This window comes from Pseudarthrobacter sp. SSS035 (assembly GCF_023273875.1).
GTDB lineage: Bacteria > Actinomycetota > Actinomycetes > Actinomycetales > Micrococcaceae > Arthrobacter.
Genome location: NZ_CP096882.1, coordinates 4,976,768 through 5,033,649, shown reverse-complemented (window position 1 = coordinate 5,033,649; position 56,882 = coordinate 4,976,768). Strand labels below are relative to the sequence as shown.

The 56,882-nt window shown below is 62.7% G+C and carries 50 protein-coding genes and 9 pseudogenes (1 of these 59 cut by a window edge); 31 read left to right on the top strand and 28 right to left on the bottom strand.

Annotated features, from left to right (window positions below):
* Positions 1-226: 226 nt before the first annotated feature.
* Positions 227-523, bottom strand: a complete 297-nt coding sequence (locus MUN23_RS23440) for a hypothetical protein (RefSeq protein WP_248761484.1) — start codon at positions 521-523, stop codon at positions 227-229.
* A gap of 515 nt (positions 524-1,038) precedes the next feature.
* Here MUN23_RS23440 and MUN23_RS23435 point away from each other — a divergent pair.
* From MUN23_RS23435 to MUN23_RS23415, 5 genes are all read left to right on the top strand, one after another.
* Positions 1,039-1,467: a hypothetical protein gene (locus tag MUN23_RS23435; RefSeq protein ID WP_248761483.1), complete on the top strand. Its 429-nt coding sequence runs from the start codon at positions 1,039-1,041 to the stop codon at positions 1,465-1,467.
* Positions 1,468-1,533: 66 nt separating this feature from the next.
* Entirely contained in the window at positions 1,534-1,881 is a 348-nt protein-coding gene (locus MUN23_RS23430; protein WP_248761481.1) for a hypothetical protein, read from the top strand.
* A gap of 571 nt (positions 1,882-2,452) precedes the next feature.
* Positions 2,453-3,475, top strand: a complete 1,023-nt coding sequence (locus MUN23_RS23425) for a DUF4192 domain-containing protein (protein ID WP_248761479.1) — start codon at positions 2,453-2,455, stop codon at positions 3,473-3,475.
* Between the two features lie 175 nt (positions 3,476-3,650).
* Positions 3,651-3,800 (top strand): hypothetical protein, encoded by a 150-nt coding sequence (locus tag MUN23_RS23420; protein WP_156380210.1) that lies wholly within the window; start codon positions 3,651-3,653, stop codon positions 3,798-3,800.
* A gap of 677 nt (positions 3,801-4,477) precedes the next feature.
* Positions 4,478-5,806: a ParB/RepB/Spo0J family partition protein gene (locus MUN23_RS23415; RefSeq protein WP_248764185.1), complete on the top strand. Its 1,329-nt coding sequence runs from the start codon at positions 4,478-4,480 to the stop codon at positions 5,804-5,806.
* 707 nt (positions 5,807-6,513) lie between these two features.
* Here the strand turns inward: MUN23_RS23415 and MUN23_RS23410 are convergent.
* Positions 6,514-7,473, bottom strand: a complete 960-nt coding sequence (locus MUN23_RS23410; protein ID WP_248761477.1) for a hypothetical protein — start codon at positions 7,471-7,473, stop codon at positions 6,514-6,516.
* A gap of 300 nt (positions 7,474-7,773) precedes the next feature.
* Here MUN23_RS23410 and MUN23_RS23405 point away from each other — a divergent pair, with 300 nt between their 5' ends.
* A complete protein-coding gene (locus tag MUN23_RS23405) occupies positions 7,774-8,040 on the top strand; it encodes a glutaredoxin family protein (RefSeq protein WP_248761476.1) in 267 nt (88 codons plus the stop codon).
* 209 nt (positions 8,041-8,249) lie between these two features.
* Positions 8,250-8,657 (top strand): annotated as a pseudogene (locus MUN23_RS23735) (single-stranded DNA-binding protein); the annotation flags it as partial.
* A 153-nt stretch (positions 8,658-8,810) separates the two neighbouring features.
* Here MUN23_RS23735 and MUN23_RS23395 read toward each other — a convergent pair.
* The 3 genes from MUN23_RS23395 to MUN23_RS23385 form a co-directional block, all read right to left on the bottom strand.
* Positions 8,811-10,298: a hypothetical protein gene (locus MUN23_RS23395; RefSeq protein ID WP_248761474.1), complete on the bottom strand. Its 1,488-nt coding sequence runs from the start codon at positions 10,296-10,298 to the stop codon at positions 8,811-8,813.
* Between the two features lie 233 nt (positions 10,299-10,531).
* Positions 10,532-10,852, bottom strand: a complete 321-nt coding sequence (locus MUN23_RS23390) for a helix-turn-helix transcriptional regulator (RefSeq protein ID WP_248761473.1) — start codon at positions 10,850-10,852, stop codon at positions 10,532-10,534.
* 4 nt (positions 10,853-10,856) lie between these two features.
* Positions 10,857-11,936, bottom strand: a complete 1,080-nt coding sequence (locus tag MUN23_RS23385) for a tyrosine-type recombinase/integrase (RefSeq protein ID WP_248761472.1) — start codon at positions 11,934-11,936, stop codon at positions 10,857-10,859.
* Positions 11,937-12,034: 98 nt separating this feature from the next.
* Between MUN23_RS23385 and MUN23_RS23380 the strand changes: the two genes are divergently transcribed.
* The 6 genes from MUN23_RS23380 to MUN23_RS23355 all read left to right on the top strand — a co-directional run bounded on the left by MUN23_RS23380 (position 12,035) and on the right by MUN23_RS23355 (position 14,353).
* Positions 12,035-12,283, top strand: coding sequence for a hypothetical protein (locus MUN23_RS23380; protein ID WP_248761471.1), 249 nt, complete (start codon positions 12,035-12,037; stop codon positions 12,281-12,283).
* An 80-nt stretch (positions 12,284-12,363) separates the two neighbouring features.
* Positions 12,364-12,657: a hypothetical protein gene (locus MUN23_RS23375; protein WP_248761469.1), complete on the top strand. Its 294-nt coding sequence runs from the start codon at positions 12,364-12,366 to the stop codon at positions 12,655-12,657.
* A gap of 67 nt (positions 12,658-12,724) precedes the next feature.
* Positions 12,725-12,988 carry a hypothetical protein gene (locus MUN23_RS23370; protein ID WP_248761467.1) on the top strand — a complete coding sequence of 88 codons (264 nt, stop codon included), beginning with the start codon at positions 12,725-12,727 and terminating at the stop codon, positions 12,986-12,988.
* Positions 12,985-13,578, top strand: a complete 594-nt coding sequence (locus MUN23_RS23365) for a thermonuclease family protein (RefSeq protein WP_248761465.1) — start codon at positions 12,985-12,987, stop codon at positions 13,576-13,578. The genes MUN23_RS23370 and MUN23_RS23365 overlap by 4 nt, the downstream gene beginning before the upstream one ends.
* 27 nt (positions 13,579-13,605) lie before the next feature.
* Complete coding sequence (locus MUN23_RS23360) at positions 13,606-13,863, top strand: chemotaxis protein (RefSeq protein WP_248761464.1); 258 nt, start codon at positions 13,606-13,608, stop codon at positions 13,861-13,863.
* Between the two features lie 7 nt (positions 13,864-13,870).
* Positions 13,871-14,353, top strand: coding sequence for a hypothetical protein (locus tag MUN23_RS23355; RefSeq protein ID WP_248761462.1), 483 nt, complete (start codon positions 13,871-13,873; stop codon positions 14,351-14,353).
* A gap of 74 nt (positions 14,354-14,427) precedes the next feature.
* Here the strand turns inward: MUN23_RS23355 and MUN23_RS23350 are convergent, their stop codons facing one another.
* The gene (locus MUN23_RS23350; protein WP_248761460.1) at positions 14,428-14,838 is read right to left on the bottom strand and encodes a hypothetical protein; all 411 of its coding nucleotides are present in this window, start codon (positions 14,836-14,838) and stop codon (positions 14,428-14,430) included.
* A 480-nt stretch (positions 14,839-15,318) separates the two neighbouring features.
* On the opposite strand from MUN23_RS23350, the gene mobF reads away from it, so the two are divergent.
* Together mobF and MUN23_RS23340 are read left to right on the top strand one after the other, a co-directional pair.
* The gene (mobF, locus tag MUN23_RS23345; RefSeq protein WP_248761458.1) at positions 15,319-19,935 is read left to right on the top strand and encodes a MobF family relaxase; all 4,617 of its coding nucleotides are present in this window, start codon (positions 15,319-15,321) and stop codon (positions 19,933-19,935) included.
* A gap of 72 nt (positions 19,936-20,007) precedes the next feature.
* The gene (locus MUN23_RS23340; RefSeq protein ID WP_248761456.1) at positions 20,008-20,220 is read left to right on the top strand and encodes a hypothetical protein; all 213 of its coding nucleotides are present in this window, start codon (positions 20,008-20,010) and stop codon (positions 20,218-20,220) included.
* Between the two features lie 117 nt (positions 20,221-20,337).
* Here the strand turns inward: MUN23_RS23340 and MUN23_RS23335 are convergent, their stop codons facing one another.
* Positions 20,338-21,024 carry a hypothetical protein gene (locus MUN23_RS23335; RefSeq protein WP_248761455.1) on the bottom strand — a complete coding sequence of 229 codons (687 nt, stop codon included), beginning with the start codon at positions 21,022-21,024 and terminating at the stop codon, positions 20,338-20,340.
* 143 nt (positions 21,025-21,167) lie between these two features.
* Between MUN23_RS23335 and MUN23_RS23330 the strand changes: the two genes are divergently transcribed.
* From MUN23_RS23330 to MUN23_RS23320, 3 genes are all read left to right on the top strand, one after another.
* The gene (locus MUN23_RS23330) at positions 21,168-21,470 is read left to right on the top strand and encodes a DUF4193 domain-containing protein (protein WP_248761454.1); all 303 of its coding nucleotides are present in this window, start codon (positions 21,168-21,170) and stop codon (positions 21,468-21,470) included.
* Between the two features lie 190 nt (positions 21,471-21,660).
* Positions 21,661-22,761, top strand: coding sequence for an ATP-binding protein (locus MUN23_RS23325; RefSeq protein WP_248761453.1), 1,101 nt, complete (start codon positions 21,661-21,663; stop codon positions 22,759-22,761).
* Positions 22,762-23,227: 466 nt separating this feature from the next.
* The gene (locus tag MUN23_RS23320; RefSeq protein ID WP_248761452.1) at positions 23,228-23,644 is read left to right on the top strand and encodes a hypothetical protein; all 417 of its coding nucleotides are present in this window, start codon (positions 23,228-23,230) and stop codon (positions 23,642-23,644) included.
* A 135-nt stretch (positions 23,645-23,779) separates the two neighbouring features.
* Here MUN23_RS23320 and MUN23_RS23315 read toward each other — a convergent pair whose 3' ends face one another.
* Both MUN23_RS23315 and MUN23_RS23310 read right to left on the bottom strand, forming a co-directional pair.
* On the bottom strand, positions 23,780-26,194 hold the full coding sequence (locus MUN23_RS23315; protein ID WP_248761451.1) for a hypothetical protein: 2,415 nt from the start codon (positions 26,192-26,194) through the stop codon (positions 23,780-23,782).
* Positions 26,195-26,555: 361 nt separating this feature from the next.
* Positions 26,556-28,310, bottom strand: a complete 1,755-nt coding sequence (locus MUN23_RS23310; RefSeq protein WP_248761450.1) for a hypothetical protein — start codon at positions 28,308-28,310, stop codon at positions 26,556-26,558.
* A gap of 521 nt (positions 28,311-28,831) precedes the next feature.
* Between MUN23_RS23310 and MUN23_RS23305 the strand changes: the two genes are divergently transcribed.
* The 7 genes and pseudogenes from MUN23_RS23305 (at position 28,832) to MUN23_RS23280 (ending at position 32,194) form a co-directional block, all read left to right on the top strand.
* Entirely contained in the window at positions 28,832-29,230 is a 399-nt protein-coding gene (locus tag MUN23_RS23305) for a transposase (protein ID WP_248761449.1), read from the top strand.
* A 61-nt stretch (positions 29,231-29,291) separates the two neighbouring features.
* On the top strand, positions 29,292-29,867 hold the full coding sequence (locus MUN23_RS23300) for a hypothetical protein (RefSeq protein ID WP_248761448.1): 576 nt from the start codon (positions 29,292-29,294) through the stop codon (positions 29,865-29,867).
* Complete coding sequence (locus MUN23_RS23295; protein WP_248761446.1) at positions 29,854-30,279, top strand: tyrosine-type recombinase/integrase; 426 nt, start codon at positions 29,854-29,856, stop codon at positions 30,277-30,279. The genes MUN23_RS23300 and MUN23_RS23295 overlap by 14 nt, the downstream gene beginning before the upstream one ends.
* 59 nt (positions 30,280-30,338) lie before the next feature.
* Positions 30,339-30,890, top strand: a pseudogene (locus MUN23_RS23730) (tyrosine-type recombinase/integrase); the annotation flags it as partial.
* A 59-nt stretch (positions 30,891-30,949) separates the two neighbouring features.
* Positions 30,950-31,207 carry a hypothetical protein gene (locus tag MUN23_RS23290; RefSeq protein ID WP_248761444.1) on the top strand — a complete coding sequence of 86 codons (258 nt, stop codon included), beginning with the start codon at positions 30,950-30,952 and terminating at the stop codon, positions 31,205-31,207.
* Positions 31,204-31,356, top strand: a pseudogene (locus tag MUN23_RS23285) (integrase); the annotation flags it as partial. The gene MUN23_RS23290 and the pseudogene MUN23_RS23285, both read left to right, overlap by 4 nt.
* Positions 31,357-31,489: 133 nt before the next feature.
* Positions 31,490-32,194, top strand: a complete 705-nt coding sequence (locus MUN23_RS23280) for a tyrosine-type recombinase/integrase (protein WP_248761442.1) — start codon at positions 31,490-31,492, stop codon at positions 32,192-32,194.
* Positions 32,195-32,277: 83 nt separating this feature from the next.
* Here MUN23_RS23280 and MUN23_RS23275 read toward each other — a convergent pair.
* From MUN23_RS23275 to MUN23_RS23245, 7 genes and pseudogenes are all read right to left on the bottom strand, one after another.
* Positions 32,278-32,499, bottom strand: a pseudogene (locus MUN23_RS23275) (IS1380 family transposase); the annotation flags it as partial.
* A gap of 193 nt (positions 32,500-32,692) precedes the next feature.
* The gene (locus MUN23_RS23270; protein WP_248764184.1) at positions 32,693-33,271 is read right to left on the bottom strand and encodes an adenylate kinase; all 579 of its coding nucleotides are present in this window, start codon (positions 33,269-33,271) and stop codon (positions 32,693-32,695) included.
* Positions 33,272-33,729: 458 nt separating this feature from the next.
* Entirely contained in the window at positions 33,730-34,335 is a 606-nt protein-coding gene (locus MUN23_RS23265; protein ID WP_305886575.1) for a UbiX family flavin prenyltransferase, read from the bottom strand.
* Positions 34,322-35,281, bottom strand: a complete 960-nt coding sequence (locus MUN23_RS23260) for a LysR family transcriptional regulator (protein WP_248761441.1) — start codon at positions 35,279-35,281, stop codon at positions 34,322-34,324. The genes MUN23_RS23265 and MUN23_RS23260 overlap by 14 nt, the downstream gene beginning before the upstream one ends.
* 9 nt (positions 35,282-35,290) lie before the next feature.
* Positions 35,291-36,691, bottom strand: coding sequence for a UbiD family decarboxylase (locus tag MUN23_RS23255; protein WP_248761440.1), 1,401 nt, complete (start codon positions 36,689-36,691; stop codon positions 35,291-35,293).
* A 193-nt stretch (positions 36,692-36,884) separates the two neighbouring features.
* On the bottom strand, positions 36,885-38,348 hold the full coding sequence (locus tag MUN23_RS23250; protein ID WP_248761439.1) for a sodium:solute symporter family protein: 1,464 nt from the start codon (positions 38,346-38,348) through the stop codon (positions 36,885-36,887).
* 379 nt (positions 38,349-38,727) lie between these two features.
* Positions 38,728-39,201 (bottom strand): molybdenum cofactor biosynthesis protein MoaE, encoded by a 474-nt coding sequence (locus MUN23_RS23245; RefSeq protein WP_248761438.1) that lies wholly within the window; start codon positions 39,199-39,201, stop codon positions 38,728-38,730.
* A 288-nt stretch (positions 39,202-39,489) separates the two neighbouring features.
* On the opposite strand from MUN23_RS23245, the gene moaA reads away from it, so the two are divergent.
* Together moaA and MUN23_RS23235 are read left to right on the top strand one after the other, a co-directional pair.
* Positions 39,490-40,560, top strand: a complete 1,071-nt coding sequence (moaA, locus tag MUN23_RS23240) for a GTP 3',8-cyclase MoaA (RefSeq protein WP_248761437.1) — start codon at positions 39,490-39,492, stop codon at positions 40,558-40,560.
* Positions 40,561-40,848 (top strand): MoaD/ThiS family protein, encoded by a 288-nt coding sequence (locus MUN23_RS23235; RefSeq protein ID WP_248761436.1) that lies wholly within the window; start codon positions 40,561-40,563, stop codon positions 40,846-40,848.
* A 196-nt stretch (positions 40,849-41,044) separates the two neighbouring features.
* Here the strand turns inward: MUN23_RS23235 and MUN23_RS23230 are convergent, their stop codons facing one another.
* The 7 genes from MUN23_RS23230 to MUN23_RS23200 all read right to left on the bottom strand — a co-directional run bounded on the left by MUN23_RS23230 (position 41,045) and on the right by MUN23_RS23200 (position 50,628).
* Positions 41,045-41,935: an alpha/beta fold hydrolase gene (locus MUN23_RS23230; RefSeq protein WP_248761434.1), complete on the bottom strand. Its 891-nt coding sequence runs from the start codon at positions 41,933-41,935 to the stop codon at positions 41,045-41,047.
* Between the two features lie 386 nt (positions 41,936-42,321).
* The gene (locus MUN23_RS23225; RefSeq protein ID WP_248761433.1) at positions 42,322-43,719 is read right to left on the bottom strand and encodes an MFS transporter; all 1,398 of its coding nucleotides are present in this window, start codon (positions 43,717-43,719) and stop codon (positions 42,322-42,324) included.
* A 4-nt stretch (positions 43,720-43,723) separates the two neighbouring features.
* On the bottom strand, positions 43,724-44,959 hold the full coding sequence (locus MUN23_RS23220) for a 2Fe-2S iron-sulfur cluster-binding protein (protein ID WP_248761432.1): 1,236 nt from the start codon (positions 44,957-44,959) through the stop codon (positions 43,724-43,726).
* On the bottom strand, positions 44,956-45,873 hold the full coding sequence (locus MUN23_RS23215; RefSeq protein ID WP_248761431.1) for a xanthine dehydrogenase family protein subunit M: 918 nt from the start codon (positions 45,871-45,873) through the stop codon (positions 44,956-44,958). The genes MUN23_RS23220 and MUN23_RS23215 overlap by 4 nt, the downstream gene beginning before the upstream one ends.
* An 11-nt stretch (positions 45,874-45,884) precedes the next feature.
* Positions 45,885-46,664: an enoyl-CoA hydratase/isomerase family protein gene (locus MUN23_RS23210; protein ID WP_248761430.1), complete on the bottom strand. Its 780-nt coding sequence runs from the start codon at positions 46,662-46,664 to the stop codon at positions 45,885-45,887.
* A 2-nt stretch (positions 46,665-46,666) separates the two neighbouring features.
* Positions 46,667-49,075, bottom strand: coding sequence for a xanthine dehydrogenase family protein molybdopterin-binding subunit (locus MUN23_RS23205; RefSeq protein ID WP_248761429.1), 2,409 nt, complete (start codon positions 49,073-49,075; stop codon positions 46,667-46,669).
* On the bottom strand, positions 49,072-50,628 hold the full coding sequence (locus MUN23_RS23200) for a class I adenylate-forming enzyme family protein (protein ID WP_248761428.1): 1,557 nt from the start codon (positions 50,626-50,628) through the stop codon (positions 49,072-49,074). Before MUN23_RS23200 ends, MUN23_RS23205 begins: the two co-directional genes overlap by 4 nt.
* Positions 50,629-50,721: 93 nt before the next feature.
* Between MUN23_RS23200 and MUN23_RS23195 the strand changes: the two genes are divergently transcribed.
* Positions 50,722-51,258 carry a PadR family transcriptional regulator gene (locus tag MUN23_RS23195; protein ID WP_248761426.1) on the top strand — a complete coding sequence of 179 codons (537 nt, stop codon included), beginning with the start codon at positions 50,722-50,724 and terminating at the stop codon, positions 51,256-51,258.
* Between the two features lie 153 nt (positions 51,259-51,411).
* Positions 51,412-52,560, top strand: coding sequence for an XdhC family protein (locus MUN23_RS23190; RefSeq protein ID WP_248761425.1), 1,149 nt, complete (start codon positions 51,412-51,414; stop codon positions 52,558-52,560).
* A 460-nt stretch (positions 52,561-53,020) separates the two neighbouring features.
* Here the strand turns inward: MUN23_RS23190 and MUN23_RS23185 are convergent, their stop codons facing one another.
* Together MUN23_RS23185 and nboR are read right to left on the bottom strand one after the other, a co-directional pair.
* Positions 53,021-53,263, bottom strand: a complete 243-nt coding sequence (locus MUN23_RS23185; RefSeq protein WP_248761424.1) for a hypothetical protein — start codon at positions 53,261-53,263, stop codon at positions 53,021-53,023.
* Positions 53,264-53,401: 138 nt separating this feature from the next.
* A pseudogene (gene nboR / locus MUN23_RS23180) lies at positions 53,402-54,099 on the bottom strand (nicotine blue oxidoreductase).
* A gap of 477 nt (positions 54,100-54,576) precedes the next feature.
* On the opposite strand from nboR, the pseudogene MUN23_RS23175 reads away from it, so the two are divergent.
* A pseudogene (locus MUN23_RS23175) lies at positions 54,577-54,734 on the top strand (integrase core domain-containing protein); the annotation flags it as partial.
* Between the two features lie 703 nt (positions 54,735-55,437).
* Positions 55,438-55,746 (top strand): antibiotic biosynthesis monooxygenase, encoded by a 309-nt coding sequence (locus MUN23_RS23170; protein ID WP_248761423.1) that lies wholly within the window; start codon positions 55,438-55,440, stop codon positions 55,744-55,746.
* Between the two features lie 209 nt (positions 55,747-55,955).
* On the opposite strand, the pseudogene MUN23_RS23165 reads toward MUN23_RS23170, so the two are convergent.
* The 3 pseudogenes from MUN23_RS23165 to MUN23_RS23155 form a co-directional block, all read right to left on the bottom strand.
* Positions 55,956-56,236: pseudogene (locus tag MUN23_RS23165) on the bottom strand (MerR family DNA-binding transcriptional regulator); the annotation flags it as partial.
* Between the two features lie 57 nt (positions 56,237-56,293).
* Positions 56,294-56,825 (bottom strand): annotated as a pseudogene (locus tag MUN23_RS23160) (molybdenum cofactor biosynthesis protein MoaE).
* Positions 56,826-56,872: 47 nt separating this feature from the next.
* Positions 56,873-56,882: pseudogene (locus MUN23_RS23155) on the bottom strand (MogA/MoaB family molybdenum cofactor biosynthesis protein); it runs 498 nt beyond the window's last position.

The following is a 56,882-nucleotide window of genomic DNA, read 5'->3' as shown; positions in this document are numbered from 1 at the left end:
CGCGTGTGAGCTCTTTGCCCTGCCGGGACCAGAGCGTCACTCCGTCAAAATTTATGAGGGCGATCGTCCGGTACCCGTCCCATTTGGGTTCTGAATACATCACGCCTGGCAGCGCATCGGGTCCCGGGAATGTCTTGACGAGTTTCGCCAGGGCAACAGCAACCGGTGGTTGCAGAGCCGGCGGGATGGACTCGCTCATGGGCTCAGCCTAAAGGACTGGCCGTTTCTAGCGCTGCGGGCCGTCCTGGATGCCCTCGGCGGTGTACTTCTGGGTGTGCCTTATGGTCTCCGCCAAGGCCCGTACGGACGGCGGGTCGTCCTGCCAGCGGCTGCCGTCCCTTGTGCAGGCACGGAATGACGGCACGCCTGCTTCCTTGGCCGCCTGCTGCAGTTCTGCCCACGCCGCTTCCAGGTCTGCCAGCTGCGCGGGCGACAGCGGCTCGGGTGCCGGGGCCACCACGACGGCGGAGGGCTCCGCTGCGGCCGGTGCCCGGCGCCGGGTGAAGAAGCTTCGCAGTCCCACAGTCCATCTCTCCTTCTGACAAAGAATGTCCCGCCTGGGATTGGGGGAACCAGGCGGGACCATCCCACCGTACCAACCCAGTCTGACAAGTCCCAGGGCAATGCAGGCTCGCAGTGCTCGCCCTGGTTTCGGCTGCGCTTCAACCAGTGAATGGGCGTCCGCTTCGCGGCCGGCTGTTGGGTCCAGGGCGCGCCGTCGCAGAGCTCCGGGCCCCTGGCCCTGTTTGTCTACGACGTCTTTTGGTTGCTGTCCTTCGGATTCTAGGCGTCCGCTCCACCCCGTCTAGCCCCTCCGTTCCTCCGGGGCCTGCGGCGCAGGAATTTCCCTACGGCGCTCCTTCGTCGCTGATTTCCTCCGGGAAATTCCCACACCTTGCCCTGCGGGTAGACAGGGCTCCGTCGGCCGCCGAGCAAGCGAGCTTGCCAGCAACCAAAAAACAACGGGGGAGAAGGGCAGTAGCTGGCACAGTTCCACAGCCCCCTCACCCACCGAATCCTCAGCAAAGGACAAACACCATGAGCACAGTTTCCACACAGGCCGTCACCACGGCGGACACCGCCGAGACCATCCCCGCCGCCGTCGTTCTGGGCGATTACCACATGAACGACGGCTGGGACTGGATGGACCTGATCGGCCAGCACGGCTGGGCAGCGGTGAACGTCTGGGGTTGCGACGGCTGGGACGTGGGCCAATGGCCCTACGTCATCGTCGCCGCGACCCGCGCCACGGACAACACCGGGGAACTGTTCGGCGTGGCCACGTACTGCGAGGGCGACGTGAAGACCACCTATTACCGGACCCAGGCCCGGCAGTGGGACGCGATCACCGAAGAGGCGTTCGAGTCGTGGAAATGCGGACAGGCCACCGGACCGGCAGACCTGCCACTGGCTGCGGCCGAGCTGCCGAGCCGCTACCGCATCCCCTATGCCCCGGCCTTCGCCTAACAATCCCTGAGCGGCTGCGCCCCGTCACCCACGGGGCGCAGCACCCCACCACTTCCAAGGAGCTCCATGAGCAACGACACCACCCCCAAAGGCATCACCGCCCTGATCTACCGCGACAGCTTGGGCATCGACTTCTCCAACCGGGGAATCTCCGCCCAGGTCACGGAAGTGACCGTTATCGGTCCCGGCATTGACCCGATATTCCCCGCGTCCAAGGAACGGCCCGCCGTCCGGATCGTCACAGGCGAATCGTTTGACGGCGGCATCACCATCCACGCCGTACCCGTCACGGCCGAGGGGGAACCGGCCCCGTGGTACATGTTCGGCGGGACGTTCATTTTTAGCAGTGACTCACGTTTCCGGGCAGCCGCAGGCCACTATGGAGCCTTGCCGCTGCACGACCGCCAAGAATAAGAAACGCGGTGGCCGGGCCAGATGGTCCGGTCACCGCTGGCGGTCCGCCGTCGTGGCCGGCCCGGGTGCCTGGTTGGGGGCGGCGGACCGCCGTTAGCGCCAAGGCCATGAACGTGGTTCAGTGCCGACGGCGGCCGCCGGCGCCGGGATCCGCGCCGTGCTTTCTATGGTGAAGGTACAGGGCCGGCTCGCCAGGGCTCACCACAATGGGCGTCCGCTGCGCGGCCGGCTGTTGGGTGCTGCCGGTCTGTCGCAGAGCTCCTGCCCGTCATCACCTTTGTCTACGTCTTCGACGTTTTTTGGTTGCTGTCCTTCGGATTCTAGGCGTCCGCTCCACCCCGTCTAGCCCCTCCGTTCCTCCGGGGCCTGCGGCGAGTGAATTTCCCTCCGGCGCTCCTGCGTCGCTGATTTCCTCCGGGAATTTCCCGCACCTTGCCTGCGGTAGACAGGGCTCCGTCGGCCGCCGAGCAAGCGAGCTTGCCAGCAACCAAAAAACAACGGGGGGAGAGGGGCAGCTGGCCCGGTTACGAGGTCCCCTCACCATCCCAATCCTCAGCAAAGGACAAACACCATGACTGAATCAGTACGCGCCACCGGCCCCGCCGATATCCTCAGCTACATCCCGCACACGCTGGGCAACGTGCCCCGCGAGTCGTTCGTGTTCCTGACCGTGCAGGGCACCCGACTGGGCGCCACACTCCGGGTGGACGCTCCCACGGCTGCAACGCCGGGCATGTTCGCCCACACCATCGGCGGCTTTCTCGAAGCGGACAAAGCCGCCACGTCCGTCCTGCTGGCCGTTTACACGGACCTGACCGCAGAGGACGCCCCGCGCCCGTTCCACGAGTACATCGAGGCACTCATTGAAGTACTCGACGCCGCAGGGACCCCGCTCAAAGACGGGTGGCTGGTGACCTCCACCCACTGGCAGGACCTGCTGTGTGACAGCGAGGCCGGATGCTGCGAACCCCAGCCGCTGGACGCGATCACCGACAGCGCCCTGAACGCCGAAATGGTGTTCCGCGGCAGCGCTTACAACGACGGACCCGGCACGACCTACGCGCCCTATGCCGGACCGGCAGAGGCCACCGAGTGGATCCAGTCCATGTATGGGCACCTGTCGGCCGAGGACCTGAGCGCACCACGCGCCCAGTGGGCCGCAGCGCTGGAAGCCAGCGAACCGCTGACCGGGGTCAAAGCGGTGGAGTTGGTGGCCGCATTCCAAGCCCCGGCCGTGCGGGACGCCCTGCTGGTGAACATCATCGACCCGGACCTGCCGGATGCAGAAGACAGCGGGGCGCTGCTGTTGGGCAGCAGGATCGCGCCGGACTGGACCCGCGTGGACAAGGCCCAAGCCGTGGCCCGCGAACTGATCACCGCAGCACCGGCGGGCTACCGTGCCCCGCTGCTGACCGTGATCGGATGGACGGACTACCTCAAAGGCCGGGCATCTTCGGCCGGGGAGCACTTCACACTCGCCCAAGCCGACGTCCCCGGCTACCGCCTCGCGGAACTGCTGGAGCAGATGATGGTGCTGCGCCCGATCGCGGACACCGCCAAGAACCCCGCGACCGCCTACAAGCGGGAACGCTAAACACCCCAAGGGGGCCGGGCCAGCATGGTCCGGTCCCCTCAGGTGGGGCGCGGCGGCCTCCCCCGCAAGCTCCGCCGGCCGCCGGTCACGCTTGCGCGGGCGCAGCACCACCGTGAAAGCACGGAAATACCCGCCGGGTTAGAGTGGAAACACGACGACCAGGCAGGAACCAACCATGAGCCACGGATTCATCCTCACCGATCAGGACAAAGCCCCTGAAGGCATCACCGCGGCCGAAGAGGCCATCGAGCTCGCCATCCTGGGTAACGACGAAACGAAGTCCCCCGCGGACTTCACCTGGGACAACCAGGGCCAGCAGTACTAAGACTCCTGCAGCGATGTTGCTGCACCTATAGATTTCCTTTTGCTGAGGGAAAACAGGGAGGGCTGGCGCCTGCAAGGTGCCGGCCCTCCCGCCCGTTAACAAGCCCCTGGCGCGACTAAAGTACTCACTCCCGGGGGGAGCTAGCGCGACTAAAGTACTCACTCCCGGGGGGAGCTGGCGCGACTAAAGTACTCACTCCCGGGGGGAGCTAGAGCGACTAAAGTACGGGATTCTATTTGGTGTTCGGGCAGGCTCGTTGGACTCGCCCTGGTTGCGGTGCAACCAGTTGATGGGCGTCCGCTGCGCGGCCGGCTGTTGGGTGCTGCCGGTCCGTCGCAGAGCTCCTGCCCGTCATCACCTTTGTCTACGTCTTCGACGTTTTTTGGTTGCTGTCCTTCGGATTCTAGGCGTCCGCTCCACCCCGTCTAGCCCCTCCTTCGTCGGGGCCTGCGGCGCCGGAATTTCCCTGCGGCGCTCCTGCGTCGCTGATTTCCTCCGGGAATTTCCCGCACCTTGCCTGCGGTAGACAGGGCTCCGTCGGCCGCCGAGCAAGCGAGCTTGCCAGCAACCAAAAAACAACGGGGGGAGAGGGGCAGCTGGCACAGTTCCACAGCCCCCTCACCTCGAGTCGATGAAACAAGGAGAACCACCTCATGACTGCAATCGCAGAAAACCCCATCGCTACGGCCCCGACGCTGGAATGGCTGGACCCGGCCACGCTGACCGTGGACGTGAACGTCCGCAAAGACGCGGCACTGACGCCTTCGTTCGTGGCCAGCATCAAAGAACATGGCGTGCTTGAACCCGTGATCGCCCACCGTCAGGAGAATGGGACGGTGCACGTTCTGATGGGACAACGCCGCACCCGCGCCGCCGTCGAAGCGGCCCGTCCCCTGATCCCGGTCATGGTCATGGACAGCCCCGAAGAAGCCGAACGGATCGTGACGCAGGTGGTGGAGAACATCCAGCGCGCCGAACTCACCCAAGCGGACGAAGCCGACGCCTACCACCAGCTGTCCCTGATCGGTGTCTCAGCGGCGCAGATCGCCAAGAAAACCGGGCGGACCAAAATCACCGTCGAGGACGCGCTGAAAGCGAAGTCCAGCACCGCCGGGGACGCCGCACTTGGGAATGGATGCACGATCGAGGAAGCGCTGATACTGGCCGAATTTGAAGGGAACCAGGACGCTACGGAGGAAATCGAATCCGTACTGGCCGACGAGCCGGACCAGTTGCATCACGTGGCCCAGCAGTTGCGGGACCGCAGGGACCGAGCAGCCGCCCTCGCGGCGCTGATTGCCGAACTCGAAACGGCAGGAAAGATGATTGTAGAGGACGCAGGGCACTACGCAGGGGAGGAAAACCTGTACGTCTCCGCCGCCCGCCGCTCCGACGGGGAGGACGCAACCGAGGACGACGCGAACGCCTACATCATCACCAGCAACTGGCAGGGAGAACACTCCGCCAAACCGGTCATCACCGGATGGGAAGCGCTGGGCTTCACACCCAAGCACGAGCGCTACGACGGCGGCAGTTCCGCCCAGAAAGGACCGATGACCGATGAGCAGAAAGCCGAACGCCGGACCCTGATCGAGAACAACAAACTGATGATTTCGGCGACGACCGTACGCCGGGAATGGGTCACCGCGTTGCTGGCAAAGAAGCAGGCTCCCAAGGGCTGGCAGTACTTCACCGTCCACGCCATCACCCACCACTCAGAAGTCGCCAGCGGCTACGACGGCGAAGTGGCCGCGCACATGGCAGGGGCAAAGATCGAAGGGGAGAAAACGTGGGCGTGGAACCCGCTGAGGAATCACGTGGCCAAGACCACGACCCGACCCGAGTTCGCCTTGATCGCCCTGATCTGCGCCGGGTATGAAAAGACCATCGCCAAAGATTCATGGCGGGCACCGCACCAGTCCCACCGCGACTACCTGAACCAGCTCGTCACATGGGGATACACCGCATCGGAGACTGAACAGATCATCATCGACAGCGACAAGTAACCACCACCGGGCATAGAAAAACCCCGGACCCTAGATGTTCGAAGTATCTAGGTTCCGGGGTTTCTTCTCCCCACAGTCTACCGGCCAAAACGGGAAAAACGTCAAAGCCCGCACGGGCAGGGAAACAGGGCATCGGAACCGTGAGAATCGCGGGCGGTCCGCCTCCCCAGGTGGCAGCACCCAGCGTGGTCACCAACGACGGACCGCCGTTCCAACGCGGCCACCACTAGCCGTTCCGTGGGGACAGCGCAGCAGTTACCAGGAAACGGTGTCCCCACCCATGAAGACCCCTCGCCCACCTGGGCACGGCAAAAGCTCAACGTCCGGGCTTTCCCGCACACACCTGGACGACGGTGACCAGCCTGACCGGCTGATCACACCCCGCCAGCTACTCAAACCCAAAGATGCCGTGGACGACACAGTGAACGTCCGTGGCCACCAGGTGCCGGCTGCTGCGGATCGTGGAGGGCCGGCTACCAGGGCGGCTCTATTCCGAGGACCAGGAACGGGGGCGGCTACATGTCATTTTCCGAAGTCGTCTGCACACGGTGCCCTGAAAGTACGGGGACTTGTGCGGTCGAGTATGGACATCGGGGTGTCCGAAGTCCCATGCACAACGCGTCGCGTAATCTTGCTCGAGAGTCCCCCTGCACGGAAGCGCAAAAGGCACGTCGGCGGCACTCGTCCGCCGCGATTGCGGGACCTTGTCACTCGACTTCGAGGGCGGCATTGAAGAAGTCTGGGATCACCGCTTCGATCTTGCTCTCAAGAGTCCTCAGTGCCGTCTCGGTCCAACCGTAGTAACTGGTCACGTAGGTCATAGCGTTGTAGAAGGCCGCTAGCGCTGCACGAACGTCCTTCTCAACCGACTCGATAGTGACGCGAACGTTCGCAACGCCGCGGCCTGTCTTCTCGTCCTTAGTCCAGACACGCATCTCTCTCACCGTGTAGAGGGTCGGGTGAGTGAGGTTCGAGAGCAGCCCGTATAAGCCCGAGGCCACAGTCGCATCGATAGTGCCACCGAAGCGGGCGGTGAGGTCGTACATCCACCTGACAGAGTCTTCAAGGCCCGGCAGCTGTTGACCGTGAAGCCTGTACTTGCCCAGCTCCTCGGGAGTCGAGTCGGGGAAGCGGGCGGCAATGTCCGCCTTGACCTTCTTGTAGGCGTCCGCCGTGCGCGTATGAGTGGGGTCGCTCTTGCCGCGAAGACGACCGGCGTTCTTCTTGGCTTCCTCGGCGCTCTTCAACTCCTCTAGGTAGGCGCGAGCAAGACGGTCTTCCGGAGCCTCCGTGGGGTCGTCGCCCGTCACCCACACCGCGTGTGCGCAATTCTCGATTACGGCGCGCAGAAGCAATGGCGGAGTGGCAACCACCTCTGCAGCCCTCAGTAGAGCAGCCCAACTACCCAAATGCGCCGCGGCGTTGAAGAGAAAAATCTGGATCGCCTCTGTGATGAGGCGGTGGCCGGTTTCGCCAATCGGCTTGTCGATTACCGGATCGGGCGATGGCAGGATTGTGGCCGCTTGAGCAGCGCCCGATCCTGCTGCCGGTTCCCAGTGAAAATCGTCGGCGGTCTCGTGGAAGGCCTCGCGGCAAGCCGATAGCGTCTGCGCCAACTCCTCGAGGCGGTCGCTGTACGTGGACGGCATGGTCTGCCAGTAGGTCATTGTGGAGCCTTTCGGGCGAATCGACAGAGGTTCAAAGATAACGCGGTAAAGTATCCCCTCCGGACAAGTAGCGGCCGCAGTGCAGAAGACTTCTGACATACGTGCAGTCAGCTTCTGAAAATGACACTACACGCCGGAAGCTGACGGCATCACCACTGCCATGGCTCACCTAAAATAGAGCTAAAAACCTCTAGATTGCGGGCCAAAACCCTATTTATTCAGTTGAATAATTGCTAGAATAGAGGTAGCAAGTCAAGCAGTCGAACGAAACTTTTACTCATACGAAACCAGGTACTGAAAATGACTTCCTCACCCACCGATTACACGGTCTACACCAAGCCGGAATGCCCTAACTGTGACAAGACGAAGGCCTACTTCCAGTCCAAAGGCATCACCTACACGGCCGTGGATATCACCGAGAACCCCGCCGCCCTCGAATACATCACCGAAGAACTTGGCTACGCCCAGGCGCCCGTCGTGCAAAACAATGCCGATGACCAGGATCACTGGTCAGGGCTCCGCCGGGACAAGCTGGTCCAAGCATCCATGAACCGCCAGGCGGCGTGAGCTCTATGACTGACACGCAGCAGGGGGAGCGGTTCCCGCTTAGCCACCGACGGATCACTGACGCTGAATGGTTCGGCCTGGACGCTAATCCGGAGGGCACCATCAACGTCCCCCTCGTGGACCACTACGAGCCACTCCCGTACCCGGAATGGTCGGGGTCTGAGGACCACCACGACATCCGGAACACCTCTCGAAAGGCACCCACCATCATGGCCGGAGAAACCACGATCACCGTCATCGGCAACCTCACCAGCGACCCCGAACTGCGGTTCACTCCAGTTTCCCGTGAGTTCGGGAAAACCGAAGGCACTCCGGTCGCGAACTTCACCATCGCTTCAACGCCCCGGACGTTCGATTCGGCGTCCAAGGAGTGGAAGGACGGGGACACTCTCTTCATACGCGCGTCGGCGTGGAGGGAGATGGCCGAGAATGTGGCCGAGTCCCTGACCAAGGGCATGCGTGTCATCGTCTCCGGCCGGCTGAAATCCCGGTCTTACGAGACGAAAGAGGGGGAGAAGCGGACCGTGATCGAGCTCGAGGTCGACGAGATCGGCCCCTCCCTCCGCTACGCGAACGTTTCCCGTGGGTTCAAGAAATCTGAAGGTGTCCCGGCTGGGAACTCAAGCGACGAGGCTCGGGTTTAGGGGCTGGTGATGCTTGGGTTTGCGGCAGTCCAGTTCTCCACAGACGGTTGGTGTCCGTTTGTGGAGGCTGGTGCTGCGCGGGCCTTCGGCCGGTTCGTTGTTCTTCGCCGAAGCGCAGGACTTTGGTTAGGCGTCGACGAGGTCCGGGTGGGTCAGGACGGCGGAGTATCGGGCGGCGCCGGGGATGCTGAGGCCGAACATGTCGCAGAGCCGTCGGATGTCACCTCCGTTGGTGTGCAGTTCGTTGAGGATCCGGTCCTCGCGGACTTCCTGGACGGTCATGCCCATGGACGTATTAACCCATGCGATGCCAACGGGGGAGTTGTCCAGGGCTGTGCGCCGGCTGATGAACAGGTGCGGGTTGGTCGTCTTGGGCCATCGCTTTTCGCGGTAGGCCAGCCATGCGGCCAGTCTGTCCCTGACGGGTTGGGCGAGAGGGATGACCCGTTGGTCAACGTGCAGTCGGCCGTCGTGGATGTCGGTCAGTTGGAGCTTGCGCACTTGTCCGGACCGGAGCCCGTGGAAGGCAACGATCGCTGTGACTGCGGCGCGGGCTGGGTCTGTGGAGTTGATGGCCTCGCGCAGCGCGGACGCGGGCAATGGCATGGGTTGGCGGGTCTCGTGGGTGCCGGTGCGTATCGACCCGATGGGGTTGAAGAAGATGACTCGGTGGGCCTTGAGGACCCGGAACAAGCATCGCAGTCCTTGTCCCATCGTGGCGCGCGGATTGCCGGAGCCGGGCAGAACTTCCCTGACGTCGTCTGTGGTGATTTCGCGGAGGGTGGTGTGTCCGGCCGCCGCCCAGGCGTTCAGGGCAGGGAGCGACCACCGCAGGTACAAGCGGATGGTCTGCTCCGACCGGGGTTTACTGCGCGGTGGGGTCATGCTGCCGCGGGTCATGACCACGTACCAACGGCCCAGCTCGTGGCTCATTTGTTCGGGAAGTGCCGCGATGGCGGTGCTGAACCACTTGTCGACGGCAGGTTCACGGTCGTCCTCGAGCAGCCCGGCCGCAGCGCTAACCTCCAGCAACCGCAAAGTGTTTGTTCCGACTGGCTGCAGTCTAAGGATGTCGGTGGCGCGCAGAGGCGCCCCGGGTGTGTCCTGCAGGCCAAGGGCGATGCTCAGTCCGCGGCGGACGATTTTGGTCGCTGTCAGGCTCCATCCGTGCTTTTCCGCGTAGTCGACGACGAATGCGTCCAGGAAGGCGCCCATTACCGGGTCGGCCGGGGCAGGGAAACCGTAAGTCCGTCCTCGCTGCAGATCGCGATCCAGCGCGGGGAACAGCACCAGTTGACGGTGGGCCACCGGTGTGAACACCAGGGGAGGATCCGCCGCCGGGTGTTCCGTGCGGTGCCGTCGGGTGCCGCGTCGTTGTCCTGCGCTGGCATGGCGGAGGTTGGCTATGAAGAGTTGCTGGCCGAAGCGGTTGGCCTCGAGCAGATCGGCCCCGCCTTTCCGGCCTCCAGCGGCAAGGAACTGATGCCAGCAGAGCTTGCAGCCCTGATCGTCATTGACCGCAGCACGTACACCGCATGCCCTACAGGTTCCCTGAGGGTATTTCGTGCGCCAGGCCCTGCACGCCTCGCAGAGCCAGGCGGTAAGTTTTCCCACGCCCCAGGCCTGGCAGTCCCTGCACGACTCCACGGGCCGGGGTGCGCTGCGGTGGCATTGGTCGCACAGCCCGCCGGAGTAGTACCCCTCGGTTCGTCCGCACCGCTTACACGGGTGCGGGACGAAAGGGCCCCCGGGCATGCAGCTGTAGCAGAACTTTGTCCGGCGCGGATAGCTCCACGCGACCGGCCGAAGGCCACAGACGCTGCAGTTGCGGGGGCGGCTGGACCCTCTCATACGGGCGGCTTGGAACGGTTGCGACCGAGCCGGGGAACCACGGTCGGGACCGTTCCACCTGATGATGCCTCGGCCAGTTTCGGCCGGGCATCGGCTACCTTCTCTGGCTCGCAGATCAGCAGTTCCGTGGGGGAGCAGTTCAGCACGGCGCAGATGACGTCGAGGTCTTCGAGGCGGATGGTGGTCGGTGTTCCGGTCCAGAGCCCGGACATCTTGCCGGTGCTGATCTCCAGTCCTGCGTCGGCAAGCCGACGACGCAGCTCGGTCGATTTCCAGATTCCGCGCTCCGCCGCGACCATTCGTAGGTTCCAACGCATCTTGTCACTCTCCTGTCAGCCGGGCAGCCAGGCGTTCGTTTGCGACCGCCCAGGCATGGTCGATGTGGTCCGAATGGACGTGGATATAACGGGTGGTGGTCGAGAGCCATTCGTGTCCGAGCAGCTCCTGGACGGCCTTCAAGTCCAGGCCCCGAGCATAGAGCGACGAGGCACAGTAGTGCCGCAGTCCGTGCGGGCTGAGCCGTCCCCGCCAGGCCGGCAGCCAGCGATCGACCGCTCCTGCCAGCCCGGCCCTGAGTGCGTCATCACCGACCCGGGCGCAGCCACCGGTATGTTGGTCGCGCCGCTCGCTCGGGAACAGGGGCGCGTCCGGATCCAGATAGTCATCACCAAACTGATGGCGCACGTCCGTCAGCCACCACTGCAGCAGCGAATCAACGGAGTTGATTGCCGGAACCAGCCGGGGTTTGGCGCCGCGGCCGCGGCTGCCCTTGCCGAACCGCACATGGATCTTGCCGTGCTCCCCAAGGTCGGGGCGCCAGTCCTTAATGTCGAGCATCAGGGTCTCGTTGATTCGCAGGCCGGCACGTCGCCACAACGAAGCCGCCAGGTAATCGCGGGCGGCGGGCAGATATTTCCTGGCCTCGGGCAGAGCATCACGCCACTTGGTGAACAGTGTCTCAATTTCCATGTCGCTGGGCGGGATCCGGGCGGCGACGAACGTCGAACTGGAGGGCCGGTTGAACTCGTCGATCGGCTGCAGGACCACATAACCGGTGAGCGCATGGATGTCGCCCTGGTATCTGGCGATCAGGAAGTCGAAGAACCTGGCCAGGGTGCCGGCCTTGCTCTCTCTCGTGGACCGCGCCTGCCGGCGTTCGTTACGCAGATGGGCAAGAAACCGGTCAGCGTCCGAGGGCGAGGCCGTCCACAGATACTGGCCAAGGAAACGCGCGAACTCAAAGATCACCGAACGCTCCGTGCTGACGAACTGGTCAGTGACACCCGAACCGATCTGCGCAAGCAGGAACTGATCGACGAGTTCTTGTTCAAAGTCCTCTTCGTCCTGCACGGAACGCAAAGCATGACTGAACCCGATGGAACGAACGGCAGCAAGCACCATCACGCATCCCTCGGTTCAGCAATTTTCCGCACCGATCATGAATATCACGGAAGCTTCAGGAATCATGAAAATATTTCAGAATCAACATCGGAGGCAAAATGAGCGGTTTCGGCGAATATCCGCGCGGAACAGGGGATTACCCGTCGCGACAAGAACCCACGGGATTCGAGACAGCCAAGGTCAACCGCACCCAGCGCAGCAGTACCCAGGGCGGCGGCAACGGCTACCAAGGCAACGGCAACCCTGCAGGCAATGCAGCACCGCAGGATGACCCATGGGCCACCCCGCAGAACAACAGCGCCGCCGGCGCCCGAAGTGACGGCCCTGACCCGGAACCCCCGTTCTAAACAACTCCCCGTGTCGGGGGCGGCAGATACGCTGGCCCGACAGCTCCCCAGGCCTCAAATCAGACGAAAAGGACCAACCAATGACTCATCATCTTGCCCAGCACTTGCAGCAGGGCTCCGGGACTCCCGACCCCGCCGGAATGACGGATCGCCTATTGGCAGCATTCCCGATCGCCCTTGCCATCGGGGTTGCTGTGTTGCTGATCTTGGGGCTGGTTGTCTTGTACACCAGGACGAAGGAAAAGCGTGAGTTTTCCAATGAGGTCCAAAGGCTGAAGGCATCAGGTAGCGGACATCTATCTGAGGAAGAAGTTCAGCGACTCGCACTGGACAATCTGTGGCAGACAAAGAAGATCAAGGGACGCAAATCATGACGCACACCGATGACCTCCGCGCCTGGGCAAAATACCCGTGGCCGGAAACCGCGTCCAAGGACTAATCATGGCGACGAAGCCAACTTCGCACATCACTCCGTACTTCACTGCCGAACAAGCGGACCAGGTCAGGGCAGCCCTGCGGGCGGCCGGTCCTGTCGAGGGGTACGCGTCCCTGTCGGATCTGGTGGTGGCCGCGACCATGCGGGAAATCAAACGTCTCCAGCGCAAACACAACGCCGGCAAGCCCTGGGACCCCGTCCCGCCGGGAACGGTCCGCCCTGGCCGACGGACCCGCGCCGAAACCGCGGCCAGTGAGGACCGGCCATGAGAAACCACGCGCGACGCCCTGCCCAGGCAGGCATTGCTGCTGCCTGCACGGCCGCGCTGCTGACCGGCTGCACTCCGTACAACAACGAGGTACTGACAGTGCCGGCCCAAACGCTCGGGCCGGTGGCGTGCGCACCGACGGGAACGAGTCCAAAACCCTCAACCATCGAGGCCGCCACGGCCGGTCCTTACCGCGTGGAATCGGTCGTGGACGGGGACACGATCCGGATCGAATGCAACGGCGAATCAACCCGCGTCCGGCTCGTAGGGATCAACACCCCCGAGACAGTGAAGGAAGACGCGCCGGTGGAGTGCGGCGGCCCCGAGGCGTCCGCATCCCTGCACGCCATCCTTGATGCCGGCGAAGTGTTTCTCTCCACGGATCCGGCCCAGGGCGAGCGGGACCGGTACGGCCGGCTGCTGGCCTACGTCTGGGCGATGGACGGTTCCCTGGTGAACCGGACCATGATCGAGCTCGGCCACGCCGAAGCGACAGGCTACGGCAAGGACTACGCCTACAAAGAACCGTTCGAAGCTGCCGCCCAAACGGCGCGAGCCGCGGGGACGGCCCGCTGGGCCTGCCCCCGCTAGAGCCCACACGACCCGTTAGGAGCGGACATGTTCATCATCTTCTTCCTCGCAGCGTTCGTAGCTGTGGCCCTGGCGGGCTGGATCATCTACGCGCTCACCCACCCGGTCCAGGCCGGCCAAGGCATCCTGATCTTCCTGTGCAAAGCAGCCGGCGTGATCGCCCTGCTGTCCGCGCTTGGATTCTGGATCGGCCAGGGCTTCACCCAAGCCATTCCCGGATTCCTTTTCATGGCCGGCTTCTTTTTGGCAGCCAACAAGCTCGAGCTGCGCTGGCGCAGCTGGTGAGTGCCCGATGAGTCCCGCCCCGGCAGAACGGTTCTGGGCCAAGGTCAGTAAGGGCCCGCGCCCGGGTGATTGCTGGCTCTACACAGCGGCCGTCTCTGACGATGGGTATGGCCGCTTTACCTTGAACGCTGATGGACGCACCCGGGCGGTACGCCCGCATCGCTTCGCGTTCCATCTGGTGCACGGGCTGCCGCTGGATTCCTTCGGGGATCTGATGCATTCGTGCGATGTGCCGATCTGCGTCCGGGCCACGACCGGCGCGGACACACATCTGGTTCCCGGAACGAACCGGCAGAACATGGCCGACCGTCTGGCCAAGGGCCGGGACTCCAACGGAACGATGTTCCGCTGGCGCGGGCTCTCCCGCGCTCTCTTCGCTGACCGGTCCCGCCTGCTGCGCGATGAAGTCCGAGCCCACGGCTGGGACCGTGAGGAACGGATCCGGGCACTGCTCACCGGGGCGGACCCGGACGCCCCTACACTCTTCTAGGACGCGGCACCCCAAGACGCAGATGGTCCCCGGCAGCATGAACTGCCGGGGACCATCATTGCGTGCGGTGGTGCTTAGGCCGCCTGAGCCGTCGAGGGCGTTTCCTCGTCCTGGGCAGCCGCGGCATCAGCGGGGGTGGCCTCGCTTTGCTCGGCCGCGTCGAGGTCGAGCAGTTTCTTCAGTTCGGCGCCGGAGACGCCCAGGCGTGAGGCAACGGCTGACTTCGGTTCGCCTGCGGCGACCATCGCGGCCACCGTGCCGGCGGCGCTGCGCGTGGCCGCTGCGGCATCTTCTTCTGCTTTGGCAATGATCGCGTCCGCCTTCGCCTGGGCATCGGCGCGGACCTGGTCGGCCTGTTCCTGCTGCTCGAAGAATTCAGCAGCGAGGTCGATGAGTTTTTCGTGGCGGGCAGTGAGCTCCTGGGCTTTCGCCCGTGCCTTCTCACGTGCGGCCAACTGCTGTGCGGACTTCCGTGGTGCTGCCATGTTCGTGGGTCCCTCCCCCTGGGTTTTCCATGGGACAGACCTAACGGCTAGCGCCGTGACTGGCCCATGGCCGGCGTGGCCGCCGGATCGGTCCTCGCTTTCGCTCGGGCTGATACACAGCGGTTGGTCCACTCGTGAACCAACCTACAGGAACGGACCTCGCGATGCTCGGACAGATGCGTGTCCGGGTTTCCCCACACGTGGACGGCTCCGAGAGAACCCCTGTCTCTCCGCGGGACCCACCTGTGGACAACCCCCGGACCGTGGCGGTTCCACACAATCGAACGCACCATGGATAACAAAAAGCGTGTTACCCACAGCCCATTCTCATGTGCAGAACCGCATCAAAGACTTGATGGCCACAAACACGCCATGGTTGCCTTCAAATTTTCTCCCCTGTCGAAAGGCAACCACACCCTGAATCTGTCACACCTCATGCATCATCGACGAGTGAGGTCCCCGGGCGGGTAGGCTGGGGCGATGATGACCGTGCACAAGCTCAGTGCCGGCGACGGATACACGTACTACACACGTGAAGTCGCCAGTGGTGATGAGCTGCGCACGAAGGACCGTGCACTGGGGGATTACTACACCGTGGACGGCAACCCGCCAGGCCTTTGGGGCGGCGGCGGTGCCGCACTCCTGGGCGTTACCGGTGCGGTCTCAGAGGCGCAGATGGCGGCCCTGTTCGGTGAGGGCCTGCACCCGGACGCCGCTGCGAAACTGGCCGCTGACCCGTCCGCGAAGGTCGCTTTGGGCCAGCGATACCGCAAGCACACGCAGAAGGACAACGAGCTCCAGGCGCGTATCAACACCGCCACCGGTGACTTCCGGCGCATGAATCACCGCGAGCCTGACGCCGATGCGAGGCGTCTGATCCGGACCAAGGAAGGCGCCCAATACTTCCGCGAACTCAACGGCCGGAACCCTGGCGACAAGGAAGAACTGGGTAAGTTCATCACCGCCCAGACCAAACCAGGCTCCCAGACCGTCGCAGGCTATGACCTCGTGTTCGCACCGGCCAAGTCCGTGTCCCTCCTGTGGGCTGTCGGCGGCGAGGACGCCCGCAAGCAGATCGAAGCCGCGCACCACGAGGCCATCGAAGAGACGATGGCTTTCCTCGAAAAGGAAGCGACGTTCACCCGGCGAGGCCGCAACGGCGTCCGCCAGGAAGACGTCGAAGGCGGACTCGTCTACACAACATTCCGGCATTACGACTCCCGCAACGGTGACCCGCAGCTGCACGATCACGTGGTGGTTTCGAACAAGGTCATGGGCGTTGATGGCAAGTGGTCAAGCCTCGACGGGCGCCTGTTGTACCAGTTCAACGTCGCCGCGTCCGAGCATTACAACCGGACCGTCATGGAGAAGGTCTGCACCCGCCTGGGCGTCGGAGTGACCGAACGCAAAGTCTCCGGGGACCGGCCCGTGATCGAGATCGCCGGGGTGAACCTCGCCGCCATTGAAGCGGGTTCCTCCCGCTCAGGGGATATCAAACCGGTGCTGGATAAGCTGGTGCAGCAGTTCACCGAGGACCACGGCTACGCCCCCGACACCAAGCAGATGATCGCCCTTGCGCAGCGTGCGACCCTCGACACGAGGCCCGAGAAGAAGGCCGCACGCAGGCTCTCTGACCTGGTGAACGAGTGGACCGAAGAGTTCTCCCAGGTCCCCGGCATGGTCGTTGGCCCTGCCGCTGTGGCCAAGGCCCAGGCGCACCGGCACGACGCCCGCGACGCCGCCGAGCGCGAGGGCAAACCGTTGGTGACGCACGCTGACGAGGTGGACCCGGCCACCGAAGCCGCCGGTGTCATCCGCGCCCTGGAGCGCAGCCGCGGCGTGTGGGGAGAACACCACATCGACGCCGAAACCCGCCGGCGGCTGGGGTCCAAGTTCGGTGAACTGCCCATCCCCAAAGACCTCATCGAACAGGTCAAGGCCCGCGCCATTGACCAGTTCTCACTCCGTATTACCGCGATTAACCCGGCCTCCGAGATTGAGGGTCTGCGGCTGCGGAATGGTGCCAGCCGGTACGGCAAAGTCCACTCCACCCTCTACACCTCCTCCGGTGTCCTGCATAGTGAAGACCGGCTCCTGACAGCAGCCCAGCGCACCGTTATCCCCGCCGCAACACGGGACGCCTTTGAGCTTGCCCTGGCAACTCAGGACAAAGAATTTGATGCCGGGCAGCTGCGCATGGCCGCGGAGTTCGCGTGCAGTGACAAGCTACTGGTGGTCGGTGTCGGCCCCGCCGGTGCCGGCAAAACTACGGCCTTGAAGCTCGCCGCTGACACGGTGAGGGAGGCCGGCGGCAAGGTGATCGGCCTTGCCCCTACTGCCGCTGCAGCAGCAGTCATGGGCAAGGAGCTGGGGGCCAACGCCACCACGATTGACTCCTTTGTTCTCGGCTACAAGAACCAGAACCCCAACAGAGTTGCCCTGACCCCTGGGGACGTGATCTTCCTCGATGAAGCCGGCATGGTCGGCACGGAGTTGTTCGCCGCCGTCGTTACCATCGCCGAACAGCACGGCGCTGTTGTCCGCGCCCTGGGGGATGACAACCAGCTCTCCGCCGTTGGTTCCGGCGGGGCTCTGCGGTACTTGAAGAACACCGTTGGCGCGGTGCACCTGGAGGACCTGCACCGTTTCCGGAACGCTGACGGCACCCCCAACAACGCCGAGGCCGCCGCCACGTTAGCGCTGCGCGAACCGCCGGCTGTTGGTGAGGATGACCCGTGGGCCTTCTACCGGGAGAACCGCCGCGTGGTTGGCGGGGATGCCGAAACGATGACCTCCCACGTCTACACGGCATGGGAGAAGGACACCGCCGCCGGTAAGCATTCGGTGATGATGGCGTTCGATAACGCCACGGTCACCGAGCTGAACGCCCGCGCCCAGGCCTACCGGTTGGGTACGGGGACGCTGGCCGACGGCCCGGCCGCGACACTGCGGGACGGGCTCGCCGCCAGGGCCGGAGACGTCATCGTCACCCGACAGAACAACCGCCGGCTGTCCCTGAACCGGGGCAAAGACTTCGTGAAGAACAACGACGTCTGGACCGTGGCCGAAGTCCACGCGGACGGGTCCCTGACCGCCAGGCACCAGGGTCACGCCGGGACGATCACCCTGCCCGCACGGTATGTGCGGGAGAACACGATGCTCGGCTACGCCGCCACCATCCACCGCACCCAGGGCCTGACCTGCGACACCACGCACGCCCTGATCGGATCCGGCCTTTCCCGTTCGCTGGCCTATGTCGCGGCGTCCCGTGGGCGGGAGTCCAACAACCTTTACGGTGTGGTCCAGGACGGCGAAACCCTCACCGACGTGCTGCGTTCCGTGGCGGGGAACCACGACGGGAACCTCACCGCACACGAACAGATCGACGCCGCCCGCGCAGCCGCCCGGGCACTGCCCGACATGGTCAACGTCTACAAAGACATAGACGACCAGGCCAACGAGCTCCGGATGGCCAACACCGCCCGCAGCATCCTTGGTGAAGGCGCTGCGGAGCCGTTCATTGCCTCGGACGCGTGGGGAGCGATCGCCACACACCTGCGCAAGGCCGAGAACGAAGGCTTCAATGTCGCCAACCTCCTGACTGACGCCGCACGGGATCCTTTCGAGGAATCCCAGGACGCCGGGGCCGTCCTGGCCTGGCGCGTGGAGGACAAACTGGACTACTGGCGCACCCGCGCCGAGGCGCCCGTGCGCCGGCCCCTGGAAGCAGTCACTGATGAAGCACTGGAACGTCTCCAGCGCCGCGCCACAGGTGAGCTGGTCCGCGCCCGGGCGAACACGGCCGAGAACCCCGGGGCCCCTGCACCGGACAGGCGTGACCTGGCCCGGACCTGGTTGGCCGAGACGAAGGAAACCCCCTGGCAGTCCCGGCTCCACGGCCACGTCACCGATGATGACCTTGACGCCCGGATCACCCGCGCCAAGGAACAGCTGCGCACTGACGTCACGATCAACGATGGCCCGTCTGCCGCCAAGGCCCGCTGGCTCGCCGGTTCCCTGCAAAAGGAGAAGGCCTTGCGTGAGCTGATGCCGGAGCCGGTCCGTGCAGATGAAGCCTACGAACGCGGTGCGGTCACCAACTACAGCCGCGATGAGAACGCCCCCCGCGTCCAGGCAGCCGATCAGATCCTTCGCCGGATCGAAGCGGAGCAGGCCCTCCGCCGGCGCCTGCCCGAGCCTGTGGCCACCACCCCGGCCCCGGATGGTCTGCCGGCATGGATGGCACCGGCCGACGTCATCACGCACAAGGACACCCCGGCCCTGTGGCGCAAGGAACTCGAAGGGCGCCGCGAGGCCATGGCCCAGGAAGTCAACCGCCTCGGATCCCAGCTCGCGGCCGCCCCGCCGGCCTGGGCCGAAGCCCTCGGGCCGGTCCCCTCAGACACGCAAAAGCAGCAGCAGTGGCGGGACCTGGCCGTGGAGGTCAAGACCTTCCGCGATACCTACCGGATCCCGGAAACCGAGACGAGAGTTCTGTCCGCCGAGTACACCGAAAAGGGAACCGGTTCCGAGCTGGCCGTACGCGTCACCGCCATGCACAAATACTCCGCCCAGACGGCCAAGGAACCGCTGTCGGCCGACGACGCAAAACTCATGGCCGAGGCAGCCGACGTCCAAGCCACGGTAGCCACAGAACCGACACCGGCAGAACGCGTCGTGGACGCACTGCGCGAGGAACGCTCGCAGGACGTCACCCTGACCCCGGAGCAGGAACGGGCTGAACACGTCGCCGGTACCGCGCGGAAGGTCCGCGAAAACCTGGACAGCCACCCGGGTGCACCGGCACCGGAACAGGCACCGGAAGCCGTCACCGAGGCACTGAAAGAGATCGCTGCACGCCGGGAGGAAGAGCGCTCCACCGGCGAGACGGCCGGCGGGGAAGCCAAGTCATCATGGGCCGAACGGCTGGCCGCCGCCCAACAGAAGCAGCCCGCCACCAGCAACGACTTCGCCGAAAAGCTGGCCCGAATCCGCAAGGCCCAGGAAGACCAGGCCGCGGAAGAAGCCAAACGGAAGGCGGCCCGCCGCGGACCCACCGCCGGCCCGGAACAGGGCCGCCGCGGCCCCACCCTGTAGGCTGCCGACCCGTTCGCCTGCACCGGCCCCTGCGGGTCGGCCCGGAATAATACTGACCCGAGGGAGGATGACATGACGCGAGGGCACGAAGAGGCGGATCGTCAGCAGGATGCGAACCGCGGGAGCGATCAGGACGTCATCGCCGAGGCCCTGCGGCTGCTGGCCGAACTGGACAACACGCCCCTGGTCCACATGACCCCGTTGTTCTACCAACACGGATTCGAAGAGTTACGGATGATCACCGGTGACCTGCTCCGGGTCCTCGGACACGACCCGGGCGAGTAGTCAGCCCGGATTCGTGGAGCCCAGGCTGTAATGGTCCAAAGTACTTTGGACTATTACAGCCCTGACAGGTCAGCACGTACGTTGCGACGAAGTGGCGTTGTAAATGTCCCGAGTCCGCTACCTTCCGATGAGGGCGCTGTCGGCCGGCGGGCGGACGGCATGCGGGTCTGCATCGATGCTGTAGATGGTCTCGAAGCGGTCGGTCAGCCTGGTGATGTCTTCAAGGGTGATGTTAATGAACGCTGACCGTTTCTTCAGGTGCAGGACGAGTTCAGTCTGCGGCCACAGCAGTTGGTCAACGTACGTGTTGAACGATCGTCCGCTGGCTCTGGTGTAGTCAGCCAGGGCCTTCTGGTCTGTGATCCTTCGACCGTAGGTGAGCTCGATGTCGACGTCGCCTAGGGGGTCAATCTCCGGGTTGAGATAGCTCCCGAAGACCCTGATCGTATGGATAAACACCGGATTTCCCGGGTCCGCGTTGTAGTCCCGCGCACGTTCCAGCAACCCGGTAACGAGCCGGTCTGCGGTCTTTCTGCTGATCGGTTTTCCGAAACTTGCCATTGCCAGGGCATTGCCCTGGATGGTGGTGTCCCACCAGACGTCCCCGTCGTTGTCGACCCGGACCTTCTCCAAATACCCGGCAGCTTCCAGCCCAGCAAAGACTGCCTCGAGTTCAAATTCCGTGCTGTCGAGCAGGTCTTCGACAACATCAGCGACCCCTTCCCGGCCCCTGAACTTGCGGGCGATGCCCCGGGCCAGCCCGGCCGGCAGCCCGGCGATGGAATCAGTTTTTGAAACCCTCATGACCACAGCTTAGGCATTCGCAGGGACAGCTGATCCCGAGGTTCTCCAGTCCCATGGACATGGGAACAACGGTGCATTGGTGTACGTTGCAGTCTCGTCAGAAGGAACCGCGCAGTAAACGTCAGAAATGAGAATCACCCAAAGTGGCAACCGATTACGACGAAGTCCGTTCCGATGTTAAGGAATCCCAGGACCGCTCCCTGGAGGCATTGCACTCAGCGAATGCCCCGGATGCCCGCAGCGTCGTCACCGAACTCGACGAAGCGGATGCCCTCGATGAGGGCCTGACTCCTGGGGGAGAGATCGTCGCTGAGGAGCTCATCGTTCAGGTCATCCCTCAGGCCGCGGACGAGTTCACCTGCTACTCCTGTTTCCTCGTCCGGCACCGGTCTCAACTCGCACGCGAAGCCAACGGCCACTCATACTGCATCGAGTGCGAAGGCTAAGGGCTCTATTGAGCCCTGCATGTCCAGACAGTGTCTGGACAATTGGGTACGGCGGCGTCGGTGCCCACCCACAGGTGCCGCGGGGGTCGGCGTCGGGCGGACCGGACGAACGGCCTCGGGCGCAGCAACCAAGCTGCTACGGTGAGATTCACAAGGTTCACAGGATTCATCGATATTCACAGGAGCGCTCATGGAAAACCCGTTTCGCCCGACAGCAGGGGCGACGCCGCCCGATCTGGTCGGCCGCGGGGGAGTGCTGGACGAGTTCGCATACGGCTTACGTCTGGGTTCGGGTGCCCCGGGTCTTTTGACCATTTTCACGGGAGCCCGGGGTATCGGCAAGACCGTCATGCTGGGCGCCGCCGAAGATCTCGCCATAGCAAGCGGCTGGGCGGTAGTTTCCGAGACAGCTACCGGAGGATTCCTGGGCCGCATTGGTGAAGCGATGCGACGGCTGACTAATGAACTGGGCGACGGACCCACCGGCCGGCGGGTCACCGCTTTGTCAGTTGCAGGCTTCGCCGTTACGACCCAGCTCGCTCCTGAAGAACAGGTTGACTGGCGTGTCCGTGGGGCGCAGCTTCTCCGGCTGTTGGCACAGCGCGGCACTGGCCTGGTCATCACTGTTGACGAGATCCACGCCGCTGATCGCAGGGAATTGTCCCAACTCGCGGCCGACGTGCAGCACTTCATCCGAGATGGGCTGCCCATCGGACTCATCTTTGCCGGATTGCCGGCCGCAGTCTCCGATCTGCTGAATGAAGGGGTCGCCACGTTCTTGCGAAGAGCAGACCGGATCGACCTCCACGCAGCTTCAATCGTTGAAGTCGAACGCTCCTTCACCGAAACATTTGAAGGGGCAGGTAAGACTCTCAGCCCCGAACTGGCCAGGAGCGCGGCCGAAGGCACCGGCGGATACCCTTTCCTGATTCAACTGGTCGGCTACTATCTCTGGCAGGAAGCGGAGAGCGGCCTTGGAATCCTGGATGCCGCAGCAGCGGACCGGGCGGTCGCGGCTGCCCGCCGCCGAAACGAACGCGTGGTCATCGAAGCTGCACTCTCAACAACATCCGGGAGAGATCGAGACTTCCTCCAGGCCATGGCCGAAGACTCGGCTCCTTCGTCCACCACGGACATCGGCAAAAGGACCGGAATGCGGCCCAACGCTGTGGGAAACTACCGAACCCGACTCCTGGACGCCGGGCTCATAGAACCTGCAGGCCACGGACTTGTGGACTTCGCAATCCCAGGACTACGCGAATATCTGACATCGCGCCCTGCACAGCAGTAGAAGCCCGTTTGCCCGGCTTTCAGTGGCCGGGGTGCTTTGTGATAACTGGTTCCAAGAGGCCGCCGGTGTGATCGAAATGGGCCACGCACCCACCGTTTTCAGGGAACTCCAAGGTTCAGGTACGCATAATGTACCGAAGCTTCGGTCAACCGCTATTTGACCGGAGCTTCGCCAATTTGAGGGTTTCCGGGCCCACCGGGTCCTTGGCTGGGGCCCTCGATGGCCGGCTGCAGAGGCAGGCGCCCCAAGCTAAGTGGATGCGGTCCTCGTTGCCGGCGGCCCAAGTCTTCTGTCAGATCTGAGTCTGAGACTGTCTACTCAGGGAATGCAGGAACTGTCGTAGGACCCTATTCTGACGGTGATTGACCCGGCTGCTGACGTCCAGTTTGGGGTGTACGTCAGCGAACAAACAGCAGATTGGGGGTGGCTTCCTCCCCGGCGCAACTGCGGCCAATAGCATCTAAGCATGACAAAGCAGACAAAAGACCAGCAAGTGAAGCACGTAGTCGAGGGGCTGGCTCTAGGTGTGTTGTCACGCGGCGTGGTTCGTGTTGCTGGCGGGAAGATTGACATGGAACTGGCGTTTAACCGCGCGTGGCGTTCATGGGCACGTTCCGGTAGCTTCCCGGCCATTGGTGGAATAAATGCCGGGAATCAGATCTGGTTGGGCATGGGAAAATCCGAACGGCGGACCGGTGTCCGGGCAGGATGGGCGAACCACGCGGAGCCATATCTCTTGAACGGATTCGAGCAATGGAGCACAAGGGAATGCCTCGAGTTCCTGGCCGACGATCGGGCTTCGGCGAAGGACTGGGTCACCTTGGGGGACTTGCTTCTTGGCGGACTGAAACCTGGACACGTTCACACGCACGGCAATCGGTAGACTCGCTGGGGCCGATGCAGGAACGGAGTGTCATATAGCATTCGCGGCCTCCTTAGACACTATCGGCGCCAACGAAACCAAAGTCCGCGGGCCGAAGATCGCGGTGATTCCCATGGCCCTTCCTGGCGCCAGCTACTAGCGCTTCTTCTTCCCTCGAGCGCCCCGTAGCCGGACTGTGCTGCGCCGGGCGCTGGGAGGTAGTTTGGTGAACGTCATTTTGAGACCGCGCAGCGGCGCGATTTCTACAGCATGGTCGCGGTCGGTGGTTCGTTCTTGAGGCCTGCCCCGGTAGCGCGTCCCAATTAGCGACCCATCAGGCTGATAGAGGAGCAACATCGCTCTGTCAGAGTGCGTCTGGTACTGCTTGGCATCCATATATTCGGCCAGGTGGTCCGTGCTCGCATCTTTCGGCGCGACCGACATCGTGAGTAACCAGGAACCAAAGGAACTGGCACCATGCGTTGTCAGGCTACGCTCAATGCCGCCACCCCGGGCTGTGCGCCTTACTGCCTTCAGATTCTTCCCGATACTTCCTTGCGCGCTTTCGCTCAACCCCACCAGATCGGCGCCAAACCGTAGCCAACCACGAGGGTGGGTTGCCTCGCTAGCGGATAGGTACTGCTCAACCCATGGCTGCTCCTGCCTGGCTGGCTTGACCACCTGAGACTTTGAGAGGCCTTCTTGCCAATAGAACCATGCATCGAGTGGGTCAGTGAGTGTACCTAGCCGAACACGAGGCTGCTCTTCGTAGCGGCGCAGCTCGGAAGCCTTGATAGGCGACTCCACTGGTATGTGTTTAGCGATCTCATGAGGTTCGGGATCGAAGTACATGCCTCCTGTGAGGAACCACATAAACATGTCCAACTCGTCGACGCCATTGACCATAGTTGCCAGCCGGCGGCCTCTGCGACGCCGCAGGTACTCGAGGAACTGGGCAGAGTGATCGACGGTTTGGCTTATCACGATCAAGTCATGCATGCTTACGATCCACGGGACTTCGTCGGACTCGATGATGCCTTTGTCCGCCAGCACGTTCATGGACAAGGATAGGGGCCCCATATCGTCGAGCATCACGACGATTGAGTGGATCTCAGACGCAGACGACAAGTCGATCCATTCACCTTCGACGCTCCAAACGCCTCCGTTGGTGCTTATGAGACGGGTCAATCGGTTGGCCTGCTCGTTGCCCTCCTTGAGAGTCTTCTGCAGATCCTTGGCTAACCGCTGTGCGTTGCCACCCCGGGATTTCTCGGTAATAGACGCGGCTTTCACCTCAACGCATAGAGCGACCCCGTCGACCAGGAACAATATGTCAGATTCGAACTTGTCGGTCATTACAGCAGTACGGTCGGAGTCCCTGCCCAGGCTGTTTGTGTCCTTGGTATCAACCGGGCCGATGTACTTCTGTCCTTCCCAATGCGGCTTAGCGCCTTGTAGGAGCTTGCCAATCAAGTTAGCGGATTTCGACTCGGAGTAAACGGCACGCCGTTTGTCATACTTCGGCCACATCTTCGCAGCATTATTCTTCTTCTCGGCCGCGGCTGCGATCAACCCCCTTTCGAGATTCCGGCGCAACTCGTCTTCGCTCAAGAAACCGTTGAGAAGGAGGTATTCGTCCTCGTCAGCGATACATCCCCCTGGCGTGGGAAGCTCACCATCAACGAACCGCATGACCGGGTTGACGTCATTCTCCGCCGACCGCGAGGTGCTGAAGAAGTCCAAGACTGCACGCGCTGTCGATTCCGCGACTCCGGAACGCTCGGCGACATCCGTGGGTGAAACAGCGCCGAACAATCGGCACTCGTTCATCATGAGATTAATGTCGTGCCTGAAGGACTCCGCATCGGCGGGTGGACCGGCTTTGCTGGCTTCCCCAAGTCGGTCCCGAGCCCCGAACAAGCGTTCGTTCATCAGAGCTGTTGACGCCTCGCGGACAGCACGGATGTCGTCGAGGGTGAATCCGAGCACGCTATTGATGACGGACGAAACTGCTGGGTGGCCCAGAAGCTCTGTATTTACTTCCTTGGCGATGGATTCATACTGACGTCCGCGGACGGACAGCTCGTACCCCATGAATTCACCAGCGAGAGCACCGAGTGGCTGGTTCGCTCGCTGACCGCGAAAGAGGGCCAGAGTCCGCGCGGCGGTCACGATGTTGGCTGCCAGTCCTAGTGCCTCTGCCGGATTTGGTTGACCGGAGTTTTTCCCCGTTAACGGCTGCCGCGGAAGCCCCATGCCCAGAAGCGTTAGTGCCACGACATCCTGGGCAGCTTGAGAGCTCTCTATCTGACTTTCGCTCTCCCTGAGGTCAGTAAAATCCCACGGGCCGGCGGCGAGACGGATGAACGCAAGCGCGTCGAATGAGTCATAGCCCCGCAAACACTTCTCTAGTGAGGTGCGGGCAGCCGATATCGCCTCTCGCATAAATACACGGGGGTCCTCATCGGCCGTCATGTTCTCTGCCATGTGCTGGTAGTAGGCAACAGCTTTGTTGAGGTTGTTAGCCACGTTGCTGCCCACAAAATCCAGGCGTTGGGGTGCGGGGTTCATGCCGCAAGTATTGCAGCGGCCTATGACAAAGGGGGTTGCTGATACTGCTTGCTGGGGTGGATTTGATACGGTTAAATGAAGGGAACTTTGTCCCGTCAAACTGACAACACGACATAATCTTCATTATCGGCGTCAGGATGAGCAGGGGAGAAGCCCCTAACCGGGCATGCGAGGTCGAGCGAGGCCCCGACTTCAGACGCGCTGAGACCGGGAGCCAGTCCCACCCTTCCGGTACGTGCTCCCGTGCGAAGAGCACTTACACCCCCTTGGACAAGGACGAAGCCTCTCACCGCTGGACATCAGCATTCAAAATCAGGCTCCTGGCAACACATGGTGGGAGGTTGTAGTGCGAAACGTGGCGCTACGACCCGCCACCCAGTATCGGGATGTCCGGTAGAGCCTTCTTCTCCTCCTCCGACAGCACTCTGACTAGCACCTTGCTGCCATCAACGCCCCATACGTCGTACCTGCCACCCTCCAACTCTTGATCTCGCTCACGCAACGAACCGGAGAACGCGTACGCGAGATAGCCCAGGTCAACCGGCCCCTCTTGCAGCTCTATCTTCCACGGCACAAGCATCGTAAGCGTCGTGGTCTCGTCCGACACCGTAGGGTCATGATCCGTTGCAACGAGCGTCATGCGCTCCGTGAGCGTCTGCCCTTGGAGCAGGGCGCCCGCACGCAGAACCTCGCGGATAAGTTTTTCCTCCACGTGTTCAAGGTCCGGGAAGCGGAGCCTGTGTGCAGTGTGTTCCTGGATAAGGTTGAGCGCCTCGGCCACGTCGACCCACAGATCGGCAATGCTGCCGTCTCTCTCCATCAGCGGCTGTCGAACGTCAGATATAGGACCGAAACGCGGCGCGGCGGTCAGCGTATTGGGGGCTTTCAACTTCTGGTAAAAGCGCAGCACTGGCAGTACGTCGACAGCAAGTTTTCCATGTGGAGGGTGGGCCATTGTGGCCATCTTCGAGGTCTGCTCATCCACATCGAGTCTCAGCAGAACTTCCAAGATGCCGTTGTGATCAGTCAGACGCGACTCCATGCCCCGTGGGCCCTGGCCCTCTGTGGGGATGCCTGTCGTGGTGTATTCGCGGTGGATTACCAGTGAATCAATCTGGCGGTCTTCCGTGTCGAAGAGCACCAGACGTAGCTCCCGTTCCCCTTCCGCGTTGTCGGAAGCCGGAAGCACCGTTACGCTCGCATTCTCGAACTCTCCCCCGAGTCCTCCGGGGAACGCAGATGAACCACTAGCGCCATTCGACAACTCCATTGGGCTGCCAAACTTCCTAAAGTTCTGGATTGCAGTCGCTTCCTCGGACTCAGGAGCTGCGGTCATGACGACGTTGATCTTCAGCGGGTTCAGCTGCAGCGCCACTTGGTTCTTCACGTAGACATCTACGCGCACGCTCACGTGGCCATCGCCCATCAGGGTCGAGAGAACGACCCCGGGCTTAATGTTCGTTAACGCCGCGCGCACGTCTTCCTTGTCAGGAGTCTTGAACTGGGGCTCCACCTGGATTCCATAGGAGTAAAACGGGTCTTCGCGGCTGAGGACCGCCACCGTCTCCTTGAGCTCGTCCGCAAAGCCAGCGACGTCCCGACTTTGAACGTCCTCTTCCCTGATGTTTTTCAGGCGTAATCCTTGGACGATGGACAACGCCATCTCCCGAATGCGATCGGCACTCCCGCCCAAGTAGTAATCAACGACATGTGGGTACTTGCTGGCCCAAAAGTCGCACTGTGTCAGGCCATCCCAAATCGGCTCTGGCAGACCCTTTCCGGTGACATACTCCATCACCCACTTCTTCGTTTCCAAGGTCGCGTCCCAGGGCATCACCAAGTGCCACTCGTCCACCTGCAAATCTTTGACGCGCGGGTCAGTGCACAATCTATCGACCGACTTCTTCACCTGGTTGGCCTGACTGGTTGAGAGAGGTCCTGTGAATTTCTTCACCTGGTAGACGCGTGTCTTATCGGTCTTGACCAACACGTCAATGCCACCGTCGCCCACGGACGGATTGATCCGTTCCGCTGCCGGATAGTCCCCGCTGATGAACATCGCGACCACCGACTCGATGTCGTCCCCGTTGTATCTCGTCCATTCAATGCGTGACATTCAAGATCCCTCTCCTCGGTCGTCTATGGCTGTTCAGATCCTAAGGCGCGAAGGGACCCGGCATGTCTTCCTCCGGCTACCGACTGAATTTGCGCGTGTACGTCGCGTAGCGACAGACACTCTCTGCTGGAATCTAAGTTCTGACCATCGTCTACTGTCAGAAGGTCGCCGTATTTTTGGAGCGGGCCGCCCCACCGTGCGGTGACGGAACGGACACCCAGAAAGGCAGGAACCGGAATGATTATCGCATCGCTGGAAGGGGGTCTTGAGGCATGAAACGTCTGCTGCCGTGGACGCACGGAAGATTTTTTCGGGCCGGCGCGAGCGCTCATAAACCCTTTTTCGAGTCCGCTTCCGTGCACCACATTCTTACGGTGTCGTTGCGTGGCAACACGGACCTGGCACGCTGGGTCCGTTCCCTCTTAGTACTACAGTCGCGTTTAATTTTGGCTGCATCGGCGTTTTTACCGGACTTTCCGCTCGTGGCCTGTTAATCGTTGGTGGTGAGTGATGATATTTGTGTGGCGGACGTAGAAGAGTGGGCCGAAGGTCTGGAAGAAATCGGCGATCTTATTGGGCCACGGTTTGTCCGGTCCGAACCACGGCGGAATGCTGTTGGGTATGTGCGCGGGCTGCTTTCGGATGAGGAACGCAAGAATTCCTGGACCCTGTCTGAACGCGCCGGGCACGGCACCCCGGATGGCATGCAGCGCCTGCTCTCGACTACCGACTGGGACCCGGATGCTGTGCGGGATGACCTGTTCACCTACGTCAACCGCCACTTGGGCGATCCCGACGGGATCCTGATCATCGACCTATGCCGAGCCCGCGACTATGCCGAGGGTATCCCGGCAGCCAGCGAGAGCGGACAGTGGCGCTTTGGCTTCCTCGAAGACGTGAACCACGCCGTATCGGCATAGTTTCCCGGGGAGGAGCCTGATCATGGGAGCAACTGTGCTCCCATGAAGGAGGCGAAGTGCAGTGTCAGCACCGAAGAGGGAAGCCGGCCGATTGTGGCCGCACATCGAGGGTTACCGGGCATGGCTGACGCGGCGGGGTTACACGCCGGGCACCGTCCGGAACATGCTGAAGGATTTAGGCCAGCTCGGTCTCTGGCTTTCTGCCGAAGGGCTCAGGAGAGAGGATCTGAACGAGGAACGCGTAGCGGCGTTCCTCGCTGCCCGCAGCGAGGCCGGCCAGCGGAGAAGCCCGGGTCCCCGCGCGATGACGCCGCTGTTGAGCTATTTGCGCGAAGTTGGCACTCTCCCTGAGAGAGCGGCCCTGGTGACGCCGTTGAGTGCGCTTCTGGCCTCCTACCGGTTGTGGATGACCGAGGAGCGAGGCTTGGCGCTGACCACGGTGTTGCGTTACGAGAATACTGCCCGGTGTTTCCTTCAGGAGTCCTCGGCCGGTGGAGTATTCGCCCCAGAGGCTCTGACCGGGGTAGAGATCAATGCGTTTCTGCTGCGGGAATTCGCCCGGGTTTCGGCCGGGTCGGCGAAGGGACGGGTGGCCGAGCTGCGTTCGGTCCTGCGTTACCCGCATGGAATTGCGTGACCTGGACTGGCGGTCCGGGGAACTCATGGTCCGGGGCAAGGCGCGTCGGCAAGACCGGTTGCCGCTACCGTCTGAGGTCGGCGAAGCGCTGGTCGCCTATCTGTCCTCTGGCCGAAATCCTGTAGAGGCCGTGCATGTTTTCCTGACCTGCCGGGCTCCGCGCGGACCGATCCGCGCCGAGCTGGTCGGCGACGTTGTCGAGCGGGCCTGCAAACGTGCGGGCCTGCCCAATGTCGGAGCGCACGGGCTGAGGCGTGCCCTGGCCGGCGAACTACTCCGCAGGGGCGCGGGCCTGGTGGCGATCAGCCAGGACTTGCGCCATCAGGATCTGGCCACTACCGCCCTCTATGCGAAAGTTGATCTGGTCGTGCTGCGCCAGGTTGCCCAGCCGTGGCCGGGGCTCGGGCGGTGAGTGCGTTGGAGCAGGACCTCGCAGACTACCTGCAACTGCGTCGTTCGCTCGGGCATGAAATGGCCGAGGCCCGATGGCTACTGCCGGGCTTCGTGGCTTATCTGAACGTTCACGGAGCGTCTACGGTGACCATCGATGCGGCACTGGACTGGGCGCAGCAATCGCCCACAGGGAGGCCGACGACGGTGGGGCCGCATCGGATGACAGCGGCCCGGGGGTTCGCCCGCTATCTGGCCGGTATTTACCCCAGCACGGAGATCCCGCCGTCGGGTCTGATGCCGCACCGGCAGCGCTGGCGCCCACCGTTCATCTACTCCACAGCCGACATCGAAGCGCTGATGGGCCAGACACGCATCTCGATCAACCCACCGCTGCGGGCCGCGACCTACGAGACTCTGGTCGGGCTGCTCGCGGCGAGTGGTTTGCGGATCGGTGAGGCAATCAAGCTTGACCGCAGCGACATCGACTGGTCCGAAAACGTGCTGCTGATCCGCGAATCCAAGTTCGGTAAGTCCCGGCTGGTTCCACTTCACAGCACCGCTATGCAGGCGCTGAGGGCATACACCCAACTCCGCGACGAACTGGACCCCCGACCAGAGGCGCCAAGCTTCTTCGTGTCCCAGACCCACAACGCCTATGCTACGCGGCCGTCTGCCAAACATTCCGGCAGTTGGTCAATGACGCCGGGGTCGGGGGCGGGGCAGTCTCGGCGCCCAGGCTGCACGATCTCCGCCACACGTTCGCGGTCCGCACCCTGCTCAGCTGGTATCGCACCGGCGAGGACGTGCAGGCGAAACTTCCATCGCTATCAACCTACCTGGGCCACCGCGAACCGGCATCCACCTATTGGTATCTCTCGGCCGCGCCGGAATTGCTCTCCCTGGCAGCGGCACGCCAGAACACCGGTTGGACGGCGATCCGCTCATGACGCTGATCGCACCGACCCTGCAGATGTTCTTCACCGACCGACTCGCCCAACAGCGCCAAGCAAGCCCACGGACCATCGCAGCCTACCGCGATGCCCTGAAGCTGCTGCTGGAGTTCATCCATGCACGGACCGGCAAGTTGCCTTCCCAACTGGACTGGAACGACCTGGACGCGGCCATGATCTCAGGATTCCTCACCCATCTGGAAAACCACGAGAGGCAACACCATCAGAACCCGAAACGTCCGCCTGACAGCAATCCGCTCACTGTTCGCCTACGCCGCGTTGCGTCATCCCGAGCACGCGCTGCTGATCCAGCGCGTGCTCGCCATCCCGCCGAAGCGGTTCGACAAGCGCATCGTAACGTTCCTGACCCCGCCCGAGATCGACGCCATCGTCGCAGCCCCTGACCAATCCAGGTGGGAGGGCCGGCGAGACAGGGCCATGATGCTCCTGGCCATCCAGACCGGACTACGGGTTTCCGAGCTCACGGGCCTGAACTGCGCCGATGTCACCCTGGGCACCGGCGCGAACGTCCGCTGCGAAGGCAAAGGACGCAAACAACGCGCCGTTCCACTCACCACTCCCGTTGAGGGACTGCTGCGTTCCTGGCTGGCAGAACGAGCCGGACAACCACACGAGCCATTGTTCCCGACCCGGACCGGACGGCGGCTCTCCCGCGACGCCGTCGCGCTGCGCGTCAGCACCCACGCAGCGACCGCGGCCCGAACATGCCCATCGCTATCGGGCAAGAAAATCCACCCCCACGTGTTCCGTCACAGCTGCGCGATGACCCTGCTTCAAGCCGGGGTCGACACCTCAGTGATCGCCCTCTGGCTCGGCCACGCCGGAGTCCGGTCCACCGACGCCTACGTCCATGCCGACATCACCATCAAGGAGAAAGCCCTAGCCCTGACCACACCCGCATCCGCGAACCCTGGCCGATACCACCCAACAGACAAGATCCTCGCGTTCCTCGAGAGCCTGTAACTATGCCGAGCCGCCGTCCGCCGGACCCCTGCACACAAGACCGGCCTGGCAGCAGCCTCGGCATAGTCGCGGGCTCGGCATAGGTCGATGCAGCCGACACCGGCCAGCATTCCGGCGACCAAGGCAGAAACTTTCAGCCCGGCATTGGCCCCGAAATAGTCCGGCAGGTGAAGGTGCTCATCAACCAGCGCCCCGAGACCCGTAGACCAGGCCAGGCCCATGGCCGGCAGCAGCCCGGCTGCCGACACGAGATTCGGATCATCAAAAGCGCTGGAAACCGCCGCGGGCTTGTGAGAAAGTTGCATCTACGAGATGCCTCTCTTTTCGGTCAATATGAGCTCTAAGCAAGTCCTATTTTCCTTGAAAGACGGGCATTCTCGCTTTAAATCGCCGACCGCAGCCGAATCAGACTGGTGGATTCAGGTTTAGTCTCCCGAGCCGCCCTGAACCTGCGCAGGTACTGCCCTTGAGCGCGCGCGATCGGCAGCATCCATCAAATTAGGTCGCGCCAAACAGGTCGCGCGCGCCAATGGCATCCATGGCCCGGTCGGTGACTTCGTCAATGCCGCCGTTGCCGTCCACCTTGGTGAGGATGCCGCGTTCGGCGTACTTGGCCACAACGGCCTCGGTCTGCTCGTGGTAAAGATCGAGTCGGTGGCGGATGACGGCCTCGTTGTCGTCGCTGCGGCCGGTTTCCTTGGCGCGGCCCAGCAGGCGCGCAACAAGCTCCTCATCGTACGCGGTCAGCTGCAGGACGACGTCGAGGCTCTGGTCACCATGGGCCAGGATCTCGTCCAGGTAGTCAACCTGCGCCGTGGTGCGCGGGTAGCCGTCCAGCAGGAAGCCGCCTTCGACGTCGCTCTCACTGAGCCGGTCGCGGACCATCTTGTTGGTCACGCTGTCCGGAACAAAGTCTCCCGCGTCCATGTACTTCTTCGCTTCGACGCCCAGCGGCGTTTCACCCTTGACGTTCGCGCGGAAGATGTCGCCGGTGGAGATCGCAACGACGTCCAGGCGCTCCGAGATGCGTTCCGCTTGCGTACCCTTGCCGGAACCCGGAGGTCCGATAATTAGCATTCTTGTCATGAATTGTCCTGTCGTTGATTCTGTTTTTGGTCGGCGCTCGGGACTACCCGATCAGGGAGTGTCCTCTGCTGAACGCGGTCGGTTGACGGAGGAATTGCTTCAGTGGGCAATCCCGTGGGGTGGTTTCAGCGATAAACGTTCTCGGTATTCTGTCCCTTCTGGGGATCCTAGTACCGGCGATCGTTATGGCCCTGGAGCTCAAGAGTCGGGAAACACGGCCTAACGGCACTCATTGCCTGTTTTGCCCTCGGCCTGCTTGCTGTCCTAGGTCATGTCTTGTGGATCTGAGCCGAATGGGAAAGAGTGACTGACTCACACGGAGCTCGCGACAGCTCGTCAGACTCCCTCAACCGACCAACCAATCCAGACAGGCGGCCTCTCCCCCGCAGTGATATGCCGGGCGGGAACTCCGATAGGGAAGATTACGCCAGCCCAGGTCCCACGGGGTGTCACTGTTGTTGTCTGGTGCGCTCGTTCGTGACTCCATCCCACCGCTTCACCAGACCGGACTCAATTTCGAAGAGGTCTAGGACGCGGCCAACTGTGTGGTTGATTATGTCGTCGATCGACTGCGGCCGTGTGTAGAGCGCAGGCACGGGCGGAGCGATGACCGCTCCCAGCTCGCTCAGATCGGCCATCGTCCTCAGGTGGTTGCGGTGTAGCGGGGTCTCCCGCACCATCAGGACCAGCCTTCGGCGTTCCTTCAGCACGACGTCAGCTGAACGCGCCAGTAGTGATGAGGTCATTCCCGAGGCGATCTCGGACATTGTCTTGATCGAGCACGGGGCGACTATCATGCCCATCGTGCGGAACGATCCGCTTGCGATGGTCGCCCCGATGTCCTGGTTTGGGTGGACGACGTCGGCAAGCGCCTCCAGGTCAGTCATGCGGAGGTCGGTCTCCTGGGCGAGCGTTAGGCGTCCGGCCTTGCTGACGATGAGATGCGTTTCGATTGGGGTATCACGGAGCAACTCGAGGAGCCGGACGCCGTATGCGGCGCCCGAGGCTCCGGACATCCCAACTATCAGGCGTGGGGTCAGGTCAGGCATCTTCATTTTGATCCTCCAGTGGTATTTGCATGGGGACGGTGGTGAAGCCGGTAGTGGACAACTGCAGCGCACGAAGCTTCCCGGTGAACACGTCTATAAATGTCGTTTCGGCTAGGGTGCTGGGACGTCTGGGGTCGCTCAGACGCAACATGCGTCTGGAGACCCCCGGCGCCGCCAGTCCGTACACGCGGAGGGACCCCTGCACGAGGCCGCGGTTGACCATGCCGGCGGGAAGGATTGAGACCCAGTTGGTCCGTTGAATGAGTTCCTCGATGACGCTGGTGTCATCGATCTCGAGCTGCGGGCGCACTTCGATTGAGTGAGCGCGAAGTACATCTTCGATGGCCTTCCGCAGGCCGTGGCGTCGTGAGGGCAGAACGAGGTTGAGCGAAGCCAGGGCGTGGAGCGGCACGGGGATCGGGACCAACATTGCCGTTCTTGCTCCGGTGGTGACCACCAACTCCTCGTCCAGGATTTCGCGGGCGGCGAAGTCAACCTGACCGAAGGTCTGGTTGATGACCACACAGTCGAGCTCACCCGTGCGGAGCTTCTCGACCAGCTCACTACTGAACCCGGTGGTCACGTAGATCTGGACGTCCGGATAGTGTTCCACGAAGTGCGCCAGCGTGTCCGACAACGCTGCGTTGGCCGCCGATGCGATCACTCCGACACGGATCGAGCCCGTCATCTCCGGACGATTTCCCAGAAGTTCCTGGCGTGCCCGGACGAGTCGGTCCAGCAGCGGTGAGAAGAGCTCGAAGGCGTGCTCTCCGGCCGCTGTGGGCGTCATGCCCTTGGGCGTCCGTTCGAACAGCGTCTGGCCGAGCTCGCTCTCGAGCTTCGCGATCTGCATGGACAACGCCGGCTGGACAATATTGAGGCGCTGTGCGGCACGGGTGACGCTCCCCTCGCGGTACAGGCACGCGAAATACGTGAGCTGTCTCAGTTCCACCGCCGCCCCCTATGAGACATTGCCTACACGTTGTTCCCAGTCGACGGGGGCAGACGTCACTATCTGGTCGAGATCGAGTTCTTCCTGGCCCGGCACGCGGATGCGCGTGAACTTCATCGGGGGTGCGTCCACCGGGGCGGTAGCATCAAGGCCCATCTTCGAACCGAACCCGTCGTCAGTTGAAGGGTCCAGCTTGGAGCCCTGTGCCCCGTGGACGACGATCAGATCACGGTCGGCCTGGAACCTTGTGGCGACAGCCCATTCCACCTCGGCAGGGTTGTGAACGTCGACATCGGTGTCGACAACAGTGACATGTTTGATGTCATAGTGCATTCCGAGTGCTCCGAGGATGACGTTCTTCGCCTCGCCCGCCTTGGGCCGGTCGACCTGTACGGAGAGGTGGTATCGGCACGTGCCGCCCCGGGAGAGATGGACGTCCTTGACGCACGGGAAGCTGCGCCGGAGGTGGGACAGGAAGGACGCCTCTCGCGGGATCCCTCCGAGCAGGAGATGCTCGAGGCTTCCTCCGACGATCGTGTGGTAGATGGGTGACGTCCGGTGGGTAAGCGCGTCCACCTCGATGACATGGCGCTCCGCCCGCTCGCCGTAGTACTGCGGGAACTCGCCGAACGGTCCCTCGGGCTCGCGGATATTGGCAAGCAGTCGGCCCTCGAGGACGAACTCGGCATCGGCGGGGACACGCACCTCGTTGGTGACGCATTTGGTCACCGGGAGGGGAGATCCGCGCAGTGCACCGGAGATCTCGAGCTCGTCGTGGTCAATCGGCACAATCGCCTGTGAGGCCATAAGGGTCAGGGGGTCTACCCCGACGACGATGGCGATGTCCAGGTCCGCGCCCTCTCGTTCCTGCTGGTGGAAGAAGGCGAGTGTGTGTCGTGGCAGGAGCAAGGCACCCAGCCGGTCAGGGCCGCTGACTTGAAGGCGGTGGATTGAAACGTTCTGCACACCAGTGTCGGGCCGTCGCGCGATGAGCAGCCCGGCTGTGATGTAGGCCCCGTGATCGTGCTCGTTGTGGGTAGGGATCGGAAGCTGCTTCTCCAGATCGACATCGTGGTGGACGACTTGCTGGCATGGCGCGTCCGCCACTTCGATCCACGGCACCGGGCTGAGACAGGCATTCTCGAAGCTGGAGATCAGCTCTTCCTGTCCAACGCCTGCCGCCTCGGCCATCCAAGACCGCTGGGACAGCAGCCCGGAGACAACGGGCACGACATGTGCGCTGGGTCTGGGGAAGATCGAGGCACTCGTACCGTCCAGACGGTTGGCGACCCCGGCGACGCCGAAACGCAGATCAATGCCCGGCTCGGTCAGAGACAGGCGACCGGAGGCCTGCAGATGGTCGAGCCAGCCGCGCAGGCTTGCGCCGACGGGTACGTCAGTGGTGCTCATGGGCTTCCTCGCTGCGTCCTGCAAAGCCTGCTCTGGTGACGGACTCATCTTCTTGCTCCTTCAGTTGGCCGGTTGCGCTCCAGGCCATGTGTGTTTTCGGTTGATACTGATCTCGATGCGCGCACGTCCTCCACGACGATGCTCGCGGTGCCACTGGATGAGCTGGCGGGGCATGGCTCGGGGGTTCCGGCGGCTACGTGCGTCCGTTGGTCTGCAAGGTAGCGCCCGGCTCGGCGTCGTCACTCGTGCGCGGGTCCTGCCGATTTTTTGGTGACAGCTCGAGGGCGTCGGTTCCTCGGGGTTTGAAGAGCTGGCAGATTGTCATAATCACTATCGGCGTTGCAACTGCGACGTATGCATTGTCGATGCCGTAGGGGTTGCCGGCCAGGAACCAGCCAATGGTGGTCACCAGTGACGCGATTATCGAGGCGAATGCGCCGGCCCGTGTGCCGTAGCCGGGCTTGAAGAACATCAGAACGACGAGCACAGCAAGCGATGCGCGTAACGACTTCGCGAGGAACGTAATGGTCAGGACGTTGGATGCGGTGAGGGCGAGGGAGATCGGAATGACGCCGGTGACGACGGTGGCTATCCGGATGAACACGAGGTTTTTCCGCGCGTCCTGTCCCGGGTTGAAGAATCGTTGGTAGAAGTCTTTTAGCAGCAGGGTCGATGAGCCGATGGTCAATGCCGCGATCGTGCCGAACATCGCCCCTGCCAGACCCGCAATGACGAAGCCTGCGAGCAGCGGGTCGATATCGGCAGTGAGGGCCGGCAGGGCTTGGATGGAGTTGATCTTCGGATAGAGCACGGCACTGCACATGCCCACGACGGCAGCAAGGAGCCCGAACGGGATAAGGACCAGCGACGAGTAAAATGCGGCGCGGCGCGCCTTGTTCGGGTCCTCGACGGTAGTGATGGCCTGGACGACGTACTGGGTGGCGAAGATCGCTCCGATCCCTGCAATGAGCCATGCGAAGATTTGGGGCCAACCGACTCCGTCGATCGAAAACATATTTTCCGGAAGTTTGGCCCTGAGTCCGCTGATGCCACCTACGCGCGACATGCCGATTACCGCGAGGAGGACGACGCTTCCGAGCTTCACGATCGTGTGGACCACGTTAGTGTAGACGACCGACCGCATCCCGCCGATGCTGACGTAGAGCGTGGCCAGGACCCCGACCAGGACGATCGCCAGCGATTTGTCGATCTGGAGGAGGTTGGCCAGGATGGCACCGCCGCTTGCATAGACCGAAACCGCTACGATCAGCAGGGCGCAGACCATGATCACTGAGGTGGCTGTGCGCACCCGTTCACCGTAGGTACGGGCCAGCGCTCCTGAGATCGTGATCTCACCGAGCGTCTTGAAGCGCTTGGCGAGCAGCCAGGAGAACAGGATGAACCCGAGGCCCAGGGCGACTATATTCCATGCCGCGGAGATTCCGACTTTGTACGCCTCCTGGGCGGTGCCGATGCTGGCGGAGGTTCCGATGAATTCCGAGGCAAGGAGGACGCCTATCAGTACGGCGGGAAATGCCTTGCCGCCGCTGGCGAAGCTTTCCGAGGTCCGGGAAGAGCGGCGGACGAAGTAACTGATCGCTGCGAGCACCGCCATATAGGCAACGACGACGAGCATGACTAACCAAGCGGATTTCATCCATGTCTCCTAGTTCCGGGGCCCATAACGTGAGCCACGCCACAACGACGGTATGTCTTGGACCATTGCACGTCTAATACCGTTTAGCTATCCGCCGTATCACTCCCCCTGATAGGTCCTGGGGTGATCGGTGGCCGAGGAACCGACTGAGGCGCTTGTCGGGACCAGGCCCGTGGCAGCGGTCGGGAACCTCATTGAGCAGCGTGGCCGCTGCGGCGGACTGATCCGGGGTGCCAAAGACGCTAGCGCATCCCTCTGGCTATAAGCCGGGCAGAGACCCGCCGCGGGACCATCCGCGGAATGCGAGGCTTTCGGCCACGGCGTCCCGCCGCTTTGAACCGTGTGACGCCTACCAAGCAAGGAGGCGCCAGACGGCAGTTCATCTATCAGCCTGTCCGTTAACTCCGATGCCAACCCATTCCACGTCTCCGTCCTCAAAGAACTGCTCTTTCCAAATCGGCAGCCGGAATTTCACACCTTCCACGAGATCCCGGCAGGCATCGAAGGCGTCGCCGCGGTGGGCCGCGGACACCGCTGCGACAAGTGCCGCGTCCCCGACCTTCAGCTCGCCTACACGGTGAGCGGCCCAGAGCCTGACATCGTCGTACTTTCCAGCGACCTCGGCAGCAATATCCTCGATCACACGATTCGCGCTCGGGTGTGCGCTGTAGTTCAAACGGAGCACGCCGCGGCGGCCGTCGTGGTTGCGGACCACGCCACTGAAGCTCACGACGGCGCCGCACTCCTCCGCTGCCACCGCGGCGAGGGCCGTGTCCAGGCTGATAGCGGTGTTGCTGACCACGGCGGTAACCACTTTGCTGATCCGGGGACTCTTCGCTTCGTCGCCTGCCATGTTCGTTTACCCCTTCCAGCTGGCTGTAAAAAATTGGAACAACTAACGGCAACCACCTGTGGACTTGGGAGAGGTTGCTGCTCAAGGTGGCCTAGTCCTCGCGGTCGTCCTCGTTGAGTACAACAGCAATTGCTGGCCATGACACGGGGACTTTCCCTCATCTGTTCCGATTCGATGTTCAAATTCTGCCGGGCTGGTGCAAGATACCTAAAGGACTTAATAAGTAATATAGGTCTGATTCGGACCATATGCAAAGGATGGTTGAGAAGGGGGGCGTAACCTCAGGACATGAGTGTTTCAATGCGTCCGCTGCCTGCTGGCTCCCAGTCCCCGGCAGGAGGTCTCGCGGACCGGTACGGCCGGCGAGCGACTGATATGCGACTGTCCCTCACGGACAAGTGCAATCTGCGCTGCACCTACTGCATGCCGGAGGAGGGCCTGGCATGGCTGAGTAAGAACCAGATCATGACGGCCGATGAGATCGTGCGTCTGGTGGGCATCGGTGTGCACTTTCTGGGCATTCGCGAGTTGCGGCTTACCGGGGGTGAGCCCCTTGTGCGGCGGGACCTGGTCGAGATCCTTGTCCGGTTGCGGCACAATCACCCTGAGCTGCCGATCTCCATGACGACCAACGGGATCGGTCTGGCGAAGAAGGCTCGGGCGCTTAAGGATGCTGGCCTCAGCCGGATCAACGTCTCATTGGATTCGCTGCACGCTGAAACCTTCAGGGCACTGACCCGCCGCCCCTTCTTGGATCAGGTGCTGGCCGGCGTCACGGAGGCCGCCAGGGTGCAAATCGGCTTGGTGAAGGTCAATGCAGTGCTGATGCGAGGCATCAACGACCATGAGGCTGTGCACCTGCTCTCCTGGGCCGTGGCCAGTGGCTTCGAATTGCGATTCATCGAGCAGATGCCGCTGGATGCGGACCATGGCTGGACCCGGGAGAACATGATTACGGCAGCCGAAATCCGGGTCCTTCTGGAGGAATCCTTCGTGCTCACGCCGGACCCGAGGCAACGCGACGGCGCCCCTGCCGAGCGCTGGCAGGTTCGTGCCCAGGACGCCCCCGATGTCGTACTGGGCACCGTGGGGATAATCGCCTCAGTTACCGAACCGTTTTGCTCCGATTGCAAACGCACTCGGGTCACCGCAGAGGGCAAGATCATGAGCTGCCTGTTCTCGCGTGAGGAAACCGACCTTCTGGGTTTGTTCCGCACGGGAGCCACAGACACGGACATCGCCCAGCGCTGGTCAGAGGCGATGTGGCTCAAGCCGAAGGCACACGGTATGGACCACACCGGGCTCGGCGGCGTTGACTTCGTCCAGTCAGACCGCTCTATGAGTGCGATAGGCGGCTGAATGCTGGTCAGATACTTTGCGGCCGCGATGCATGCCGCGCAGGTGGCGGAGGAAACGATAGCGTGCGGCGACGTCGACTCCAACAGCTGGGCTGCAGGCGGTGTGTCCCTCGGCGCACTGCTGGATCGGATTTTGGAACTCCATCCCGATGACCCCACGAGGCCGTCACTGGCTCAGGTGCTGGACCGGAGCAGCTTCTTGGTGGACGAAGTCAGCGTCCGCGACAGGAATACCTTACTGGCCGAGACTGCAACCGTGGACATTCTGCCGCCATTCGCCGGAGGATAAGGCTCCGCGCCTCCGAGCGCTGTCCCCCGGTTCGGCGGCGGACGCGGCGGGCCGGGTCGGCATCCTGGGCTCTGGTGAGGAACCGAAACCCGACAAGAGTCCAGCGGCAACTTCGAGACCGAGAACCACTCGGAGCCAAAAGCGCACGCGAGCACCGGCGCTTCTGGACGTGCGGGCAGCGCAGTAACAGCGCGTGTTATTTCAGGGCCCACGGATTCACGCCGTCTCGAAGCCACCGGATGGTACCCATCCAGAACGTGTCGCGAAAGCTGCTGTGGAAAAGCGAGAAGTGCCCAATCTCTGCTCTCCCGAAGTCCTGCGGTTTCAGCTGCACCAAGATGGCGGAGCTGTTGGGGTAGTAGCTCAGGCCCCGGAGGACAGCAGTTTCTGTTGCGAACGGATCATCTGTGGCAGCCACGGCAAGCGTCGGGGCAGTGAATGAAGCCTGATGCGCCCGTATCACCTCGCGGGCATGACCCGCTCCCCCGGTAGTGAAGTCCCTCGGGCTCCGTGCCCAGTCCATGGCCACACCCTTCGGTAAATCCTCAAGCCAGCCGAGTCGCTTGCCAGGAAAGTAGCCGTTCCCGAACGCCAAAGCAGGCATCAGAATGTGCCAGCGCCACCAGAGCCCTAGCCGATGACCGGGGCGGTAGTCCCGCCAGTAGGCATGCTGAGCGCCCACTGTCAGCAGCCGATTAATCCGTCGACCATTGCGCGCTAATCCGACGCTAAACCCACCAAAACTGTGGCCGACGACATGCAGATGCTTTTCAGCACAGTTGATCTGAGCCCATTCCAGAACCGCATCAAGGTCCTTCAGAGCCCAGTCGTACCAGCTGGCCTGCAGATTCTCTAAACTGGATTCCCTGGATTGACCGATACCCCGGTAGTCGAAGGTGATCGACGTGAACCCGTTCTCCGCAAGAAAAGCCGCATAGCGGTGATAGTAGGTTGCTTTGACTCCGGTAGCGCCGGCAACAACAACGACTGCCCCAAGTCCTCCTTCTTCCGAGGAACCGGGCTCCCATAGATGTCCTCCCAGTACATAGCCGTCGTCACAGGAAATTGTCAGAGAGACAGGCTCCATCGCAGAACGTCCTTTCACTTGGTCTCAGCCCGGGCCACGCATGGCAACGTTGGCCGTTCCTCACCGCCGTGGCTCTCCGATGGTTCCGCTCGGCCGTTTCAGGGAGGCCGATGGCCCGATCAGGTCCAGCGATGTTCGCCATGGTCTGCGTGGACTTTTGCGAGCACTGTAGCGCAGTTGGTTCAACGGCTCACAGGATTGCCCAGCATGTCCGGGCGGCGGAGGCGGCCCGGAATCAGCTCGAATGCTGTTGGGCGTGCTGTTGATGCGACCGATGTTTGGAGCGGTGTTGGGGCAGCGCTGATGAATTCGAGTCGGTGTGGGATGTGGGCAGCGCCTGCTGAGTCCGTTCTCGAAAACGGGCCGGTCGCGTTGCGCTCACAGCATTAGGTATGTGGGGTCCTCTTGATCGTGCCCTTGCCGTTTTTCGGTGGCGGCGGGCCGTCATCGTGCGCGTGGGATCTTTCCAAACGGCCACGGGTTTCCGGGCTTGTGAGGACCACTGCGATGAAGATGAGCGTCGATGCCGCGAGGAAGAGCGCCAGCTTGATTGGAATGTCGGCCACGGTCGGGCTCAGCAAATTGACGAACGTCGGCAGCAGGCCGCCGAGCATGAAGCCGGTGTTCCAGGTGATGGCCGTTCCCCGCGATCTGATTGCGGTCGGATAGCGTTCGTTCAGGAAGACCATCAATGGTGCGTAAGCCGCGTTGGCGAAGCACGCCAGCAGGCAGCTCAGCGCCAGAATCGTCCCTGTGGCGGACGGGTCCGACCCGGCGATTGCGATCGTGAGCAGCGGGAGCGCGACGATGTTGATGCCGCCGAAGATCAGCATGGTCTTGCGGCGGCCGATCCGTTGGCTCAGCTCGCCAGCGCCGGTGGCCGCAACAATGACCACGAGGCTCGCGCCGAGCAGAATCCAGCCGCGTTCAACTGTGGGCACTTTGACGACCGGTCCGAGCAGGGTGGGCAGGAATCCCGAGGTGAGGTAGTACTGCGCGCCGGCCCCTGCCGCCAGAGCGATGTTGAGCAGGGTGATGGTCCGGTATTTGCCGGTCAGCAGGTCTTTGAACCGCATTTTCTGGGCGGGGGCAGCTGCCGGTGAAGACTTGGCGGCTTCCTGGGCCTCGAGCCACATCGGGGACTCCTCGACCTTGCTGAGTACGAACAGGCTCAGGAGCGCGCCCAGCAGCCCGGTGAAGAACATCACACGCCAGCCCCATTCATCGAACGCGTCGCCCGGGTAGAGCTGGCCGACGACAATGAACGTGACACTGGCCATGGTCGCGCCGATCCCGGCCCCGCCACCGCCGATCAGGCCGCTCATCAGGCCCCGCCAGCGTTCCGGGACGCTCTCTGTGCCAAGCGTGTGCGTCGTGGCGGTCACGCCGCCGACAAAAAGTCCCTGGATAACCCTTAGGATCAGGAAGATGATGGGTGCCGCGGCCCCGATCGCCGCGTACGTCGGGACCAGGCCCATCGCCGCAGTCGAAAGGCCCACACCGGCGAGTACGGTCACCATGATCTTCTTCCGGCCAATACGGTCAGCCAGCTCACCGAAGACCGCCGCTCCGCCCGGACGCATAATGATGCTGACCGCAAACGAAGCAAAAACCAAGGCAAGGCTGAACGTCTCGCTCTGAGCCGGAAAAATCTGCCGGCCAACCGGCCCTGCGACATACAGCAACAAAAACAGGTCAAACAGGTCAAAGGACCAGCCCATCACCGACGCGAACGCTGCCGGCAACGGCGAATGAGTTCCGGAACCACGGGTGCTGCGCGGCATCAGATCACCTTTCTTCGTGGGGGTTGTTGGCTTGACGACCGGGCGCCTTTCGACGGAGATCCCGAACGCTGCGGATCCGGTCACGCATGGCGCCGACGAGGATTCCGAACGCGCTGGGCGGTTTGGAGCCGACTTCAGGTTCCTCTCCGCGCGCGGCCTGGTCCACGGCCTTGGCAAAGTCTTCGAACATTCGCCGGCTGACATCTCCTGCCAGCGACCGGCCGAACCCGGCGATGCGACCGACGAGGTAAACCCGGGCTTCGGCCTGCAGGCGGGTCCCTGTCCCCTCAGGGACCGCCAAAAGATGGATCTCCGCCTGGGCTCGGCCGCCGCCGGTGTCCTTGGCTTGGCCGAGCACGTGCATCCGGTCCGATTTATGTTCGAGAAGATGGGCAAAGCCGTTGAACGAAAGCTTGATGGGCCCTAAGGCAACGCGGGCCCGGCCCCGGTACCAATTGCCGCCAAGCTCCTCCGTGAGCTCCGCCCCCGGCAGGCACCGGGCCAGCAACTGTATGTTTGCGAAAACCCGGGCGACGTCCTGCGGCGGGGATTCGAGAAGGGTCGTGACGTCAATGGCGATTGTCGGTTCACCGCTGGGCATGCTGATTTTTTCGGGTGCACTGTCCTGAACAGTGTCGGACGCTGCGGTGGATTCATCCGCTGCAGCCGTCGATCCGACGGGAGAGCGGCCGGTCAGGGTTCGTTGTCCGCAATTTTTCGGTCCCGGGAGGCCGTCGCGGTGGTTTGTTGCAACGTCGTCGACGGCATCGATGATGTTGCGGTAGCCGGTGCACCGGCAGATCACCCCGGAAAGCTCCTCCGGGAGGTCCTCCCGCCGAATGTCGGGCTCGTGGTCGAGAAGGTCGTATGAACTCATGAGAAAACCCGGAGTACAGAATCCGCACTGCAGGCCGTGGTGGCGGCCGAAGGACTCTTGTAGTGGGTGCAGGTCGTCGGGTTTGCCGAGGCCCTCGACTGTGGTGATCTGCGCTCCGTCCAGCTGGCAGGCGAAGAGCAGGCATGCACGGCTCGCATCGCCATCGATCAGAATGGTGCACATCCCGCAGACGCCATGTTCACATCCGATATGTGTGCCGGTGAGGCCGAGGTTGTCGCGCAGGGCATCCGAGAGGGTCATGCGCGCAGGAACCTTCAACGAAACGGTCGTCCCGTTGACGGTGAACTCGACGGCCACCAGGTCGTCATGTCCGGTATGGGAAACAGTGCGCGGGGTACTCATGCTTTCTCCTCATCAGTGTGGCTGGATGCGCGGACTGCCTTGGCATAGGCTCGAGCGAGTTCGCGGCTGGCGAGAGCTGTGATCAGCTGACGCCGGTACGCCTGGCTGCCATGGTCATCGCCACCGGTGTCGACAACATCGGCGGCCAGTTCTTCCGCAGCAGCAGCCAGGGCCGTGCGCAGGCGTGCTTCCGGCGCGTCCGGGCCGTCCTTACTCAGAGCATCCGATAGTTGCTCTGAAACGTCCCGCACCCGTGGAATGTCCGATATGCCAAAACACGTGATACGGGCAGAGGGCCTCATCCGGTCTTTCGCATCGACACGTATGGCTACTCCGGCGAGCGCAAAGTCACCATGCCTTCGGGCAATTTCGGCGAAACCGAAGCCTTGGGTTTCGGTGGCACGCGGGAAGTAGACCGAAGTGATTAGCTCTTCCGGCTGCACTGTCGTCGTCATCGCCGCGGTGAAGAAGTCGACCGCATCGACGGTCCGCTCGCCCTTGGGGCTTGCAATCGTTAAGGTTGCTTCCAGGCAAATGGCCACGGCCGGCAGCTCCGCCGCAGGGTCCGCATGTGCGAGACTGCCGCAGATGGTTCCACGGCTGCGAATCTCCCGGTGCCCGATCCACGGCAGAGCCATTCCGAGCAGGGGCACTTCTGCGATGGCCGGGTCTCGCTGTGCTGTGCGTTGCCGCACCGCGGCCCCAAGCCGCACGCCGCTAAGCTCCGTTCTCAGCGTATGAAGCTCTTCGACGGCGTTAATGTCCACCAATGTTGTCGGCTGCGCCAGTCGCATAGCCAGGACGGGGACGAGCGACTGTCCGCCTGCGATGACCTTGGCGCCGTCCCGGCTGAGTTCACTGAGTACCTCAGTAACGCTGCCTGGGCGCACATATGCGAAGGGGGCTGCTTTCACGACTGGATACCTCAGCGTCCTTGGAATTCGGGGGTGCGTTTCTCGCCGAAAGCAGCCACCCCTTCGGCGAAATCGTGACTGGCCCGAAGCATCGAATACGCCTTGCGTTCAAGCTCGATGCCGGTGTAAAGAGGACCGTCAATCCCCTTGTCCAGGACCTCCTTCGCCGTGCGCATGGCGATAGGAGAGTATCCGAGCATCTTGTCGACAAGCGCCTGGGTTTCCTTTTCGAGTGCTTCTGCGTCGGGAGCCAGGATGTTGACAAGGCCCCAGTCGAGGGCTTGCTGGCCCGTAATGCGCTCCCCGGTGAGAATGTGGAACTTAGCGCGGGACAGGCCAATCAGCCTTGCAAGCCGCTGCGTGCCTCCGCTCCCGGGAATCATGCCTAGCTTCATCTCCGGCAGGGCGAACCTGGCAGCGGTAGTAGCGATCCGGATGTCGACGGACAGGACCAGCTCGAGGCCGACCCCGAAGCAGTAGCCGTCGATGGCTGCGATAACCGGCTTGGGGCTTCGGGAAGGGGCGGTGACGTTTTGCCCAAGATCAGTAAGGTCAATCGGGTCGACCTCCATGAAGCCCGCGATGTCGCCCCCGGAGGTGAAATGTTCGCCTTCCGCACGTATCACCACGAGTTTGATGTCCCGATCGGCATCTATCTCAGCGAACCGGTCGGCCATCACTTGCCGGGTCTCCCACGTGATGATGTTGAAGCGCCCATGGTTGAGCGTGAGGTTTGCGACGCGGCCTTCGTGGCTGCGTTCGAGTCGGATTTCGCCTCCGGTAAGTGGCATTGTCAGTTTCCTTCCTTAGTGGCATTCGCTTGGATGAGCCTGTGGATAATGTTCGGGTGCAGAGGCAGCGAGTCGATGGAGATCCCGAGCGGGGACAGGGCGTCGGCGACTGCGTTGGCAATTGCCACAGGGAAACTCATAGAGCTGCCCTCGCCGGATCCCTTGGCGCCCAACGTGGTCAGCGGAGACGGTGTCTCGAGGTGGTTGCTGATCAATGGAAACGACGATTCGGCGCTGGTGGGGCAAAGGTAATCCATGAACGTCGTCGCTGTCGGCTGACCGGAGTCCGAATAGGTCATCTCCTCGTAGAGCGCCCCGCCGAGTGCCTGGACGAGGGCTCCGTGGATCTGGCCGTTGAGGAGGGTGGCGTTGAGGATTGTCCCTGCGTCGTGCACCGTGGACAGCGTCTCGATTTTTATCTGCAGGGTCTCAGGATCTATCCGGCAGGCTACGAGCTCGGCGACGAATCCATAGCACAGGCTCGAGTTGATCTGATCGGTGCGTGAAGGCGCCTTGGACTGCGGCGGAGTGAACGCAGCTTCCTCGTACATCCGTGCGGAGGCACCCTCAGGCAGGGAACCCGGATCCCAGTGAATGAGACCCGCTGCATGTCGGAAGGAAACACTGCGACCGGGGTCGGCAATGACATGGACCTGTCCGTCGGCGAATTCGAGGTCCGCAGGGTCGGCCTGGAGCAGCACACCTCCGGCGATCCGGATGGACTCGCCCAGACGGTCCGTGGCCTCAATCAGCGCGCTTGTCAGCAACGGAGCAAACCGTGATGAGTAGCTTCCGGTGCTGATCGTCCACGGCGTGGTCGCCGTATCCATCTCCACCCTGGGGCGCACCTGCGTCAAAGGAAGACCGAGCCGGTCCGCTACTATCTGCCGCGCGACGGTGGCGTGCCCCTGGCCTTGCGGAACAGTTCCGAGTAGCACGGTGACGATGCCTTGTGGATCGACACTGACCCGGACGTGCTCAGTCGAGCCGGATTTGCCCCGGCCCCGGTTATGGATCGGGGTGGCGAGTCCGACATATCCGATGTTGGTCGCCGAAGGATCGGTAATGGTAGCCACGCCAATTCCGAACAGCTCGCCCCGCTCACGCGCTGCCCGCTGTTCCTCCCGCAGCCCCTCATAGTCGGCGGCGTCGAGGACCATCTGCAGGGCAGTCTGATAATCGCCGGAGTCATATATTCCCCCGCTTGGAGTCGAGTACGGAAACTCATCTTTCCCAATGAGGTTGACACGGCGGACCTCCACGGGGTCCAGGCCCAGTTCGAGGCCGATGTCATCTATCAGCCGCTCGAGTCCGAAGTACAGCTGTTGTCCGCCGAATCCCCGGTTGAGGCCGGTGGGACATTTGTTCGTGACCACTGCCCGGGCGCGGATCTGGACTTGCTCGATCCGGTAGGAGCCGGTGATGCTGCCGAAGCACCGGTACAGGGTACTGGGTTCGGGAGGGCGCATGTAGGCTCCGACGTTGTCGATCAGGTCTACGCGCAGGGCCGAAATAACGCCTTGGTCGTCGAACGCGGCCTCAAACGTCATTTCGCGGTCCGATCCGGCGGAACTCGAGAGCATGTGTTCAAGCCGGTCTTCAGTCCATCGCACCGGCCTGCCGGCGTGCTTGCTGGCAAGAGCCATCAGTGCGACGTAGGGGTAGATCGCTGCCTTGATGCCGAAGCTGCCGCCGATGTCGGCAGGGACGATCAGCCGCAACCGGGACGTCGGGATGTTGAGTGCACCCGCGACGACCTGGACCATTGAGAAGGGTCCGTGGAAGTTGGCCCATGTTGTGACCTCCGGCCCGTCTGCGGTTTCCCGCCACTCTGCGATCACGCTGGAGCACTCCATGGGCGTGGAGGAGTAGCGGGGGAAGGAGTAACGCTTGGAGACGGTGTGCTGGGCCTTGGCGAAACTTTCGTCCACCTCCCCGAAGGTGAACGTGCGGTCGGTGGCCACGTTGCTGTCGGCAGAATCGTGCAGGCGCGGCGCGTTCGCCTCCATGGCCTCGTACGTGCGCACGACGGCTTCCAGCGGTTCGTAGTCAATCTCGACGAGCTCGGCGGCGTCTTCGGCGGTGTACCTGTCGGTGGCGACCACCACGGCGACCGGTTCGCCGACGTAGCGGGTCTTATCGGTCCCTGTTGGGTAGTAGGGCATCGGGGTCTTCACCGAGAGCGGGAAAGGTTTCAGGGTTTGGAGAACCTCCTCCGGGCCGATCACGGCAGCGACGCCGGGGTGGCGCCGAGCGCGCTCGAAGTTGACACCACGGATCCGGGCGTGCGGGTGCGGGCTGCGAACTACAGCGGCCACCAACGTTCCGGGCAGGGGGTCGAGGTCATCAAGGAAGCGGCCCTGGCCGGTGAGGAGCTGGGGATCCTCGATGCGTGCGAGATCATCGGTCATTGGGGGCTCCTGGCAGGTGGTGGGGACTGGTTGCTCTCTGTATCGGCGAGGACTTTGTAGTCGCCGTCGACGAGCCTGCGGCGGAGGATCTTGCCGACCGCAGAGGTCGGGATAGCGTCAATCGCGACGAGTCGTTTCGGTCGTTGAAGCGAGGGCAGGCCGGATTTCTCGCGTACCCATGTCTCGACCTGGGCGAGGGCCAGGCGGGGGTCGGTCCGGTCCGCTGGGACGAAGAAGGCTGTGACGGCTGACCCCCATTTGTCGTGGGGGGTCCCGGCGACCACCACATTCTCCATGTAGGGGCAGCCGGCAAGGCTGCGCTCGATCTCCTCGGGATAGAGGTTTTCGCCGCCGGAGTTGATCATGTCATCGACGCGCCCCGAAACCCACAGGTCACCGTCGTCATCCTCTGTGGCGAGATCCCCCGGAAAATACCAGCCGTCCCGAATGGATTTTGCGTCGGCGTCGGGGCGGTTCCAGTAGCCGGCAAATGCTTCAGGGCTGTCCATGCTGACCGCGATTTGCCCCTGCTCACCTTTGGCAACAATCTGATCGGGATGCGCCCCTGGTACGGGATCCACGAGGCGGACGTTGGAGAAGACTCCGGCACGGCCTGCGCATCCGGGCTTTCGCGCACTGTCAGGGCCGATCGTAAAAGTGTAGATCTCGGTGCTGCCGAAGTGGTTAACGAACCGTTCGGGCTGCACGGCCTCCACAAGCTGCTGGGCAAGTGTGGAGGTCATGGCCGCCCCGGCATAGGCGAGACGCCGCACGCTGTGTGCCTCCGGGAACCGACCGGTCTGGTACAGCGACCAATAGATTGTGGGAACCAGATAAAGCGTATCGATGTCGTTTTCAATAATCAGCTCCATCGACTCATCAGCGCTGAACTTGGCCTGCGGGACCCAGGTTCCGGCGCCGATGACACTTGCGAGCAGGGACCGCAGCCCCATGGTGTGGAACATTGGCATGACACCTAGGGACACGGCGCCCGTCGGCTGGCCCGTTTGGATCAGGTGGGCCACCGCCGCCGAATGTTCCGCCTTATGTGTGCGCGGCACGCCCTTGGGCTTTCCCGTGGTACCGGAAGTGTAGAGCATCACACTCAAATCAGATTCGGCTGGAGCGCTCGGCAGCGAACGGGCATACTGCCGCGGTGTGCGAAGGTCATTGACATGCACGATGGCCGCCGAGGCATGGAGGGAAGTACAAGCCTCGGACACCAGGTCTGCGGTGGTGTCATCGACCACAATCAGGGCTGGCGAGCAATCGCCCACACAATGAGCCAGTTCGTGGACGCCGAACCGTGTTGACAGAGGAACGGAGGTCAGATTGGCTTTCTGGGTGGCCAGATGGAGCGAAGCCAGCGGCTCGCCGCCCTGAAGCATGAGGACGACGCGGTCGCCGGGGACGGGTCCGAGGGCAAGCAGGGCCATGGCCAGCTGATCCGTGCGCTTGTCCCACTCGGCGTACGTCAGAGGGTGCGCGCCCCCTACAGCGAGCCGCTGTGGATAGCGCTCGGCAGCCCATCTTAAAGTGGTGGCAATATCCACGCAGCTTCTCCTGACCGATCGACGTTGATCCAACACAGTCCATTCCGGACCGTATATTCAATACGGTAAGGACACTACGGTATGCTTGATAGCATGTCAATGGCTAAGCTGACCCCAACCTCATACGTAATTCTCGGGATGGTCGCCGTGCGAGGGCCCAGCACCTCGTATGACCTGAAGCGCGCCATCGGGCATTCGGTTGGGTACTTTTGGCCATTCCCACACGCACAGCTCTACTCCGAGCCAAAGAGCCTCGTCAAGGCCGGGCTGCTGACTGTCTCAACCGAGGCTGACGGGCGCCGGCGCCAGACGTACTCAATCACTGATGAGGGAACGCGTGAACTGCGTGTCTGGCTCGCAGAGCCCACCGGTGAGCAGATGCAGGTCAGGGACATCGCGCAGATGAAACTGTTCTTCGGTGAACTGGCGCACCCTGAAAATCTTCTGCTACTCGCGAAGGAACAAATTGTCCAGCACCATGACCGAATCAGGACATACGCCGCCATGCAGGAACGGTTCAGTGGCCGGGAGGACGTAGCGCACCGGATGGTCCCGTTGCGCCTTGGGCTCGCGCTCGAGCACGCAGCGCTGAAGTTCTGGGAAGAGTTCGAACTTGAGCACGAAAGTTAGCATCGCCGGGGTTGGAACAGTGATGGGAAAGGGACGGCCCAAGCGTGGCTCGGACTATTGAGCGCCGAACGCCCGCATCCATGAGCTTGAATTACCAATACCGATAGGCGGTTTGAAGATGGAAAACAGACATGATCCTGGAATTCACTGCTCATGAGGGACATTGTTGGCCAGCTGCAGTCCTGGTTCGAGGATGGAACTGCTTTCGCCCTGGCGACGGTGACCCGGACCTGGGAGTCCTCACCGCGGCCACCTGGCGCTGCCATGGCAGTGTCAACGTCGGGGGAAGCCGTCGGAAGCATTTCCGGCGGGTGCGTAGAAGGTGCTGTATACGAACTCGGGAAGCAGGTCCTGGCGACGGGCGAGCCGGTTTCGGTGGTTTACGGCGTCGCAGACGGTGACGCTTTTGCTGCAGGGCTTACGTGCGGCGGAACCATAGAAGTCTTTATCGAGCCGGTCACCAGGGAGACTTTTCCTGAATTTCTTCGCGTAGCCCAGGCAGTTGAGGATTGTCAGGCTCTCAGCGTGGCCACAGTCACCGGAGGCAGCTCAAACGTCGGCCGCCATCTGGTGATCGGAAGTGATTTCGTTTCAGGGTCCCTTGGATCGACAGGCCTGGACCTGGGCGTCTCTATCCAAGCGCGTGGTTTTTTGGAAGCTGGCCGGACGGGGACCCTACACCTCGGACAAGACGGCGAACAGAGAGTTGACGACGTGGCCGTGTTCGTTGCCTCCTTCACACCTCCGCCCCGGATGTTTGTGTTTGGTGCCATAGATTTCGCAGCAGCGGTAGTACGCATGGGCAAGTTCCTCGGTTACCGAGTCACCCTGTGTGACGCGCGCCCGGTGTTCGCGACACCGCGGCGCTTCCCGGAAGCTGATGAGATTGTTGTGCAGTGGCCGCACAAATTCCTGGCAGACGCCGTCGTTGATGCCAGGACCGTCATCTGCGTTCTGACCCACGACCCGAAATTCGACGTTCCGTTGCTAGAGGCCGCATTGCAGACCGATGCCGCCTACATTGGAGCCATGGGTAGCCGGCGGACGCACGAGGACCGCATGGTCCGTTTGCGGGATGCCGGTGTCGAAGAGCACGCCCTGGCCAGGCTTTCCTCCCCCATTGGACTGGATCTGGGTGCCCGAACCCCGGAAGAAACAGCAGTGTCCATCGCCGCTGAGATCGTTGCGTCTGCCTGGGGAGGCAGCGGCCGCCGACTCACCTCCATGTCGACGCCGATCCATGGCCGGCAGAGCCGGTATCAGCCAAACGCCAAGGAGCACTCCGAGAAGGTTCCTTTTTAGGGAAGCCGCGAAACTGGTTGCCGGCAGCACCGCCCTTGCTGGAGGCGCCGGCGGAAGAACCGCTGTTGTCGCCGCCCACCACCAGTGTCCGGCCCTGTAGCAAGGTCCACAGACCCGGGCACCTTTTCGACAGCAGCGGCAGATATAAGCGGATCGAGATGGGCTCCCGCTGTCCGCGGGTCTTCAGGATGAAGCGTGCCAACGGTGCTCCGCAGAAACTCCTCGGCCTGTAAAGCCTGGTGCTGCTGGACTAGGCGATATGAGGCAGGAGGAGGCTGGCGTTCGAAGGGGCGCCCGGTCCTTCTGAAGGCCATTATCGCCGGGTCGGATCCGGATCGCCCAGCTGGGATGGACGGCTTGTGATGTGCTGGGGACGGGGCGCTCCGGACCCTGTCCCCGGCGCTGATGGCCTCTGCCAGAAGGACGAGGAAGTGTGGTCCAGGGGGCTGGAACCTCCTTTTCAAAGCAAGGCGTGGGTTGCCCGCCACACTTGGCGGACAGGTAGAGCCACATTTGAAATTTGGAGGTTCCAGCTATTTTCAAGCCTCATCAGGCCGCGCCAGCGCTCCGGGACGCTTTCTGTGCCAAGCGTGTGTGTCGTGGCGGTCACGCCGCCGACAAAAAGTCCCTGGATGACCCTCAGGATCAGGAAGATGATGGGTGCCGCCGCCCCGACTGCCGCGTACGTTGGGACGAGACCCATCGCGGCAGTCGAAAGGTACGAGGTCCACTCATCCACAAGCAAGGAAGTAACCTGGGAGCGACCGAGGTCATACCGAGCGACAGCCTGTCTTCCGAGACCTCGGAGCTCGGCAAAGCAGCTGCTCTAGTCAAGCAGGTGCTAGCCAAGCAGGTGCAGCTGGTCCGGGGTGTCGAGGTCTTTCCCGCCGGACTGGCCTGACCCGAAGCCGGGGTGCAATCCACCAGGTCGATCAGCTCCGGGTGCGCCTGCAGGAAAAACCGGGCACCGGCGTCGCCTGTTGCGGACGCCGCGGCTTTGGCACGCAGCGTTGCATCCAGCAGCAGGGGATGACCGCGCCGCACGTTCCCTGGGCCACCCTCAGCACCCGTGCCTCCAGAACCCAAGCCTTCAGAATAGGAGTCGTTCCGGTACGCGGCGGCCGTGACGCGGCCGGGCGTGTGTGCCTTCAGCAGCAAGCCCACGGTTTCCGGTGTGAGCCCCGGCTGGTCCACAAGTGCCACGAGCACATGGTCCTGAGGCCGCGCGGTGGTAAGCCCCAATTTGAACGAGCTGCCCATGCCGGTCTGCCAGTCGGGGTTCTCCACCAAACTGTGCGGCTGCAGTCCAGGGACTTTCCGTACCCACTCCGCCCCGGCCCCGAGTATTACCACGGCTTCGCGGCAGCCGCCGTCGAGCAGGACGTCTGCCAGTACTTCAACGAGGGTGCGGCCCCGGAACGGCAGCAGCGCCTTCGGGCCGCGCCCCAGCCTCGTGCCGGCACCCGCGGCGAGAAGGACAGCGGTGGTATCGGCAGTGGCGTCGCCCTTAATGCCGCCCGGAGCTGGAAGGGGTGTCATATGCTCCACCTAAGAACCGCCTTTCCGTTTCGATAGCAAAGACTGCTGGCTGGTAGAGGTGGTTACTCCAGTTAGTGGTCGCTAACCTCGTAAATGTCGTGCCGTCACTCCAAAACCTCCCGCAGCGGCGCAGGCATCGAACCGCGGCTGTAAGAGCATGATCACGGGTGCTGTCTTCCTCCATTTTTACCCATCAACCCGGGCTCCCCTCTCAAGGCCTGTCGTGCAGGCCTCCGCTGCGAGACGAAGTGCTGGCCGAGGTCGCTGCCTAAAGCGTACCTGCCCTGGCGGGGCCGTTAGCTGGGGAACGCCCTAAGAGCGGCCCAGCCCTGGCGAAGTGTAATTCGAGACGAGCCAGTAGGGACGGCCCTGTTCCACCGGAAGAGGGTCTTCAAATGTCAGGACTAGCGGCTAAGAGGCCCGAGGCAGAACCGACGTGGGAACGTCCTCCTAAGCCAATCCGCGCGACCCCTCAAGGCGATGCAGGAATCGTTCTGGTCCACCTTGAAGACCGAGTTCTATGACCGGCGCCGCCGTGCAACCAGGCAGGCAGCGATCCAGGCAACGGGCGCTGGATCGAGGAGTTCTATAACCGTGCCCGGCTGCACTCAGCCCTGGGCTACACCACACCCGTGAACACGAACGATTCCTCACCACAAATAGATCTCAGTTGGCACACGCCGCCTGATCAACTGTCCACGGTTTTCAGGCAACCCCAAAACGTGTCTAGCTCATGAGTTCCAGGCCCGACAGCGGATTACGTCAAGGTAGCGGTCAGAACGGTCAATTGAGGGGTCTTCAGGCCGTATGGAGTACTGAAATGCCTCAGTGGAGTGAGGCCACGAAGGGTGCACGAACTCCTTGGAGTCTTCCTGTCGCAAACAGCCTTGGTTTGTCCTGCGCCCTCAACGGGTTCTGGTCAATTGTCGTGGGAACTAGGGTGGGTTACCTTCATCTGCAGGGGTATCTGCTGTTGCTGCCTCGATGATCCACGCGGGCCAGCCCAGAGGATGCAACGGAGGGCCGAGCACGTAACCGAACCCTGCCCGGTAGCCATTCCTGGCTTTCCACTCCAAACACTGGGTGTCAGCCTCTACGGACTCGGGGTTCTCGGCGAGCTGAGCCTGGCTCTCCAGTCCGATCGACTCGACCAACGCCGGCACCACGAGGAGACCGCTCAGCTCCGCGGCCGAGTTTATCGCGCTGCGCTGGGCGGCTTTTGTGATGGCCGTGCCATCCGACCTGGGAGTGCAGCAGCACCATCCCGTTGACGGCCAGCATCTAACCTGAGAACCTGTCCACACTGCACTCGGATAGCCGATCCTTCGAGGAGGTTCCATGATTACCGTCGTCAGCACCATGCAGCTCCATTCGGACTCAGCGGAAGAGTGGGACCAACTGATCCGAGAACGCTTCAGATCAGCCCACGACAGGGAGGGCTGGATCTCCGGTCAGTTGCTCTCCCCTGCTGACGCACGCGACACTCGGGTCATCATCGGGACCTGGAGAAGCCAGCGGGACTGGGCGGCTTGGCATGAGGATCCCGCCTTTCTCTCCACGCGCGCAAGGCTCGACGAGCTGCAGAAGGTAGACCACCGGACTGCCTTGTATGACGTCATCGAGGACGCGCAGACCAACACCCACTAGTCCTTGGCAAGCTGGTCTTGTCCGCGGTCGTCAAAACTGCCTGCTTTGTCAACTACGGACATTTCGAGCCACCTGCACAACTGACAACCTTGCTAGGTCTTAGCGTCGCCAGGCACTATCCTTACCGTCTCCGTGATGGCTGAATAGCATGGGCCGCATCAAACCCTCGGTCAGGTCTTTGTGTCGCAACGACCTTGCTGCTCTGAGAAAGAGGCAGCATGCCGTGCAAGCCGCGCCTCCTCCTGCCGCAGCCACTCGAGCCGAGGGCGCGGACGGCATCGGTTTCGCGCCTCAGAAGGCGCCGGGAGTCCGAGTCCGAGTCCGCGCAGGAGGAGGATCCGCTGCAGCTGCACGAGGGCAGCAGAGTCGTAATACCGGTACCCGTTCTGGCCAGTCGGGAGGGCTTGAGAAGCCCGATGTCGTCATAGTGGCGCAGCATGCGGCTGGTCGTGCCGACAATCTTCGCGATTTCCTGGATTGACCAGTCCACCTTTGCCCCTGTCCGTCCATGGCAGTCGTTTCCGGCCCGACACAGCGACTCTAAAGGTTAATGCGACGGAAGGGTCAAGTATTCGGTCCGGGCCGAGCTCCGGCCCCGACCCTTAATCTCCGGCCCCGACCATTCCACGGTGCCGTCGTGAAGAACTGTTCCTTCCAGATGGGAGCCTGTTCGTTGATCCGGTCCACCAGTTCCGAGCACACGGCCAACGCCTGTCCGCGGTGCGCGGCGGCCACGGCGCAGACCAGGGCATGATCGCCAGTCTTCAAGGCGCCCACCCGGCGCGCGGCCCAGATAGGGACAGGAGTGTCCGGTTCTGCCCTGTCATCGCCGGAATGCTCGGCCACGAGTTTGGCCACGACGTCGGCTAGGACCCGGTGCGCCGTTGGATGCGCGGTGTAATTCAGCCGCTCGACGCTCTGGCCGCCGTCGTGGTTCCGCACCACGCCGCCGAAGCGGACCACCCACCGGAGGTTTCGGACTCGACGGCGGCGATCGCCACACCGACGGAGATGGGTTCCTCGCTCAGCACGGCGTGTACCACGTCGAACGCCTGTACCGAAGCCGCCTCCGCGTGGATCGCCTTTCAGCGCGCTGTACTGCTGTTCCCTGCTCTGTCATGCCTCTTCAGTGCCCA

Coding starts and splice junctions, on each gene's coding strand:
- MUN23_RS23360 (WP_248761464.1), top strand. CDS start 13,606: ATGTTCATCATCTTCTTCCTCGCAGCGTTCGTAGCTGTGGCCCTGGCG.
- MUN23_RS23425 (WP_248761479.1), top strand. CDS start 2,453: ATGACTGAATCAGTACGCGCCACCGGCCCCGCCGATATCCTCAGCTAC.
- MUN23_RS23315 (WP_248761451.1), bottom strand. CDS start 26,194: ATGAACCCCGCACCCCAACGCCTGGATTTTGTGGGCAGCAACGTGGCT.
- MUN23_RS23410 (WP_248761477.1), bottom strand. CDS start 7,473: ATGACCTACTGGCAGACCATGCCGTCCACGTACAGCGACCGCCTCGAG.
- MUN23_RS23265 (WP_305886575.1), bottom strand. CDS start 34,335: ATGAAGATGCCTGACCTGACCCCACGCCTGATAGTTGGGATGTCCGGA.
- MUN23_RS23325 (WP_248761453.1), top strand. CDS start 21,661: ATGGAAAACCCGTTTCGCCCGACAGCAGGGGCGACGCCGCCCGATCTG.
- MUN23_RS23210 (WP_248761430.1), bottom strand. CDS start 46,664: ATGCCACTTACCGGAGGCGAAATCCGACTCGAACGCAGCCACGAAGGC.
- MUN23_RS23190 (WP_248761425.1), top strand. CDS start 51,412: ATGAGGGACATTGTTGGCCAGCTGCAGTCCTGGTTCGAGGATGGAACT.
- MUN23_RS23320 (WP_248761452.1), top strand. CDS start 23,228: ATGACAAAGCAGACAAAAGACCAGCAAGTGAAGCACGTAGTCGAGGGG.
- MUN23_RS23350 (WP_248761460.1), bottom strand. CDS start 14,838: ATGGCAGCACCACGGAAGTCCGCACAGCAGTTGGCCGCACGTGAGAAG.
- MUN23_RS23370 (WP_248761467.1), top strand. CDS start 12,725: ATGGCGACGAAGCCAACTTCGCACATCACTCCGTACTTCACTGCCGAA.
- MUN23_RS23170 (WP_248761423.1), top strand. CDS start 55,438: ATGATTACCGTCGTCAGCACCATGCAGCTCCATTCGGACTCAGCGGAA.
- MUN23_RS23430 (WP_248761481.1), top strand. CDS start 1,534: ATGAGCAACGACACCACCCCCAAAGGCATCACCGCCCTGATCTACCGC.
- MUN23_RS23390 (WP_248761473.1), bottom strand. CDS start 10,852: ATGCGTTGGAACCTACGAATGGTCGCGGCGGAGCGCGGAATCTGGAAA.
- mobF (WP_248761458.1), top strand. CDS start 15,319: ATGATGACCGTGCACAAGCTCAGTGCCGGCGACGGATACACGTACTAC.
- MUN23_RS23250 (WP_248761439.1), bottom strand. CDS start 38,348: ATGAAATCCGCTTGGTTAGTCATGCTCGTCGTCGTTGCCTATATGGCG.
- MUN23_RS23230 (WP_248761434.1), bottom strand. CDS start 41,935: ATGGAGCCTGTCTCTCTGACAATTTCCTGTGACGACGGCTATGTACTG.
- MUN23_RS23270 (WP_248764184.1), bottom strand. CDS start 33,271: ATGCTAATTATCGGACCTCCGGGTTCCGGCAAGGGTACGCAAGCGGAA.
- MUN23_RS23195 (WP_248761426.1), top strand. CDS start 50,722: ATGTCAATGGCTAAGCTGACCCCAACCTCATACGTAATTCTCGGGATG.
- MUN23_RS23405 (WP_248761476.1), top strand. CDS start 7,774: ATGACTTCCTCACCCACCGATTACACGGTCTACACCAAGCCGGAATGC.
- MUN23_RS23310 (WP_248761450.1), bottom strand. CDS start 28,310: ATGTCACGCATTGAATGGACGAGATACAACGGGGACGACATCGAGTCG.
- MUN23_RS23355 (WP_248761462.1), top strand. CDS start 13,871: ATGAGTCCCGCCCCGGCAGAACGGTTCTGGGCCAAGGTCAGTAAGGGC.
- MUN23_RS23220 (WP_248761432.1), bottom strand. CDS start 44,959: ATGAGTACCCCGCGCACTGTTTCCCATACCGGACATGACGACCTGGTG.
- MUN23_RS23205 (WP_248761429.1), bottom strand. CDS start 49,075: ATGACCGATGATCTCGCACGCATCGAGGATCCCCAGCTCCTCACCGGC.
- MUN23_RS23225 (WP_248761433.1), bottom strand. CDS start 43,719: ATGCCGCGCAGCACCCGTGGTTCCGGAACTCATTCGCCGTTGCCGGCA.
- MUN23_RS23295 (WP_248761446.1), top strand. CDS start 29,854: ATGGAATTGCGTGACCTGGACTGGCGGTCCGGGGAACTCATGGTCCGG.
- MUN23_RS23365 (WP_248761465.1), top strand. CDS start 12,985: ATGAGAAACCACGCGCGACGCCCTGCCCAGGCAGGCATTGCTGCTGCC.
- MUN23_RS23435 (WP_248761483.1), top strand. CDS start 1,039: ATGAGCACAGTTTCCACACAGGCCGTCACCACGGCGGACACCGCCGAG.
- MUN23_RS23235 (WP_248761436.1), top strand. CDS start 40,561: ATGCTGGTCAGATACTTTGCGGCCGCGATGCATGCCGCGCAGGTGGCG.
- MUN23_RS23245 (WP_248761438.1), bottom strand. CDS start 39,201: ATGGCAGGCGACGAAGCGAAGAGTCCCCGGATCAGCAAAGTGGTTACC.
- MUN23_RS23255 (WP_248761440.1), bottom strand. CDS start 36,691: ATGAGCACCACTGACGTACCCGTCGGCGCAAGCCTGCGCGGCTGGCTC.
- MUN23_RS23385 (WP_248761472.1), bottom strand. CDS start 11,936: ATGGTGCTTGCTGCCGTTCGTTCCATCGGGTTCAGTCATGCTTTGCGT.
- MUN23_RS23380 (WP_248761471.1), top strand. CDS start 12,035: ATGAGCGGTTTCGGCGAATATCCGCGCGGAACAGGGGATTACCCGTCG.
- MUN23_RS23340 (WP_248761456.1), top strand. CDS start 20,008: ATGACGCGAGGGCACGAAGAGGCGGATCGTCAGCAGGATGCGAACCGC.
- MUN23_RS23335 (WP_248761455.1), bottom strand. CDS start 21,024: ATGAGGGTTTCAAAAACTGATTCCATCGCCGGGCTGCCGGCCGGGCTG.
- MUN23_RS23185 (WP_248761424.1), bottom strand. CDS start 53,263: ATGGGTCTCGTCCCAACGTACGCGGCAGTCGGGGCGGCGGCACCCATC.
- MUN23_RS23420 (WP_156380210.1), top strand. CDS start 3,651: ATGAGCCACGGATTCATCCTCACCGATCAGGACAAAGCCCCTGAAGGC.
- MUN23_RS23375 (WP_248761469.1), top strand. CDS start 12,364: ATGACTCATCATCTTGCCCAGCACTTGCAGCAGGGCTCCGGGACTCCC.
- moaA (WP_248761437.1), top strand. CDS start 39,490: ATGAGTGTTTCAATGCGTCCGCTGCCTGCTGGCTCCCAGTCCCCGGCA.